Below are 56,373 nucleotides of genomic sequence, written 5' to 3'. Positions count from 1 at the left end.
CTCATGGCATTTCACTCATTCTTCTTTTTGTTAGCCGGCAGCATATATTTTGCCCAAGCTGCCGTCGCAATGGGCAATTTTGCATGACAGTTATGTGACAGTGGATGATCACATTGGCGTTAGAAGCGCCCGTCGGGGCCACTCTGCCACCATAAATCCTCGGCGGCTGCCGCCGTGGCGTGGTAGACTGGGCGCTTGGGCTAAACCCAAGCCCTCCGGAGGAGAAGCTCAGATGAACCGCTTTTTCGCACTTGTCGCGACCGGAACGCTGATCAGCCTTGCCACGATCACTTCGGCCTGCACTTCGTCCCCTGACCTCGATCAGACGTCGTCGATCAACGGCGGTTACTATCAGGAAAGTCGCCCGCTTAATCCGGCTTGCACGGACGGTTTCAGGCCGAGCGATGGGCGGTCCTGCAGTTATTAGGATGGCTTTGCCTGCCACGGCCTTGGCGGACCACGCATTCAACATGGGAATCGGAACGGCGACCCGTCGCATGGCCGTACCGTTTCAGGTGATTGGTAACGACGAGTGCAATTTTAGGTAAATGTATCAGCCAGAGTTAATCGCCTCATGCGATGCGTAGTGGATCCTGGAGGATTTGATGATCGCTACCCGTTTTTGTGCTGTCGCTACCGCCTTTACCTTCGCCGTAACCGGCGCTTTTGCCCAAACCGCACTCCCACGAAATGGGGCGATACCCGAGGGATATATCACGGTTCAGTCGAGCATCGCGCTGTCGCTGCCCTTTGATCAGAGCGCTCCGGTGGACGAGCAGGTCCAAAAAGCCCAGAAGGCGCTATACGATATTGCGTCGAGGAACTGCTCAGTCGTCGTGGAGACAATCGCGGAGGATTGCAAAATCACCGGGATCACCAACAACGTCGACATGCAACGCGGTAACAACCGCGACGGTTTCATTTCTGTCCGTGGCCAGATCAGCATGGCGATCAAGCTCAAACCTTCGATGCAAGGTTCGAAATAGGTGGTCGCGAGCGCTGAGTTGGCGCGGTCGCCCGATTTGGTCTGCCTGAGTCCTATCGCCCACGGTCATTTCGGCCTGCACACCGTCCGGCAGCGCCGGTCAGAGAGGTCGTGCGGCGGCTTAGCTAAGCGCCGTATTGGGCCACTCCCGCCGCGCAAGTGAAACTTCTGGGAGTGACAACCAATTCATCTGCACCGCCGTGGCCATCCTTGAGTGCCGAAAGGAAGTGGAAATTGTCTAACTGCAACTCCATTAATCCTGACCACAAGAGGCGGTTGAAAAGCAACCGCCAGAAGTTTTATTCTCCAGTTAGCTGGGGATATTTAGATGGCAACCTTGTTTCGCGTTTTTTGGAGCGCTTTCTTTTTCGCTGTTCTGGCTTCAACATCCCGTGCGGAAAGTCCTACATCATCGGGAACTGGGTTTGTTGTAACCGCTGATGGATGGCTCCTGACGAACGCGCACGTCGTCCAGGCTTGCAAGCGCGTCGAGGTGAAAGGCAGGGGCGACGCCACCGATCTCCGCATCGATGCGACGAACGATCTGGCTTTGGTCAAGATCAACTCTGCGGAGCCGTTAAAGCCGCTGGTCTTCCGGCACGCGTCAACGCGTCTCGGCGAGGACATCCTGGCCATAGGCTTCCCGCTGGCGACGTTGCTGTCGGATTCGGTCAAGGTCACCACAGGCAACGTCAATGCGCTTGCGGGACTTCGAAACGACACCCGGTATATCCAGATTTCGACACCAATCCAGCCCGGAAATTCGGGCGGCCCGGTTGTTGACCGCGATGGTTTTCTTGTTGGCATTACCAGCGCGACGCTGGCGAAAGGCATCGCGGACGAGATCGGCATCACAGCGCAGAACGTGAACTTCGCAATCCGCGCTTCCGTTGCCGAGCTTTTCCTGCAGTCTCAGAGCATCGCGGGGCAATCCGGCGACAGGGCGGGAGACCAGCAGACTGTCTCGACAGCTGACCTGGCGGACAAAATCACACCCTCGGTGTTCCAAATTCTCTGCTACGGCGAGGAGCAGGAACAGATGTCGACCCAGGCGCCGGGCACCACTACTAATCTGCCTGCACAGCCCGCCGCTTCACTTATTGATGCTCGCGGCTACGACGCGATCGGCTTCGACTACCGAGCTGTTAAGGATGTCACTTATTCCGGGTGCCGCGAGATTTGCGAAGGCGACAGCCAGTGTAAGGCGATTACCTACAACACGAAGCACAGCGTTTGCTTCCTGAAGGACAATGTTGTCGCTTTGATACGGAATTCGGACGCGGTTGCCGCCTATGCATCGTCAAAAGCAGCCGATGTGATCGTGTCTGATTTTGCGAGCTATTCGGGCATCGATCTTCCCGGTGGTGACTACAAGCGCTTAAGAGGCAGCAACTACTTGCAGTGTTTCACCGCCTGTATCGGCGACAACGCTTGCAAGGCGTTTTCCTATGTTCCCAAAAAGTCAGAGTGCTGGCTCAAGGACACGATCGGTCGGCCTAAGGCGACCAAAGGCGTGGAGTTAGGGATTAAGTGAGAGTGAAGGCCTTCCCCGAGCAAACTCGCTCGCCAGGCGATGATGAAACTGCCGCCAAATTGACTACAGGCCGAGGCGAATCACTATTCAAGTCCCTTTAAACAAGAAAATGGTGGGCCCGGAGGACCTGCACTTGTAAACGTTGGGGAATTTTTAGTATCCCCTCACCGTTTGTTCCTGGGGGAACGTATAGCGTCTTAATTGCTAAATTCAGCGACGATCCGCACTCGTCAATACGATCAGCGATGAACTAGTACGCTTTGAACGACGCTGAGGAATGCTCCGATTACGAATTTACAGGGCAAAGCAATGGTCGAAAAAGTCGCCATCCCGAAGCTGCAGGACCTATATGTCGGCCAACTTGCTATGAGAGGCGATTGGGTAGTGGCCTGTGTTCGCTCCCAGATGGCTTGGCCGATTGTAATGACGGAAGTGTGGTTCCGGGAGCGCACAATCTTCCTCGTACCTTGGGCTGATGCTGGAGGATCAGCCGGGATAATGTATCCCGCTGGCCGCTGTCTGTTTACAGCCTGGTGAAGATCGGGACGCGGGGCAACTGCTGATAAGCCATTTTCTCAGCTCGCTGGCCTGGGCACATGGGCAGTCTATCGAGATCGAACAGTGGAGCGGAGGAAATTTGCCGCGATCTATGGGCGGGTTCAACGGGCCATATGTTGTCGCCCGTGACTTTCTTCACCCTTACGTGCCAGATCCTGCAGACGCTAAGGCCCGTCTGGCGCTTGGCCTCTATCGGGAGGGGCTAGGCCTGAATAACCCTGCCTACGCGTGCTTGAGCTTCTTCAAGATTCTCAACATCTTTAAGGATAAAGGTCCAGATCAAATTGCTTGGATCGACGATACGATTCCTAAGATCAAGGATAATCGGCGAGCGCGAAATCGCATTTCGTCCCTCCAGAACTTAAACGAGACGCCAGGCAAGTATCTTTACGGGTCCAACCGCTGCGCCGTGGCCCACGCCTTCGGCACCACTGCAAACCCTGAGGATCCGGCTGATATGCGGCGGATGCGACAAGATTTGCCTGTCGCTCAGGCATTGGCGGAATACGCCATCGAACACCATTTCGGCGTGAAGAGCAGCCAAACGATTTGGGAAGAGCACCTTTACGAACTTAAGGGTTTTCACGAATTATTCGGCGAAGACATGGTGGCGACTATAAAGGCAGGAGCCTCGCCGAACCGGGATCTTTGGTCGCCACTTCCCAGGCTTACAGTGGCGTTGGCTCGCAGCGAAGGGTTCGCGGCCTTAACCAACCTTCGTTCTGAGATAGTAGCGATTGCGGATGGCTGTGCGGATGTCATGTGCACTTCTGATGACAACCTGACGGGAATTAAGCTCAGGCTGAATTTCGCGGAGGAGCGATTACAGATAGATGTGAAAGATGGGCTGAGGGTGGCCGACGACGGATCGGAGGGGGCGTTCAGAAGCTGCGCGAGCGTCATGCGATTTGTTCGAGACTATCTCCTCAACGGTGTCCTGGAAGTGTGGGACTGGGATCAGCGAAAATTGCTCGGGAGGTGCGATGCCTTCATTCCCTTGAATATCGATCTTCAGGCTACCAAAGAAGCTTATGATGCAATCGTCAGCAATTACGAAAATCTAGCTGAGGGACAATCGAAATCAGATGAGATTGGTGGAGACTAGGTCCCCGCCCCCATCGACAGGTGACGGGCGCCTAAGCCACCCTCAAGCATGCTTCAAGAGATGTAAAAAATTCCGGAATCTGGTGTCAAAACTCCGGTTTGTCGCGTCCGGCTACACCGGCTTTTGTAGCCCATATTGTAGCCCCGCACAGAGCCCAGGGGGCTAAAAATCAGCTAAGTCTTTGAAAAATGGTGGGCCCGGAGGGCCTGCGTCCATTCAATAAAATCAAGTGCTTCACCGGAGCTGAGACATTTCCAGTTACCAAGGAAAAACAATGTCTCCCATTTGACAGTGTCTCACTAAATTCCTCTCGCGATATGACGCAGCGACACGTCATCGACGATGCCAGCCGGTGGATCGCCGCTCAAGCATCGGTCGTGAAGCGGATGTCAATTCCTCTCGTGTGTATCCGCTTTGATCTAACCGCCCTCGAAGCAATCGAGGCGCTGAAACGATCTCATGCCTTGAATTGTGGGAGGTGAGCGCCCGTGGCGATGTCTTCCGCAAACAACTTTCTTTTCGCCTATAAGGCGTTCGCTGTCGCACCGGATCTGTCCGCCAATGATCGACGCGTGGCTGGGGCGATTGTTGATCACTTCAACAAAAAAACGGGGCAGTGCGATCCGAGCATTGAGCGCCTGTCAGCATTGCTTGGGGTCGACGAAAAGAGTGTCCGCCGGGCGACGACGAGGCTGTGCGAGCGCGGCCTGTTTAAGAAGGCAAGCCATGGCGGGAAGTCGCACCGCGCAAGCTACCTTCCGTGCTGGGTGAAATTTCAAGAGATCGTGGACGACTGGGAGCTACGCATGCGGTCGCGAACACGGCGCGATGTCGACCGCGATAGCCGGGCAGAAATGTCCAGTTCAACAGGGCAAGAAGGTCCGGTTGAACCGGACAAAAATGCCCGACAAACCCATAGAGCTAACCCTTTGAATGAACCCTTTTTAGCAACGGACGGCGCTCGTGGAAACGTTTCGAATGCATGGCCGCAAAGGGCGGATGAGCAGAGCACAGTCAGTCGGCCGAAGCGCGGTGATGGGCATCGGAATGGATCGGGCTGGCATATCGATCGCTTGAAACCATGTCGGCCGCTACAGCGCCACCAGATATCGCACAGCCAGGCAGCGGACGCCGCAGCAGAACGGCGCTGGTATGCAGACCTGCATGCGCTTGGCCCGGAGCTAGAAGCCGATGCAATTGAACGGCTGACCCAGGAAGCTATCAATGCGGTGACGGCTGCCGAGCGGCATCAGCGAGGCGCTGGCATTCGCGTCATCCATGAGGCGCTTTGGATGCGGTCGGGCGCCAGACTATCTTGAATTGTATCGCTGCCTCGGGGTGGCGCGGGTCCTTCCGGAGCGTCGGCTGAAAGCGGGGAGGGCGGCAGCGCAAGCCGGGCGACTATTTTCGCGCCGCAGGTACTGCATGTTCTCATAATGGTGCCCCTTGTTGTTCTTTGGAGCAAAACCATGAAAGAGCTGACAGAAGCTGAAATTGAACACCTGATCGAACGTTTCCCGCTACCTGACGACCGGGCTGATGCCATCCTCGGACTGGGCGACACGGCCCTCGCTTTGGGCGTTTCCCTGCCGACCATGCAGCGATATCTCAAGATCGGTCTGCCGGCGATCAAGCGAGGCGGCATGGGCCGGCTGTGGCGGATTAGGCTCGCGGTCGCGTGGGCCTGGCGGCAGGCGCTGATGGCCGAGCGCGTCGAAAACAAGGCCAAGGTTCAACAGGCAAGATCGGTCCTGACATGGCAACGCCGATAGACGACTTCATCAACCTCGCGGAGCACCTCGACCGGCTACCGGAGCGCTGGGCGCGCAACATCGCTGCCCGCCTAAACCGGTTCCTTTCGGGCGAAACAGATGATGTCGCCGCAGCGCTCGATCTCAAAGTGGCACGCGGAAAGCGCCGCTGGCGCGGGGCATCGGTGTTTGCCGCGCGCGACAGCGCCATTCGGGAAGCCGCCGAGACGTTCTTTCCCGGCATGAAGCCGACGCAGCAGGCCGACGCGCTGGCGGTAGCGCTGCGACGCTATGCGACCTCGGCCTGGTGCATCGATCGGCAGAAGCAAGAGTGTCCCTACAAAGCCGGCGACCTGCGTGCGGCTCTCTGGCTCATCCTCACCCGCGTCGATTATGCGGTTGCGGCCCGGCGGATCAGAAAAATTTTGGCCACGAGATAGGGCTTTTCGTGGCCACGCTTTCGGACAATCCTGGACGAAACCTAATTGAGGCAGGCATGTCAAAACTGATCGTAGACGGCGAGCTGATGCTTTACGGGCCGGTTGGCTTCACCGATTTCTGGGATGAAAGCGGCTTCACCAGCTCACAGGTGGTCGAGGCTTTGGCCGAACTTTCCGGCGACATCGTCGTGCGTCTCAACTCCGGTGGTGGCATCGCCATGGAGGGCTCGGCGATCCACAACGCTCTGAAGCGCCACGACGGCCGGGTGATCGTGAAGATTGACGCGATCGCCGCCTCGGCGGCTTCGTTGATCGCCATGGCCGGCGACGAAATCGAAATGTCTCTCGGCACGCTGTTGATGATCCATGAGCCGTCCGGAATGACCCTCGGCCCGGCCGATGATCACCGGCGCACCGCCGGCGTTCTCGACACGATGACGGGCGTGTTTGCGCAGGTCTATGCCGAGCGCACGGGCCTCTCCGAAAAGGAAATCCGGCAGATGATGAAGGATGAAACCTGGATGGCGCCGCAGGAGGCGCTGGCCAATGGCTTCGCCACCTCGGTTTCCGAACAGGCACCGACCGCGCCGACGGCCGATGCGGCGTTTGACTATAGCAGCTACGCGAAAGCGCCGGATCGCCTGAAGAGGCTGGCAGGAGAGCGGAAGGCTATGGGTCTTCCCATGGTGGCGGTTGCGTCCGCTCCGCACAAACGAAAGGAAGTAACCATGACCGAACCGAACGTGGATGCGGTCGACGACCAGGCGGCCGCCAAGATGCAGGACGTCAACAGCCGCATCTACCAGCTCTGCACCTCTGCGAAGATGACGCTAGTGGAGGCAAACGAAATCGTGCTCGACGCGAAAGGTGATTTCGGCAAGGCGCAGAAGATGATTATCAACGCGCTCGCCAACAAAGAGCCGGGCGGCGGTCGGGTTTCACCATGTCATTTTGACGACAGCTACGGCTCGATGATGGTCGCCCGCGATATCGAGGATGCGCTTTATGCCCGGATTGCCGGCAAGCCTGCTCAGGGCCGCGCCTCGCAATGGGAGGGCCGCAGCCTGCTCGACATGGGGGCGGCTCTGCTGGAGGCGCGCGGCGAGCGGGTCATTTCGCGAAATCGCGATCGGCTTGCGACGCAGATCATGAGCAGCGGGTCGACACACAGCACGTCGGACTTTCCTTTTGTCACGGGCAATGCGGCGAACCGCTTCATGCTCGATGCCTATCGCGCCGCCGAGACGCCGCTAAAGCAATTGGCGCGGGTCCGCAACGCCGCCAATTTCAAGGCCATGACCATCGGCCGCATGTCGGAAATGCCGAGGCTCGAAGAGGTGCTTGAAGGCGCCGAAATCACCTACGGCTCGCGTTCGGAGGCGAAAGAAACCTACCGCGTCAAGACATATGCGAAAATGTTCGGCATCTCGCGGGAAGCCCTGATCAATGATGATCTAGACGCCTTCTCCGATACGCTACGAGCGTTCGGCCAAGCCGCCGCGCAAACGGAGGCGGATTTGATTGCCGACCTTCTGCTCGACAACAACGGCCTCGGGCCGCTGCTCGATGACGGCGTCACGCTCTTCGCAAATGCACGTGGAAACAAAGCGGTTACGCCATCCGCCCTGACGATCAGCAGCGTCAGCGCTGGCCGCAAGGCGCTGCGCGATCAGAAGGGGCTCGACAACGAGACGCCGCTTTCGCTGAAGCCGCAGTTCCTGATCGTCGGCTCTGATAACGAAACGACGGGCGAGCAAATTATCGCCGCGATCACGCCCTCGGCCACCGAAGAGGTGAACCCCTTCTCCGGGAAACTCACGCTGCTGGTCGAGCCTCGCCTTGAGGATGCCGCCTGGCGGCTCTTCGCGACTCCCGACCAGGCGCCGATCCTTGAGATTGCCTACCTTAACGGCGTTCAGCAGCCGAAACTAGAAACGCGCGAAGGCTGGAACACGCTCGGAACCGAATTCCGGGCGATCTTGGATTTCGGCTGCGGCATTACCGGCTGGCGTGGCGCCTATCTCAATGAGGGCGAATAAAACGCCCGGATCAATCGAGAGGACCGAAAATGTCGGAACATCACTCGCATTTGACCGACGACGAGATCATGGCCGAAGGTGCAAAAATCGCCGAGGAGCGGGCGCAGGGCAAAATCATATCGATTGACGAACTTTGCGCCCGCTTAGGTATCAAGCTGGAAACGGCTCTTGCCTTGGGAGCCGAGGAGGCATCCCGCATTCATGGCCGGCCGATGACGATCATTCGAATCGACTCGGTCAATTAAAACGATGGCGGCCAAGGCTATTTGGCGGGCGGGAACATTCGTGCACCAGCACCAACCGCCGCCGGCTCAGGGGCGGCGCTCCGCCCTTTCCTTGCGCCCCTGTTTTAAAATTTCCTGTATGGTACGGTGGAAAAACAGGCCGCGATTTCCGTAATAGGGGCCTCCATCGTCTACACGGGGACTGAACAAATCAATCTCTTTTTCGAGTTGCTGGATTTCTCTCGATAATTGTAGTCTCCAGTAGCGGGCGTCAGCTTCCGTGATCTCGGCACACCGATCGCACACGCCGATCGTGCCCATTAAATCCCTTATGTCATCTGGCAGCTTCCTAGTAGCAATTTCTGCGGGGTGCCCCCCTCCCGAGAAAATGTCCTTCAAAACTTCAATGAACACCTTCCGCCTGTAGACCGCTCTTTCGGCGCGCTCAATTAACCTTCGATCTCGTCGCAGCGCATCCGCGCGGCTCAACTGTGGGGGGAACGGGTTTGCTTCTGTCCTGGGCGGAACAGGAGCGCGAGGTGGAAGGGGGAAGGTTGGAGGAGGGGCAGGTCTCACTCGAGTTTGAGGGCGGCTGTCCGACAGTCCAGGGTCCTCGCGCTCTCTAGTTCTCTCGCGCCCGCTATCTTCACCCCAAAAAACACAATCGCCTGCGTCATTGCACCGGTACTGCGCTACGGCAGGCCCAAAAGCCATCAGTCCTGCAAGAATGGAGATCAAACCGTTTCTCATGGGAGGCTCAGAGGGTGTGAAGCTTGGTTCCTAGAGAGGCTGAAGGGCACAATTCTACACCTAAAATGATGCCTTGGACAGCCAATCAAGCTGAAGCTCTGGTTCGCCCTCAAAGCAGGGCGGTTTTCTTTTTAAGCATTCCTTGATGTAATCATCGGATGGCAAAGCCTCCACCTTCAAAGCCTCTGCTTACCACGGATAAGCCGGTTCGATCCCGGCCGCGCAAGCCAAGAGATCCGGCGCAGCCCAATCTTCCTCTCGATCCTATGCCGGACCGCATAGAGCCATGCCTGGCGCTTTTGAAGCCGCGCCCGCCCAAAGGTCGGCAATGGGCTTTCGAGGTGAAATGGGACGGCTATCGCCTTGCCGTCCATATCGAACGGTCGGGCGTGCGCATTCTGACGCGCGGCGGGCACGACTGGACGGGCCGCTTCCCCGCGATCCTGGCGGCTGCAAAGCGCCTTCCGGTCTCCACAGCGATATTGGATGGCGAGGCCGTCGTGTTCGACGAGCAGGGCCGGTCGGATTTCGGTCGGCTCCAACAGTCGCTCGGCGGCCGCGGCGGGAATAGGTCATCCCGGGAAGCGGTCATGATGGCGTTCGACCTTCTCTATTTCGATGGCCATGATCTGATGGAGACAGAATTCACCGCGCGGCGCCATCTCCTCGAGGGGTTGGTGCCCGCGGGCGGCGAAGAAGCCATCCGGCTGTCCGAGGAAATCGAAGCGGATGGCGAAACCCTGCTGCGCATTGCTTGCGAGCACGGGCTCGAGGGTATCATCGCCAAGGACCGCAATAGCACTTATCGCAGCGGCCGGGGCGGCGAGTGGCTGAAGATCAAATGCATTCAGAGCGACGGCTTCGTGATCGTCGGCTATCAGCGCTCCAGCGCGGCGTTCGGGAATATCGGCGCGCTCCTGCTGGCTGCTCGAAAAGGTGACGAGCTGGTTTACGTCGGATCCGTCGGAACGGGCTTCAAGGCAGACGAGGCGATGAAGCTTCGCGCAGCGATGGACAAGATCAAGGCGACCAAGCCGGCGGTCAAATATTTCGGGGGGCGCAAGAACCTGATCTGGATCAAGCCGAAGCTGATTGCAGAGATCGAATATCGAGCCTGGACACATGACGGGAAGCTCCGGCATGCATCCTATAAAGGCCTACGGGACACGGCGGATGATGCGGCAATTCTAGAACTTTTGTGATTGCTAGCACTTCCGGCATGCGAATACTCCGGATTTCAGAAGATCCGGCTGCTTGACCGGGGTTGTCCGCTGTGTTCAGTGTCAGCCGCATTTGACCGCGATAGGCGAACACATGGCAGATAACAAATTCAGCGAGTGGATCGCAAGGCATCATCCGAAGTATGTCAGCCTCACACAGTCAGTTGAGTTGATTATGACCCAGCTTCTCAAGAACGCCAATATTCCTCATCTCCCGGTGGTTGGTCGGACAAAAAGCCCAGAGAAATGCATCGAGAAGGTCAATCGAAAGGGGTACAGGAATCCCGTCGAGCAACTCACCGACATCAGCGGCGTGCGAATAGTTGTTTATTTCGACTACGATGTTCAAGCCGTTAGTGAACTGATTGAAGCAAGTTTCAATGTCGATTATGTTAACAGCTCAAATAGAGATGACCTGCTGGCAGTGAACGAGGTCGGTTACCGGTCTGTGCACTACGTCTGCGACCTGGGCATGGACAGGGTCAAACTACAAGAACACAAGGCGCTCGGTGGTCTGAAGTTCGAGTTTCAGGTCAGAACGGTTCTGCAGCATGCCTGGGCAGAGTTGGCGCACGATCGGAATTATAAGTTCTCCGGAAAGCTCCCGAATCGGTTGGAGCGAAAGCTCAACCTACTTGCTGGCCTGATGGAGACCGCAGATGCCGGTTTCAGTGATCTTTCGAGGGAGATAGACAATTACGTTGCTTCAGTCTCAAAGTCTGCGGCTGGCGGAGAGTTGGAGATTGAAATTAATGCATTAAGCATTGAGGAATTTGTTCGACAATGGGCGAAGCTAGAGGGACTTACCTTTCAGGAACTCGAAAACAGAGATCACATTGATGAGTTGCTTCGGGAGCTGAAGCAGTTCGATATATCCACACTTGATGAGCTTAAAAATATAATCCCTGCTGACTATGCAGAAAACATTCCAGACAGCAAAATCACCGTGCTTGGCGCCGTTCGCGACTGGATGATCATCTCTGATCCAAAAAAATTCATGCGGAAAGTCTCCGTCAACTGGGGGTTGGGCAACGAAGACTTTCAGCTTTATGTCAAATACCTAACCAATGAGCAAATTGACGACTTAATGCGACATGTGGGTCTCGCCGACGTCTATGTGCCTGACGATGACGACCGCTCCCCATAACGAATCGGCTGGGTAGAACAAACCGGAAAATTCGCCCGGACTGCGAGAGCGGGAGGCAACCTGGCTGTTTATGAATTGAAGTGAGCGTGGTGTTTTAAAGCGGCCGGTGCTATCGAAGAAGAACCCTCCGGAGACAATTTAAAATGGATAATTTGGATTTTGCTTTGTACGGATTATTCTCATCCGATGATGTGCATAAACGAACGGAACTCGTCAAAGGGCAGAAAAAGCTAATCCACTACTGTTCAGCTGATACAGCTCTGAAGATCATAAAAAATCGGGAAATTTGGCTCCGCAACGTGCGGGTCATGAACGATTATATGGAAGTGAACCACGGTTTCAATCTCATTGGAAAGTCGCTCCAGCCGCCTGTAGACACCGCGATCGAAACTGGCATGAACGAGGTTAAGAAGGCGCTTAATGCCATTCACCCAGGGCTTGCTGATGAAGCGTTTTCGCGGTTTCAACACTGGTCGCCCTTAATCCAGCATGAGACCTACGTCACGTGTCTTTCAGAGCATCTCCTTGATGAGAATGAAGACGGTCGGCTCTCGATGTGGCGAAATTATTCATCTGGTCAGGCGGGCGTTGGGATCGTAATTAACACCTCTATTTTCGCGCGCACTGACGATGAGCTGGGCGTCTACAGCAGCCCCGTCACTTATTTGTCTGACCAGGGTCTCGAAAACTCGCTGATGCAGCTTGCTCAAGGAATAAGGGCGCAAGCCGTTTTCCTTTCTACGGTACCGCGAGAGGCTTTGATCGGGCACTATTTTCTTCTACTCCGAACGATCGCTCATTGCTCGAAACATCCCGGGTTCAAGGAAGAAAGGGAGTGGCGGATCTTCCACACACTGGGCCTCGACGAACTGAAGATATTGAAGATGACCAGCGAGTCTTTGGGCGGGATTCCTCAGCGTATTTTGAAACTGCCTCTTGATGGGAGCGTCGAAGGCCTTTCGGTTGCCGACTTAGTCGAAAAGGTCTTAATCGGACCTTCCCAATATCAAAACGTAATAGGCATGGCATTAGCGGACGAGCTCGATCGGGCCGGCAAGAAGGACGCCTATCAAAGCATCAGATATTCCCCGATTCCTTTGCGCACCTAACGCCAACATGAAGAACGGAGCCCCGACTGCCGGGGCATTTTTCATTGTTCCCATTGGAACTTGATTGCTTCGAGCAGCGTCTGGCGCCGCTTCATCTCCGAACCGTCGCCATAGACCGGGAGGCCGAATTCGTAGCCCATCAGATCCGCCTGTTAAGCCACTGCCGTCTTGTGTTTCGATAGCACCAGCCCTTCGGTTGCTTCTTCCGGCGCTTGATTGTCACGCCTTCCCACGGACCTGACGCTCCGCGTCACGCTGAGTGAGGATTGATGGACCTAAGACTGCCCAGCCCGTCTCCTCCTCCACGAGTACTTGCCCCATGTAATCCAATTTGAAATGGCCGACCCTGTTGGGGTCGTGAGATGCAGATGTTTCAGGCGTGCCATCTTCGCCATTGCGGATGGTGATCAAATTCTGACGACCATGCAGCCAGAACTCGACCTCATCTCCCATGAATTGGATTTTGGTCACCAGTGGATGCCCCGCCAGGATTTCTTTTGCCACCATGGACGCGTTGGGAAGCGTCTTAAACTTCTCACGTACTCTGTCCAGCAGCATCGCAGTACTGTCAATTTTGGTAAGGGCCTCGGTAAGCAAGGACCTGACAGCCTCGACTTCCGACCCGAAGCCTCCCAATTGCTGATACTGCGCGATCCTTTCAACGAGATCTTTCGGTAGTACGTAAACTCGCCTCTGCTGATCCTCTGGCTTCTTCGCCATGCAAATCTCCGATGCTTTGACACAAGGCCTATGTTGATAGTCGTTGACATAGCAATGTCAACTAGCGCGCACAAAAACATGATAACTATGTTGACAAGTTAGGCTCGGTATCCAATCATGTCAAACACGTCTTGAAGACCCCGGCGGAACACCACCGGACTTTCAGAGCGTTGAGCCGTTCAGCATCGAACGCCGAAAGGTCGTGTGTCATGGTGGAGAAGGAATATTTTTCCCTATTAGGCGACAAGGAGATCTTCGAGCAGTGCACCGCGCTCTCGGAAGAAATCGCGCAAGGCCGCGAAATCGGGTTAGGCGATCTCTGCGCTCGCCTCGGAATCCCAGTCGAAACGGCGCTCGCGTTGGCGTCCAAGCACGCGAGCCGGCTGCACGGTAGGCCGATGACCATCATCAAGATAGACCGGAGGCACTGACGTGGCGAGCGCAGATCGTAGGCCGATTCCTTGCTTCGCTCTTCGGCGACAGGAGGCGGCTGCCTCATTGGGCATCTCGTCATCATTGTTCGACGGTTGGGTGGCTCAAGGTTTGATGCCCAAAGGCATAAAAATCAACGGTGTAGTGCTGTATGATGCGGAACAACTGCGCGCAGCATGGCAAGACTTGGTCGAGAGCGGTGCCGCCAACTCCCAAGACGATAACAATCCCTTTAATGGAGTGATCGCGTGATCAAGACCCGGCTCCGATATTGCGTTTATGATCCCGATCCACGTGGCAACCCCCGCTATTACGTGCGCAAGAAAGGCCAGAAAAAGGTCCGTATCTTTGAAAAGTTTGACGACGGCAGGGGTAACATTGCTGAAGCGTTTATGAAGGCCTATTGGGCGGCGCTCGCAGCGCTGGATGGTGCCGCCCCCCCGAAAAAAGAGGTGCCGCGCGAGGATACCTTCGACTGGCTTGTCGATCAGTATTATCGGTCCAATGAGTTCAAGCGCTTAGAATTGATGACACAGAGCGATAAGCGCAGCGTGCTATCTCGCTTCTGCGCAACGGCCGGGCCGCTGCCGTATAAGAAATTTCGGCAACAGGATGTCGCCAACAGCCAACTCAAGCGGAAGGCAACGCCAGGGGCGGCCGATAAGCTGGTGAAGGTTCTCAGGGCTCTCTTCAATTGGGCGATGAAGCAGCAGCCGCCGCTGATTGCCGCCAACCCGGCGGTAGGAATAAAGAAACTGAATGCTGCATCCGAAGGCTTTCACACGTGGACGTTGGATGAGATCGACAAGTATCGCGCACACCATCCTATAGGCACGACCGCGCGCCTTGCTTTGGAAATCATGATCAACGTCGGCGCCCGGATATCGGACGCAGCATATATTGGACGGCAGCACGAAAGCGGCGGCCAGCTTCGATTCACCGCCCGAAAAAATCGGAATCGGAAGCCCACGGTCATCGAAGTGCCGATGACGACGGATTTAATCGATGCTTTGAGGCAAACCAAAACTGGTGACTTCACCTACCTGGTGACGGAGTACGGCCGCCCTTTCACCGTCAACGGATTAGGAAACCGCATGCGCGAATGGTGTGACACTGCAGGTCTGCCGCAGTGCTCCTCCCACGGGCTGCGGAAAGCGGCCGCTGTCATTTTCGCGGAGAGCGGCGCCAGCGCTCCAGAGATGTGCGCTGTTTTCGGTTGGTCGAAGCTGGAAACCGCCGAGACCTACATCCGTAAGGCTCAAAAACGAAGGATGGCGAGCAATGCTTTTGCTCGTCTAGCTGATTACCGGAAACCCGAAAGTGTCTCATTTTCACGCCCGGAAAAGGAGCGTGAGACAAATCGCGGAGAAAAACATGGAAAATCAACGTCGAAGAACAAGAATGGTGGGCCCGGAGGGACTCGAACCCCCAACCAAGCGGTTATGAGCCGCCGGCTCTAACCATTGAGCTACAGGCCCTGACGCCGTGGTGAGCGCCGCGGTGCCGAAGGTCGGCACCGCGATGCCGGGGCAATGGTTCCCGCAGCATCGGTTCGCTCTAGCCCAAATTGCAGGGAGCCACAAGCGGGCAGGGCAACATCTGTGGATGATGCATAATTCACGGGCAAAAGCACTGGAACCTTGCGGCGCGGAATACACTTATTCGAATCATATTCCGCATGAAAAGGGCGTTTGCAGATGGTGGCTTCGAACAGTGCCGTGGTGCTCATCGTGGAGGATGAGCCGCTGATCCGGTTCAACATCCTCGATGTGCTGGAGGATGTCGGTCACGTGGCGCTGGAGGCGGCGAATGCCGATGAGGCGATGGTGGTGCTGAAGGGCCGGCAGGATGTCGATATCCTGTTCACAGACGTCAACATGGCCGGGTCGATGGACGGCATCCAGCTTGCCAAGCGGGTGAGGGCGATGCGGCCGAATATCGGCATCATCATCACCTCGGGCATGGTGCGGCTCGATCCGATGGCGCTGCCCGCCAATACGGCCTTCCTGCCGAAACCCTATATGCACGATGCGCTGATCTCGACGATCGATTCCCTGATGAGGTGATTCGCGCAGCCGCAAAACGGGGACAGGTTTTGCGGCTGCGCGCGAGGCGCCGGGAGCCATGCTCCTCTTCAGGCGGGGCGGAGGGAACCGCACCCTCAGCTGAAGCTGCTCTTCAGCGCCTCGTTCTCGTGTTGGGCCTTCTTCTCGTAGATCGTAAACAGCGCCATCGAGAGCAGGTAAGAGAGGAAGGGATCTCCTATCTGCGTGGCGATGTCGCGGGATGCGAGCACGTGGCGCTCCAGGGCGCTGATATCTTTCTGTATTGCGGTTTCAGCGAGGCGGTTCATGCTGCCATCTCCAGGAATTGCGTCACGACCGATCGGGCCGGAACATGTCTGACATAAAGGGGTAGGGTCAGGCCGAGGGCGGCGCGCATCTTGCGCAGCACGCGATCCGACACTTCGAAGGCGCCGCAGCAGACGGGGTACTTGCCGTAGCCGTCTGCGCGGCCGAGTTCTTCCACTTCGGCGCCTGCGCGTTTGTAGACGCGCTTGAGATAGGGTTCGTAGTTGGAAATCATCGTATGGATGCCGTGGTCGAGCGCGCATTCGCACAGTGCGAGCAGCATCATCGAGAAGGCGCGGCCGGCATCGATATTCGGGAAGTCCCCGGCGATCGCCTCTTCATCGATGCACATGCGCGTGCCCTCCCAGATGCCGGGGGCGACGAGATCGGCGGCAGCGGGAAACGTCTCGCGGAAGACGTCGTAGAGAAGGGTCGGGCCGGTCGTCGGCATCAGGCGCATGCCGCCATAAAGACGGGTGCGGCTGTCGTTGCACCAGACGAGATAGGCCGGGGCGAGCGCGTCATAGCTGTCGCGTTCGTAAGGGCCGATGACGGGAACGTCCCAGCCGAGCGTGTCGGCGAACACCTTCTTGCGCAGGCGGAACATCTGGTCGAGTACGGCAGCGTATTTCTGATACTCATGTGCCTGAATGATAACGAACATTTTGCCCTCCAGCGTTTGCAGTCCGTGGAGAGCAGAATGGTTTAGACGGGCCGCATCGGAAATTCCCACAGATAGGCCCCCCCAGATGGGGGGATTAGCCCAAAAGTATGAGGATGGGGATTATGCCGCACAGCAAGGCGCTGAAGCGCGGCAACGCTTCAACGTCTTGAACCTAGCTTGCGAAAACAGGTGGGTGGATCGAAGAAAACGGAAATTCTCTGAAGCGCGTCGGCGTCAAATTTGATTCACACGACGCGCTTTAACCCTTTGTTTTTATGCATGTCGTTATCCCGGAACCGCTGCACACTTCCGAGCGACATGCATTAGGGATTGATGATGCGCAGCTGCACCGCCCGCGAGGCGGCCGCCGAAATCGTGGCGCAGCCGAGCTTGAAGCGGGCAGTCTTCAGATAATCGCGGGTGGTATGCTCTGAAATGCCCAATATTACCGAGATATCCTTGTAATCCTTGCCGAGTGCGGTCCAGTGCAGGCACTCGATCTCGCGCGGCGACAGGGCCGGCACCGGATCGTTCTCGCCGTGCAGCTCATAGACGGCCTTGCGGTGGATCAGATGGGCGATCTCGATCCATTCGTTGCGGCAGCGCCGCACAAGTTCGGCCCAATCGTCGGCCGGGATGCGGGCGTTCATCGACAGCAGCGCACGCCGCTGCGCCTTGTCGGCAACGGGAATGGAATAGCCGTTGCCGCCGATGCCGTGCTTCTGGGCATCGACCAGCATGGCATAAGCCTCCGGCGTCGGCTCGACTTCGCTCCAGTCGAAGGGCAGCTGGCGTTCGAAGCCCTGCTTGACGATCGGATCGACCTTCACATAGCTGTTCAGGAGGTAGCGGGAGACCCAGGCATCGGGATAGGTGGTGCGCACGAAGGGGGAATCGATCTTGCTCGCGATCGTCTGGGCGAGATGATAGGTGACGAAATCGAGGCCATATCCTGCCTGGAGAATACGGATGGCGGCATCCACATGGGGCGCAGCCTTGATCTGTTCGAAGGCGGGTTCGAACTTGTCGCTATAGGTATTCTCGATCATTTCCATTGTCCCAATTCCCTCAATCCTACCGTGAGGACCATCTAAAATACAAGGCATCCCCACATATGCGGGGAATGACAATTCGGGCACCAACTGTTAGCGCCTTCATGAGGAGGCCTCATATGGACAGCAGCAGACCGTTCGAGATTGCCGAATGCCAACAGGCCGCCAAAGGCCTGAAATCCAGCTGGCAGGACATGGCAGGGTCCGAAGCGTTGATCCGCGCCCTGGTTGCCGAACGCAACGGCGACAGCCCGCTGGCGCTGTTCTGGACCGAGGTCCATCGGGCGCTTTGCCAGGAACACAAGGCTTTCTGACAGGTCTGCCCCGGCTGCCGATTTCAGTCTTTTCCCCGATATCAACAGCATCGGTTGCACATCGAAACCGGCCCCCCCGGCGAGATGAAACCCGCGCTCCGCCCATGAGCAGGGTTCATGCCTCCCGTTTCCGATTTTGCAAAGAGGGTGTCGAGCGGCAATGTCGCTGGCGCGGAGGGGGATCGCCCTTATCCCCTGTCTTTGTGCCAATATGCTTGACGAAACGTTTCGAGCGGGAACAGTCGGCGTTCCCGCAAGCGGCTGCACTGTGCCATTGCTGACACTTCCTGGCTAAAGGACGAAATTTCCATGGGTCAGCCTGGAAAGCATTGCTCCTGCGCCGTCCCTCCCTCCGCCCTGATCCTGAGGTGCCCCGCAGGGGCCTCGAAGGACGAGGGTCGGCCACCCCGGGCCACCCGCTCACTCAGCCCTGACCGGTCTGCGTTTCGACAGTTCCGGCAAGGCCTCGTAGTCCAGGGCAATCAACGCCTCCTTCTTGCGGCGCGACCAGTCCTTGATCTGCCGCTCGCGGGCGATGGCGTCGATGATGCGGTCATAGGTTTCGGTAAAAGACGAGTTCGGCGGGGAGGCGCTTGGCAGTGTAGCCGTCATAGCTTCCGGTATTGTGCTCCCAGACACGCGCCTCGATCTCCTGCTTGGTGAGGCCGGTATAGTATGAGCCGTCGCTGCAGCGGAGGATGTACACGGTGACTTCCATGACGGCAGGCTAGCATGGGGGGTGATTGGGCAGCAATCGGGCAGCGCTGGGTCGGCCAGCCACCGCCCCGTCCTTCGAGACTACGTTTTCGGGCTGCGGGTGGCCGACCTCATCCTGAGGTGCCCCGCAGGGGCCTCAAAGGGCGAGAGTCGGCTCCGGCGTCTGCTCCGGCAATAAATGTGGGTTGAAGCGCCCAGCCACGCGCTGGTCGTGGTGCCGTGTGGCTGGGCTGATTATTAAATCGTATGGCCGGCTCAACCGACCTTCGTCGACGGATTGATCCATTCCTGGCTCGGCAGTTCCGGCCGCGGCGGCTTCGGGCGGAATTTCACCAGCACCTCGCGGCCATCCACCGATGCCTGCGTGCGTTCCAGCGCGTCGCGCTCGGCAACCGCCTGGCGCCAATGTTCGTCGTCCCGGCCGTCCGGGCGGCCCTGTTGTTCCCAGATCGCGTAGGCCCGCTTGCTGATCCATTCTTGGCGTCTGTCGCTCATCGATCCTATCCGTTGGTGAAAGGCGTTATTCGGCAATTCTGTCAGGCTGAACAGGCGCGCGGCGCTTGGCTGCCATCAGCAAATCGAGTTCGATCGAGGAGGGTCCGAAACGGGTGAACAGGCTTTCGGCCTGCTCGTTGCGCAGGCCATATTTGGCGGCGAATTCGTCAAGACTATACGGGCGGCCGCGCAGAACCCTGGTCCGCCGCTCCGGTTCACGGATTTGCGTCATTGGTGGTAACCCCATCTGCTTTTTGCAAAGTGAGAACAAAACAGATTACAGCCGCAAAAGTTCCGTGATTTTTCACCGTTTTTTCGGCCGTTTACACCGATGCGGGGCAACTGGCATGGAATTCCAGGAAGGCTGCATGGCGAGAAAATTTCGCCTAGAACATGCAATAATTTCATGCCTTTAAGCAAATGGCTTCCGTTTCGGCGGAGAAATGGGCTTTATCCGTGGCGTGTTACTCTATAGAATCAATCGTGTTAATCGGTCTGCGAGGGGCAAAAAGCTGCGTTCCCCGCGTCGATGCCGACCGATCCAGGAGGACTTTGGCTTCAATCCCTCAAGAGGAGACAGACATGATGAATGCCCTGCCGCCACTTCATAACGGCCACGCGCCGTTTACCCTCCAGCAGCTGTTTCGCGAAGCACTTTACGCCTTCGAGGAATGGGACAGTGAATTGACCGAACCGATCGTGACCCACGAAGGACGGGTCATCCCGATCAGCTTCGTTTTCGAAGCCATGCGCGAATGCACCGACATCGTGCCGATGAATATCGTCGGCGCCGTCACCGAACGTCTGACCAAGCCGTGGGAAGGCGAAGGTCCGCTCGACCAGATGACCTTCTCGACGGCGGCACGCGTGATGCGCGTGCTGGTGCGCAAACGTCTTCTCGCCAACGGCACGGCGGATCTCGTCGCCGTTTCGGCGCATGCGGCCGAAGACCAAAGCCGCGACTGACAGGAAAAGGATCGCAGCTCAAGCATGCCCGCGCAAACTGTGCGACGGTTTTGCGATTAGGACATGCTGGAATCGAGGACCTAAAGCGTGGCACGCGAATCTGAAAGATCGCGACACGCTTTAGGACTGCGATCCTCTTCTGTTTCGGCGGAACCTCCCTTATTCCCAGCCGTTTATTTCCGTGATCCCAATTCGCACAGGGTTGGGAATTATTCAGTCATTCAGCGCGTTCCAGCATTCTCTGCGCCTTTGTGCGCCGGCGCTGGAATGCGACAGACACAGCCCGTAGCAAGATGACGGGCGAGGAATGCCATCATGCTGAAATCCATCGTTCAAGAAATCATCGGCACACCGCGGCGTGAGCCGGAACTTCCGCAATCGCTCGAACAGTTTCGCGACAACAAGCGGGTGCTGATCATCTTCGCCGATGCGCAGGACGATCGCGCGGTGATCCAAGACGAGTGGTTGCGCAATGCCCATATGCGTCTCATCGAGGAAGACGTCGAAGTGTTCATCATCGCCGGCGGCGGCGCCTTCTCGCTGTTCGACGATGCATGGGAGCTTGATGCCGACGATGTGAGAGAGCGGCTGCAGGGGCCGCCGTCCGGCGAGTTCGGACTGATCCTGATCGGGCGCGACGGAACGGTGAAGCTGCGCTCCAGCGAACCGCGCACGGTTGAGGAGATTTTCGAAGCCCTGGAGAGCCTGCCGAAGACGACGCCCTGGTAACTGCCGCGCGGCGTGGCTGAATGCAGCGGCGGGGCGCTTCCGTCAGAGTTCGAAGGCCTCCTTGAGGCCGAGGCTTTTGCGCTCGCGCAGGTCGAGATCGGCCTCGATATGGGCGATGTGATGCAGCATCAGCTGGCAGGCGCGGTCGAGATCGTCGTTTTCGATCGCCGCGATGATGTCGCCGTGTTCGGAATGGCCGCAGCTTGAGGCCGTCGACTGGCCGTAAAGCGCAATCACCAGCGACGAGCGGGCGACGAGTTCCTCCATGAAGCGCTGCATGATCGCATTGCCGGAGATTTCCGCCAGCATCAAATGGAAATCGCCCGACGCCTTGATCTCGGCGCGGCGCGCCGTCTGGCCGCGCTCGCTCATCAGCCGGCCTTCCTCCAGCAGAAGATGTCTCAGCTGCTGGATGTCGGCGGGCGTGATGCGCGCCGCCGCCTCACGCAATATGCCGGGCTCCACAAGGCGGCGGGCGGCAAAGATCTGGCGGGCTTCATCCGGCGAAGGATAGGCGACGAATGCGCCGCGGTTCTTCTCGACGCTGACGAGGCCTTCATAGGAGAGCGCCTGCAGCGCAGCGCGGGCGAGCGTGCGGCTGACGTTGAAGAGATTGCCGACATCGCTTTCGGAAAGTTTGGTGCCGGGGGAAAGCCTGCGCTCGACGATCGCCTCGCGAATGGCGTCGCGGATCTGCTGCGCGCCGGTTTCGGCGGAGTCTTCGGCCTGTTGAGCCTTGACGACGGATTTCATGAAATTCTGGTTCCCTGATGACGGGCAAACCATATCCGGCTTCGCGGCAAAAGTTAAACGGTATTTGTAGCCAAAGCGGTAGCTAAATTGCATACGATTATTTGCGTAAATTGCGGACAATAGCCTAAATCATGTGCAGACGATGCCATGCTCATAATTTGCTCTTGCGGGCTCGTTTTTGTCAAAGGTATGTATTTACAATAGCTTGTCCTGCTGAAAACGGGTTGGCACGGCAGATGCATCACCTTCTCCGAACAGGGGAAGGCATGATGTCGAAAGCGGCAGAGATCGATATAATATCCGTTTCGAAGGTCTATGGGGCGACAACCGCCGTCCATGGGATCAGCCTTAAAATTCCGGCCGGCTCTTATTGCTGCTTCCTCGGTCCGTCGGGCTGCGGCAAGACCTCGACGCTGCGCATGATCGCCGGCCATGAGAGCATTTCCTCCGGCGATATCCGGCTCGGCAATACTGTTGTCACCGATTTTCCGCCGGCCCGGCGCGGCACGGCGATGATGTTCCAGTCCTACGCGCTGTTCCCGCATCTCGACCTGATCGACAATGTCGCCTTCAGCCTGAAGATGAAGGGTGTTGATAAGGCAGAACGGCGTGCCAAGGCCCTCGACATGCTGAAGCTGATGCAGATGGAGTCCTATGCCTCCAGGCGTCCGGCCCAGCTTTCCGGCGGCCAGCAGCAGCGTGTGGCGCTGGCGCGTGCACTGATCACCGATCCGGAGGCGCTGCTGCTCGACGAGCCGCTGTCAGCGCTCGATCCGTTCCTGAAGATCCGCATGCGGGCCGAACTGAAGAAACTGCAGAAGTCGCTCGGCATCACCTTCGTGCACGTCACCCATAGCCAGGAAGAGGCGATGGCGCTCGCCGATATCATGGTCATCATGAATGACGGCCGGATCGAGCAGGCGGCCGCCCCACGCGAGGTTTTCGAGAAGCCGGCGACCGCCTTCGTCGCCCGCTTCATGGGCGATCACAACGTGCTCAGCGGCCGGGTGACATCGAGCGACAACGGCGTGCTCGTCATCACCGTGCCGGAGGGGCAGAGTTTTACCGTGCGCGGGGCGAGCAGGGCGGTCGGGGAACCGGTCGATATCGGCATCCGCACCGACCGCGTGCGCCTGCAGGTGGCGACCGAGTGGACGCTCGGCTTCAACGGCATCGTCTCCAACGTCGAATATCGCGGCGCCTCCGTGAAGGTCACCGTTATCGGCGCCGGCAGCGACGACTTCACGGTCATATCAGACGACAGCAACTATTTTGCCCGGCCGGTCGCCGTCGGCGAGACTGTCGCGCTCAGCTGGGAACTTGATGATGCCGTGCTTCTCGGCCGCTCTTCCGCATGAACCAACATCAACCAACCTTCCGCATCAACAAAAAGGGGAACTGACATGACGACTGAAACCACACCGACGAAGGCTGCGAAGGGCCTGTCCCGCCGCACGCTCCTGAAGACGGGCGCTGCCGCCGTCGGCGCCATCGCCGGCTCCGGCGCCATCACCGGCTTTCCCACCATCTGGGCGAAGACGAATATCACGCTTCGCCAGTTCGGCACCGGTGTTTCGAACATCAATGCCATCGCCGAGAAGTGCAAAGCCGATCTTGGCATCACGCTGGAGATGACGGCAACCGATTCCGACGCCGCCGCCCAGCGCGCCGTCACCCAGCCCGACAGCTACGACATCGCCGACATTGAATACTGGATCGCCAAGAAGGTATTCCCGACAGGCGTGCTGCAGCCGATGGACGTCAAGAAGCTCAAATATTACGACAAGATCGTGCCGCTCTTCATCAACGGCAAGATGAAGCCGGACAGCGTCATTGCCCAGGGCACGGCGCCGCACACGGTCGGCTTCGTCGAGGCGCAGGGCGCCAAGAAGTTCGCCAAGGAACCCACGCAGTGGATGACGATGGTTCCGACAATCTACAACGCCGATACGCTCGGTATCCGCCCGGATCTCGTCGGCCGCGACATCACCAGCTGGGCCGATATCATGGACCCGAAGTTCAAGGGCAAGACCTCGATCCTCAACATCCCGTCGATCGGCATCATGGACGCGGCGATGATCATGGAAGCCATGGGCAACATTAAATATGCCGACAAGGGCAACATGACCAAGGAAGAGATCGACAAGACGATCGAATTCCTGATCAAGGCCAAGGGCGACGGCCAGTTCCGCGCCTTCTGGAAGAGCTTCGACGAGTCGGTCAACCTAATGGCTTCGGGAGAAGTCGTCATCCAGTCCATGTGGTCGCCGGCTGTCGCCGCCGTCCGCTCCAAGGGCATCGCCTGCAAGTATCAGCCGCTGAAGGAAGGCTACCGCGCCTGGGGCGGCGGCCTCGGCCTTGCCTCGCACCTCAAGGGCGCCGAGCTCGACGCCGCCTATGAATATATCAACTGGTACACGTCGGGCTGGGTCGGCGGCTACCTCAACCGCCAGGGCTATTATTCCGCCTGCATGGAGACCGCCAAGAACTTCATGACCGCAGACGAATGGGGTTACTGGATCGAAGGCAAGCCGGCGCAGGGCGACATCCTCTCACCCGAGGGCAAGGTCATGGAAAAGGCCGGAGCCGTCCGCGACGGCGGCGCCTTCGAAGCCCGCATGGGCGCGGTCGCCTGCTGGAACTCCGTCATGGACGAAGACCGCTACATGGTCCGCCGCTGGAACGAGTTCATCGCGGCGTAAGGCGATTGCCGTTTTCCCCTCCCCAACCCTCCCCACAAGGGGGAGGGAGTCCGGCGAGGGCGCGGCAAAAAACTCCCTCCCCCTTGTGGGGAGGGTTGGGGAGGGGTCTTTTTGAAACCCCTCTTCAAAAACATGCTTCGCGGTGGCCGAGGCGCTGCCGCGTTTCTCTTCTCCCCTAGGGGGTCCGAAGGACGGGTCGAGACCAGTGGCTCGACCCAGGTAAAGGTGCCGGCAGGCGGATGAGGGGGCTGCACGCACCCTTGTCCCACCTGACTTAATGAGAACGGAGAAGCGGATCATGGCGACCATCGCAGCGGTAACGGAAGACAGCAAGCAGCCTACACGCCGCGCGCTGCGCCTCTCCCCCTCCGCCATCTCCTATCTCCAGGCGACGCCGCTGATCGCCATTCTCGGCTTCTTCTTCCTGCTGCCGATCGCGATGATCGCGGTCGTCAGCTTCTGGGATTATGATTTCGCCGGCCTCTATCCCGATTTCCTCACCATGAACTACACGGATACGCTCGGTTCATGGGTCACATGGAAGACCTATCTCAACACTCTGAAATTCACCGCCATAGTCTGGGCGCTGACGCTCGTTATCGGGTTCTGGGTCGCCTATTTCCTGGCCTTTCACATCCGCAAGACCTCGACGCAGATGATCCTCTTCCTCGTCTGCACCGTGCCGTTCATGACCTCGAACATCATCCGTATGATCTCGTGGATCCCGGTGCTCGGGCGCAACGGGCTGGTCAATTCGACGCTGATCGAAATGGGCGTCATCCCGCAGCCGATCGAATGGCTGCTCTATTCCGATTTCGCCGTCGTGCTCGCCATGGTCCATCTCTATACGCTGTTCATGGTGACGCCGATCTTCAACACCCTGATGCGCATCGACCGATCGCTGTTCGAGGCGGCCCGTGATGCCGGCGCCTCCGGCTGGCAGGTGCTGTGGAACGTCGTCATTCCGCTCGCCAAACCCGGCATGGCGATCGGCACGATCTTCGTCGTCACCCTCGTCATGGCCGATTTCTCGACGGTGCAGGTAATGTCCGGCGGCCAGAGCGCCTCGGTGGCGCTGATGATGAAGAACCAGATGTCGCTGCTGCAATATCCGGCCGCTGCCGCCAACGCGGTCGTGCTGCTTGCCGTCGTTTTGCTGATGGTCGCGGCCATCCTGCGCGTCGTCGATATCCGCAAGGAGCTTTGAGATGAACCACGAAAAACGCGGCCTCGAATTCTATCTGCTGGCGCTCTTCTTCGTCGTCTTCGTGCTGTTCCTCTACGGCCCGCTCTCGGCGATCCTGATCCTGTCCTTCCAGGGGCCGGACGGCGGCCTGACCTTCCCGATGAACGGCGTTTCCACACATTGGTTCTTCAACCTGTTCGAGAAGCAGGCGGTCGGCGATTTCGGCGCCTCCTTCCGGCGCTCCTTCACCCTCGGTCTGATGGTGATGGTGGTGACCGTCGTCGTGTCGCTGCTCGCCGGCCTTGCCTTCCGCCGCCGCTTCCGCGGTTCGACCGTGCTGTTCTATGCGACGGTCGCGAGCCTCGTCGTGCCGTCGATCATCGTTTCGCTCGGTATCGGCGTCGTCTTCCAGGAGGGCGGGCTGAAGCCCGCCTGGTATTCTTCGGCCTTCGGCGCGCATCTGACCTGGACACTGCCCTTCGGCGTGCTGATCATGTTTGCCGTCTTCAACCGCTTCTCGCCGGCCTATGAGGAGGCGGCGCGCGACCTCGGCGCCTCCTCCTGGCAGAACTTCCGCCATGTCGTGCTGCCGATGATCGCGCCGAGCCTGATCGGCGTCGGCCTGTTCGGCTTCACGCTGTCCTATGACGAATTCGCCCGCACATTGATGACGTCGGGCACTTACAATACGCTGCCGCTCGAAATCTACGGCATGACGACAAACGTCACGACGCCGGTGCTCTATGCGCTCGGCACGGTCACGACACTGTTTTCCTTCACCATCATTCTCATCGCGCTCGGCATCATGACCATGCTCAGCCGGCGGCAGGCAAAGATCAACTGACATGCGCATTCTCATCGTTAATCCGAATACCACCGCTTCCATGACCGAGAAGGCGGCGACCGCGGCGCGTGCGGTGGCTGCGTCCGGCACGGAAATCATCGCCGCCACTTCGCGCATGGGGCCGGTTTCCATCGAGGGCCATTATGACGGCGCGTTGGCGATTCCAGGCCTGCTTTCCGAACTGACGGAGCGGCAGTCGGCCGGCTACGACGCGGCTGTCATCGCCTGCTTCGACGATACCGGGCTCGAAGCGGCGCGGAGTTTCGCCGATGTCCCGATCCTCGGGCTTTGCGAATCCGCCGTGGTGACGGCGGGTTTCCTGGCGCAACGCTTCACGGTAGTGACGACGCTGGAGCGGTCGCGGGTGCTGATCGACAATCTGGTGCGCCGCTACGGCATGGGCGAGCGCGCCAAGGTGCGCGCCTCCGACATTCCGGTGCTGGAGTTGGAGAACGCGGCCTCGGGCGCGATCGGCAAGCTCCGGGCGGAGATCGAGCGGGCGCTTGAAGAAGACGGCGCCGAGGCGATCGTGCTCGGTTGCGCCGGCATGACCGATCTGGCGCATCAACTGCAGGAGACGTACGGCGTGCCCGTCGTCGATGGTGTCTCGGCCGCGGTCAAGCAGGCCGAGGCGCTGGTCTCGCTGGGGCTTTCCACCAGCAAGCGCGGCTCCTACGCCTCGCCGCTGCCGAAATCCTTCACCGGTGCGATGAGCGGCTTCGCGCCGGCCGGGAAGCTCGACTGAGCCATGGCCGTTTCCTTCGACTTCAAAGAGCTTTCCGAGCGCGAGCGTTACAAGCTGATGATCGGCACGATCATTCCGCGGCCGATCGCGCTGGTGACGACGGTCGACGAACATGGGCGGATCAACGCCGCCCCCTTCAGCTTCTTCAACTGCCTGTCGGCCGATCCACCTATCCTGGCGATCGGCGTCGAGAACAATGCCGACATGTCGTTCAAGGACACCGGCCACAATATCCGCATGACCGAGGTTTTTACGGTCAACATCGTCTCCTTCGCCATCGCCGAAGCCATGCATGTCTGCGGCGCCCGCTATCCGCGCGGCGTCGACGAACTGAAGCAAGCCGGATTGACGGCGATGCCGGGCGAGAAGGTGGCCTCACCCTATATCGCCGAGGCGCCGGCCGCCTTCGAATGCCGGCGGCATGTGACGCTGGAACTCGGCCGCTCCAGGCAGATCATCATGGGCGAGATCGTCTATGCGCATTACCGCGACGGTGTCGTCGATCCGCGAAGGCTGCATGTCGATCCGGCCGCGATCGACGCCATTGCGCGGCTCGGCGGCGATACTTGCGCCACAACACGCGACCGTTTCGAGATGCTGACGCCGAAGCTCTGACATCAGGGCAGGTCCAAGTTTTGCTTTACTTTTTCGCCTCCGGCGAGAATGGTCTGCACGGATCATTGCGGCAGAGGAGCGCCTTATCATGACACTCGACGACGATCTCAACCGGATCGCGGAGCAGGAAAAAGCGCTGAGCTTCGATGCCTTCGACCTGACGACGGCATGGCAGCTCGGCAAACTCCTGCAGGAACTCGCCACCGAGCGCGGCCTCGGGGTCGCAATCGATGTGACTTTGCATTCGATGCCGGTCTTCTATGCCGCGCTGCCCGGTGTCACGCCCGACAACGTCAACTGGATCAGGCGCAAGCGCAACATGGTGCTGCGCTATTTCCGCAGCAGCTATGCCTCCGGCCTGAAGCTCAGAAAGGACGGCAAGACCGTCGAGGACAACGGTCTTTCCGGTGACGATTACGCGCCGCATGGCGGCAGCTTCCCGATCAACGTCAAGGGCACCGGCTGCATCGGCGCCGTCACCGTCTCCGGCCTGCCGCAGCGCGACGACCACAATCTCGTGGTCGAAGCCTTGGCGCTGATGCTGGCGAAGGACCTGGACACGCTGCGGCTCGCGCCGCTTTGACGGGGCGGCCCGCTCAGCCCGGCGCGTAGATACTCAGTCCTCAGATCCGGCCGCCGGCCTCGGCGATGCCCTTGGTCAGGCTGCCCGTTGCCGGGAAGAGCGGGATGAGGCAGGCCTGCAGGGCGTGGTAGATGTCGCCCTTGCCGGGGAAGAGCGAATGCGAGGGAACGAGGTCTTCCGTCAGTTCCTCGTGACAGCCGCCGTTCCGGTGGTCGATGAAGGCGCGCTCGATGACGTTCCAGATCTTGCGGTAGCATTCCTCGTGGTAGTCGCTCGGCAGGTGCTCGTTGAGGAAGTGCGCCGCGGCAGCGCCCTCGCAGGCCGGCCACCAGAGCTTGTTGCGCTTGGCAGGCTTGTCGTCCCAGTCGAGCGTATAGAAGAAGCCGCCCTTGTCACTGTCCCAGCCGAGCGCCATCGACTGCTCGAACAGGGCCTTGGCCGCATCCGGCATCCATTCGATGCGTTTGCCGCCGAGCGCCCAGAGCTGCAGGATGAGGCGGGTCCATTCCAGCCAGTGGCCGGGCGTCGTGCCGGCCGGGCGGAACATTTCGTTCGGATGATAATATTGCTTGTCGAGCTTCCACTCGGCATCGAAATGTTCGGCGACGCGCCAGTCGACCGATCCAGCCGCTCGGCGGATGACGAGATCGGCGATGCTTTCGGCCTTGGTGAGGTATTCCTTGTCGCCGGTGGCTTCGAAGGCGGCCATCAGTGCTTCGGTCAGGTGCATGTTGGAATTCTGGCCGCGATAGGTGCCGCCGTCGAGCGGCTGCCAGTCGGCGGTGAATTCCTCGGCGATCGCCCCATGGCGCGGTTCCCAGAACCTGGTGTTGAGGATCTCGGTGATGTCGGCCAGCATGCCGTCGGCCAGCGGATGGCCGATCGTCTTGGCGGATGAGGCGGCGAGCAGCACGAAGGCGTGGCCGTAGCCCTGCTTGTTGCTGTCGACCGGACCATTATTGTCGAGCGACCAGAAATAGCCGCCATTCTCTAGGTCGCGGTGATGGTTCCAGAGATAGTCCATGCCGTGGTCGACGAGGTCGGCAGCACCCGGACGGCCGAGCAGCGCGCCGATGGCAAAACAATGCACGGCGCGCGCCGCAATATGGATGCTGCGGATCTGCCCCTCGGCGTCGAGCGGCTTGCCGCTATCGTCGAGGTCGTAGAAGCCGCCTTTGGGATTGACCGAATTGTGCTGGAAGAAATCGAAGAGGCCGTTTGCCTGGTCGAGCAGCCAGGCGCGATGATAGGCGCGGCTCGTCCAGTTGCCAAGCGCGGCGTTGCCGGTTGCGGGTGCCATGATACTCCTCCGATTTCGTGGGCAATGCGTATCAATTGCCTATATAGAGGCCGTTCAAGCCTGTCATCTGGCCAGCGTATCGTGCTTCGCGAAAAATCGAAGTCGATTTTCGCAAAGCACGATACGCAGATTCAAAATGCTACAGCGTCCTGTGCGCGTCTGAAAACGCGCGGCGCTGTAGACTTGCAAAGCACGAAATCGACAGGCATATATTGACATAAAGATATCTTTATGTGATCTGGACTGTCTGGTCTTACGACGTCAAGGAGCCTCCCGTGTTTGACAACCTCTTTGGTCCGGAAACGGGCAAGCGTGACGGCAATGAAGTTTTCGCAGCGCTGCGCAAAGCCGCCAGCGAACGCATCCTCGTCCTCGACGGCGCCATGGGCACGCAGATCCAGGGGCTCGGCTATGACGAAGACCAGTTCCGCGGCACCCGCTTCATCGGCTGCGCCTGCCATCAGAAAGGCAATAACGACCTTCTGATCCTGACCCAGCCGGATGCGATCGAAGAGATCCATTACCGTTACGCCAAGGCCGGCGCCGATATTCTCGAGACCAACACCTTCTCCTCGACCCGCATCGCCCAGGCCGATTATGCGATGGAAAATGCGGTCTACGACCTCAACAAGGAGGGCGCCGAGATCGTCCGCCGCGCGGCTCTGCGCGCCGAGCGCGAGGACGGCCGCCGCCGCTTCGTCGCCGGCGCCATCGGGCCGACCAACCGCACCGCCTCCATCTCGCCCGACGTCAACAATCCCGGCTTCCGCGCCGTCACCTTCGATGACCTGCGTTCCGCCTATGGCGAGCAGATCGACGGGCTGATCGACGGCGGCGCCGACATCATCCTGATCGAGACGATCTTCGACACGCTGAACGCCAAGGCGGCGATCTTTGCCTGCGAGGAGCGCTTCGAAGCCAAGGGCGTGCGCCTGCCGGTGATGATCTCCGGCACGATCACCGACCTTTCCGGCCGCACGCTCTCCGGCCAGACGCCGTCGGCCTTCTGGAACTCGGTGCGCCACGCCAATCCCTTCACGATCGGGCTCAACTGCGCACTCGGCGCCAATGCGATGCGCCCGCATCTGCAGGAGCTTTCGGGTGTCGCCGACACCTTCATCTGCGCCTATCCGAATGCGGGCCTGCCGAACGAATTCGGCCAATATGACGAGACGCCGGAACTGATGGCGGCGCAGATCGATAGCTTCGCCCGCGAAGGCCTGGTCAATATCGTCGGCGGCTGCTGCGGCTCGACGCCGGAACATATCCGGGCGATCGCCGAGACCGTTGCCAAGTACAAGCCGCGGCCGATTCCTGCGCACCGCCCCTTCATGTCGCTGTCCGGTCTCGAGCCCTTCGAGCTCACCAAGGACATCCCTTTCGTGAACGTCGGCGAGCGCACCAACGTCACCGGCTCGGCGAAGTTCCGCAAGCTGATCACCAATGCCGATTACACGGCAGCGCTCGATGTCGCGCGCGACCAGGTCGAGAACGGCGCCCAGGTGATCGACATCAACATGGACGAGGGCCTGATCGATTCCGAAAAGGCGATGGTCGAGTTCTTGAACCTGATCGCCGCCGAGCCCGACATTGCCCGCGTGCCCGTGATGATCGATAGCTCGAAATTCTCGATCATCGAAGCCGGCCTGAAGCGGGTGCAGGGCAAGGCGATCGTCAACTCGATCTCGCTGAAGGAAGGCGAGGAGAATTTCCTCGCCCAGGCGCGGCTGCTGCACAATTACGGCGCCGCCGTCGTTGTCATGGCCTTCGATGAGACGGGGCAGGCGGACAATTACGAGCGCAAGGTCGAGATCTGCACGCGCGCCTACAAGCTTTTGACCGAAAAGATCGGCTTCCCGCCCGAGGATATCATCTTCGACCCGAACATCTTCGCGGTGGCGACCGGCATCGAAGAGCACAATAATTACGGCGTCGATTTCATCAAGGCGACGCGGACGATCCGCGAGCGCATGCCGCTCGTCCACATCTCCGGCGGTGTCTCGAACCTGTCCTTCTCGTTCCGCGGCAACGAGCCCGTGCGCGAGGCGATGCACGCCGTGTTCCTCTACCACGCCATCCAGGCGGGCATGGACATGGGCATCGTCAATGCCGGCCAGCTTGCCGTCTACGACAATATCGATCCGGAACTGCGCGAGGCCTGCGAGGACGTGGTGCTGAACCGCCGGCCCGACGGCACCGAGCGGCTGCTCGAAGTGGCCGAGCGCTTCCGTGGCGCCGGCGCCAGGGAAGGCCGAGTGCAGGATCTCTCCTGGCGTGAATGGAGCGTCGAGAAGCGCCTCGAGCACGCGCTGGTCAATGGCATCACCGAATATATCGAAGCCGATACCGAGGAGGCCCGCCAGCAGGCCGCCCGGCCGCTGCACGTCATCGAAGGGCCGCTGATGGCCGGCATGAATGTCGTCGGCGACCTCTTCGGCTCAGGCAAGATGTTCCTGCCGCAGGTGGTCAAGTCGGCGCGCGTGATGAAGCAGGCGGTCGCCGTGCTGCTTCCTTACATGGAAGAGGAAAAGCGCCTCAATGGTGGTGACGACCGGAAATCGGCGGGCAAGATCCTGATGGCGACGGTCAAGGGCGACGTGCACGATATCGGCAAGAATATCGTCGGCGTCGTGCTCGCCTGCAACAATTACGAAATCGTCGACCTCGGCGTCATGGTGCCGGCGACGAAGATCCTCGAAACGGCGATCGCCGAAAAGGTCGATGTCATCGGCCTTTCCGGCCTGATCACGCCGTCGCTCGACGAGATGGTGCATGTCGCGGCCGAGATGGAGCGGCAGGGTTTCGAGATCCCGCTGCTGATCGGCGGCGCGACCACCAGCCGCGTGCATACGGCGGTGAAGATCCACCCCGGCTACAACAAGGGCCAGGCGATCTACGTCACCGATGCGAGCCGCGCCGTCGGCGTCGTCTCGGCGCTGCTGTCGCCGGAGACGCGCCAGGGCTATGTCGACGATACAAGAGCCGAATATGCCAAGGTGGCGGCCGCCCACGCGCGTAGCGAAGCCGAGAAGGTGCGGCTGCCATTGCCGCGGGCGCGTGAGAATGCCCATAAGATCGACTGGCCGGCCTACCAGCCGACGAAGCCGCAATTCTTCGGCACGCGGGTGTTCGAGGATTACGATCTGGCCGACCTTGCGAAGTACATCGACTGGACGCCGTTTTTCCAGACCTGGGAGTTGCGCGGCCGTTTCCCTGCCATTCTCGAAGACGAGAAGCAGGGCGAGGCAGCGCGGGCGCTTTGGGCCGATGCGCAGGCGATGCTGAAGAAGATCATCGACGAGAAATGGTTCCGGCCGCGCGCCGTCATCGGCTTCTGGCCGGCCGGCGCCGTCGGCGACGACATTCGCCTGTTCACCGATGAAAGCCGCAGCAAGGAACTTGCGACTTTCTACACCTTGCGCCAGCAGCTTTCGAAGCGGGACGGACGGGCGAATGTGGCGCTCTCCGATTTTGTCGCGCCTGTCACAAGCGGCGTCGAGGACTATGTCGGCGGCTTCGTGGTGACGGCGGGCATCGAGGAGATCGCCATCGCCGAACGCTTCGAACGTGCGAACGACGACTATTCCTCGATCCTGGTCAAGGCGCTGGCCGACCGTTTTGCCGAAGCCTTCGCCGAGCGCATGCACGAGCAGGTGCGGCGCGAATATTGGGGCTATGCCAGGGATGAGCACCTCAGCAACGAGGATCTCATCGGCGAGGCCTATGCCGGCATCCGTCCGGCGCCAGGCTATCCCGCTCAGCCCGACCACACCGAGAAGAAGACGCTCTTCAAGCTGCTCGATGCGGAACATACCGCAGGCGTGAAGCTGACGGAAAGCTATGCGATGTGGCCCGGTTCATCCGTCTCCGGTCTCTATATCGGTCACCCCGACTCTTATTATTTCGGCGTTGCCAAGGTGGAGCGCGATCAGGTGGAAGACTATGCCAAGCGCAAGGGCATGGAGGTTTCCGAAGTCGAGCGCTGGCTCGGACCGGTGCTGAACTACGTGCCGCGCAAGGCGGACGAGGACATCGAGGACGCTGCCTGATTTGGCGAGTCTTCGCAGCCGCTTGAGGCGGCGCGCTGAGGAACTGATTCAATGAATGAAAGCCGGGAAGTGATTCACTTTCCGGCTTTATGATTTTGAAATGGTTCAACAATCATCCGCATTTTGGCTTTTCGAATTCGGTGGCGGAATTCATGGTGAGATGATATGATTAGCTAAGTTAGCTAATGAGGGCTGCGATGCAGGTTACCATTCATGCCGCGAAGACCAATCTGTCGAAGTTAATCGACGCCGCCCTTTCCGGTGAGGAAGTGGTGATCGCCAAGGGGCACAAGCCGGTGGTGAAGATCATTCCGATTGCGCAATCTTCCTTCAAGATCGGTCTGCTCAAGGGACAGGTTACTGGAGATGGGCCGGACTTTTTCGAGCCCATGGATGAAAACGATCTTGCTGCCTGGGAAGGGATCGAGTGAATTCGCTTCTGCTCGACACCCATGCCTGGGCATGGTCGCTGACCGGCGACGAGCGGCTCTCGGCCAAGGCGGTCGCTCTGATCGAAAAGGCGGAGACTATTCTCGTCAGCCCGATATCCCTTTTTGAAATCGGGCAGAAGGTCCGTCTCGGCAAATGGCCAGAGATGGAGCCTTTCATCGGCCGGCTGCCGGAACTGCTGCAGGAGCAGGGTGGCATTACCGCGGGCCTGACACCGGAAATCTGTCTGGCTGCAGCCATGATGGACTGGACGCATCGCGATCCGTTCGACCGGCTTCTTGCTGCGACCGCCATGCAGAATGGGATACCGATTATCTCCGCCGATGCGATCTTCGACGAACTCGCCGGAAACCAGCTTTGGATCGCCCGCTTCTGGTAGGCTCAGGTCACCCCGATCGTCAGCTCGGCGACAAAATCATAGGCGTCGCCGCGATAGAGCGAGCGGGTGAATTCCACGGCGCGGCCGGAGCCGAGATAGGAAATGCGCTCGATCGACAGGCCGGCGGCGCCGACGGGGACGCCGAGAAGCTGGGCGTCGGCTTCCTTCATGTTGGTTGCCGAAATGCGCTGCACGGCGCGCACCGGGCGGACCTGGAGGCGTTCGAGTTCGGCGTAGAGCGAATTGGTGACGACGGACGGATCGGGCAGGAATTCGCCGGAGACACTGGCATTCTCGATCGCCAGCGGCTGATCGTCCGCGATACGCAGGCGCGACAGGCGCGACACCTTCACGTCGGTGCCGAGACCGAGGATCATCATCTCGTCGGGCGAGGGGGTATGGACACCCTTGTGCAGCCATTCGGAGCGGGAGGTCATGCCGCGGCGCGCCATGTCCTCGGTGAAGGAGGTGAGCTGCGACAGGCGCTGCTCGACCTTTGAAACCGGTTTGGCGACGAAGGTGCCGGAGCCGTGGCGGCGCACCAAAAGGCCGTCGGCGACGAGTTCGTCGATCGCCTTGCGCACAGTAACACGGCTGACGGCGGCAAATTCGGCGATATCGCGTTCCGGCGGCAGCGCATCGCCGTGACCAAGCGTGCCGGAGCGTACGGCCTCTTCGAGCGTGCGGCGGAGTTTGACGTAGAGCGGGCCGGTCCCGGCGGCCTGCAGGCGCTGCAGGGACAGGAGGGTAGCGAGATCGTCGGTCATGCCGCCCCTCTCTGCCGGTCGTTCAAAAGCTTGACGGCGAGTTCCACCGCACCCTGCAGGGCATCGCCCTTGGGGCTGGCAAGCCGCGATCTGTAACGTTCGGAAAGCCACGGCTCATAGGCTCCGGCAAGGCCGCCGAGCAGGCAGATCGACGGACATTCGGGCCAGAGCAGTGCGTCAAGGCTTTCGCCGATCGCCGTTGCGGCATCCGTGACGATGCCAACCGCGACGGTATCGCCCTTGGCCGCATGGTCGAAGATAACAGGCGCATAGCGAGCAAAATCCGTCGGTCTTGCCGAATGCGCGAATTCGACGATGCGTTCTGGATCGTTGCCGTATTCGCTCATCAGCGCTTCGGTGATCGCAGAAGCCGGGCGCACGCCGTCATGGGCGAGCAGTGATCGTTCCATGAGATCGCGGCCGAGGCGAGCGCCGCTCGCCTGGTCGCCGACGACGAAGCCCCAACCGCCGATGCCGTTCAGCCGGCCATTCCTACGGGCATTGTAGACCGAGCCGGTGCCGAAGGCGCCGACGATGCCGTCGGAGTTGCCGAGCGCGCCCTGCAGGGCGATCAGCGCATCGGTGACGACGCGGCCTTCGGCAAAGGGCAGGGCCTTTTCGATTCGCTCGCCGTAATCCGTGACATTGGCGCCGGCGACGCCAACGACTGAGGCAACCGACGAGATCGTTTCATCGGCAAGCCCGGCGTCGCGCAACGCCTGCCGGGCGGATTCGACGATGTTGAGAAGGGAATTCTCCAGGTCGGACAGGATGTTGGCCGGGCCTGCTTTGCCGCGGCCGATGATGTTGCCGTTTCTGTCTGCGACCGCGGCCCGGCAACTCGTTCCGCCGCCGTCTATGCCGATTGCAAGCTCCGTCATCGGCCCTCCGATTATGCCGTTCCCCGTGTTTTTTTATACAATACCAAAAAAATACCATTTACCAAGTAGGAAAGATGGAGAAAATTTGTCTTTTTATCATATTGATTTTATTAGCTAAAATTTTTTAATGAATTTTTGCAGGGCGAAAAGTTAAAATCGACTGGACAATTGGTATTTTTTTGGCCTTAATTCGGTAAAAGGGAACAGCACATCGAAGCCAACGAAAACCGGCACCAAAGCCCAGCCGGAACCGCTTCGAAGATGATCGAGAACGATCCGCCGCCTGACTGGCCGGTGGCGAAGTTCAGCATCCTTCGGCTTTTCCTGATCGATTTTGCCGCGCCCGATGCAGGTGATGGGGCAGCGCACAGTCCGGCCGCAAGCGATCCGCCTTTGCGTCCGTCGAGCTTTCGGGGCCGGCAGGTGTTGGCGGCCCTCCAAGAGGCGTTGGGTGTTTCCTCAAGCACGCCAACTGCTTGTTTCAGATCGAAAACAGCGCCTTGCGGCGCTCAAAACACAGGAGAGGGAAATGAAAAACACTGCTCTGAAAAGCTTGCTGCTTGCCTCCAGCCTGCTGACGTCGGCCGGTCTCGTGCATGCCGCCGACGTCACGCTGACGCTCGAAAGCTGGCGTAACGACGACTTGCAGATCTGGCAGGAAAAGATCATTCCGGCCTTCGAAGCGAAGAACCCGGGCATCAAGGTCGTCTTCTCGCCGACCGCGCCGACCGAATATAACGCCTCGCTGAATGCCAAGCTCGATGCCGGTTCCGCAGGCGACATCATAACCTGCCGTCCGTTCACCTCGCTCGAGCTCTTCAACAAGAAGCAGCTTGTCGATATCACCAGTCTGCCTGGTATGGAGAACTTCTCTCCAGTCGCCAAGGCCGCCTGGACGACGGACGACGGCAAGTCGACCTTCTGCGTGCCGATGGCTTCTGTCATCCACGGCTTCATCTACAACAAGGATGCCTTCGACAAGCTCGGCATCTCCGTGCCGAAGACGCAGGACGAATTCTACGCAGCGCTCGACAAGATCAAGGCCGACGGCACCTACATTCCGCTCGCCATGGGCACGAAGGACCTCTGGGAAGCCGCGACCATGGGCTATCAGAACATTGGTCCGAACTACTGGAAGGGCGAAGACGGCCGCAAGGCGCTGATCGAAGGCAAGCAGAAGCTGACCGATCCGGAATGGGTCAAGCCATATGAAGAGCTTGCCAAGTGGAAGCCCTATCTCGGCGACGGCTTCGAAGCGCAGACTTATTCGGACAGCCAGAACCTCTTCACGCTCGGCCGCGCCGCGATCTATCCGGCCGGTTCCTGGGAAATCTCGCTGTTCAACAGTCAGGCGCAGTTCAAGATGGGCGCCTTCCCGCCCCCGGTTCCGAAGGCCGGTGACCAGGGTTACATCTCCGATCATCCCGACATCGGTGTTGGCTTGAACGCAAAGAGCACGCATCCCGAGGAAGCCAAGAAATTCCTCAGCTGGGTCGCTTCGCCCGAATTCGCCGATATCTATGCCAATGCATTGCCGGGCTTCTTCAGCCTGAACTCCACCCCGGTCAAGATGTCCGATCCACTCGCTCAGGAATTCGTCTCCTGGCGCGGCCCGTACAAGTCGACCATGCGCTCGACCTATCAGATCCTGTCGCGTGGCACGCCGAACCTTGAAAACGAGACCTGGGTCGAATCGGCCAACGTGATTAACGGCACCGATACCCCGCAGGTTGCTGCCGAAAAGCTCCAGAAGGGCCTCGACAGCTGGTACAAGCCGGCCAAGTGATGTGATCAGGGGCGGCGTTCTGCAGCCCCTCATCCGGCCTGCCGGCCACCTTCTCCCCGCTTGCGGGGAGAAGGAGACTCGCAGCGACCTCTCAGCCCGAAATAGCATCCCCAGCAGGGCGTTGCCTCTCTTCCCAGTTGGAAGAGAGTTCAGGTGAGGCGCAAGATTTTCCATCTGCGTCCGCACGATTGCGGCCAGTCGACAAGAACAGGCAAGAGCCATGAGCAAAACCGACAACGCGATCGATATCGTCCCGATCAAGCGCCCGGTGCGCTGGCATATTTTCGTCTTCATGCTGCCGGCGGTGATCGTTTATTCCGCCGTCATGGTGCTGCCGCTGATCGAAACCCTCAGGCTTTCGCTCTACAATACGGTCGACGGTCAGCCTGCCTTCGTCGGGCTCGCGAATTTCAAGGTGCTGTTCGGAGATCCGCGCTGGGCGCGTGATTTCTGGAATGCGCTCGTCAACAACCTAATCTTCTTCGCCATCCATATGTGCGTGCAGAACCCGATCGGCATTGCGCTTGCTGCCCTGCTTTCGGTGCCGAAGCTGCGCGGCGTCGCCTTCTACCGCACGGCGATATTCCTGCCGACACTGCTTTCCTTCGTCATCGTCGGCTTCATCTGGAAGCTGATCCTGTCGCCGATCTGGGGCGTGGCGCCCTGGATGCTCGATCTCGTCGGGCTGAAATTCCTGTTCGCGCCCTGGCTCGGCAAGCCCGGCTCGGCGCTGATCGCCGTGTCGCTGATCTCGAACTGGCAGTATATCGGCATTCCAATGATGCTGATCTATGCCGCGCTTCTGAGCATCCCCGAAGAGGTGATCGAGGCGGCCGAATGCGACGGCATCACCGGCTGGGCGCAGTTCTGGAAAATCAAACTGCCGCTGATCCTGCCGGCGATCGGCATCATCTCGATCCTCACCTTCGTCGGCAATTTCAATGCCTTCGATCTGATCTACACCGTGCAGGGGGCGCTCGCCGGGCCCGACATGTCGACCGATATTCTCGGCACGCTGCTCTACCGCACCTTCTTCGGTTTCCAGCTGCAGCTCGGCGACCGATCGATGGGCGCGACGATCGCGACCGTGATGTTCCTCATCATCCTCGCCGGCGTCTCGCTTTATCTCTTCGTCATCCAGCGGCGCATGCGTCGCTACCAGTTCTGAGGAGCGCGCATGTCCACGGCACGCACATCTCCCATCCGCACCGGCCTCGTGCATCTGGCGCTCGGCGCCTATACGCTGGTCGCGCTGTTTCCGGTGTTCCTGACGATCGTCAACTCGTTCAAGGATCGCGCCTCGATCTTCCGCGCGCCGCTGATGATCCCGACGCCGTCGACCTTCAGCCTCGTCGGCTACCAGACGGTGCTGGGGCAGGGCGATTTTGCCACCTATTTTCAGAACAGCTTCATCGTGACAATTATCTCGATCCTGCTGGTGCTGCTGTTCGGCGCCATGGCGGCCTTCGCGCTGTCGGAATACCGTTTCCGCGGCAATGCGCTGCTCGGGCTCTATATGGCGATTGGCATCATGATCCCGATCCGCCTCGGTACGGTGGCAATCCTGCAGGGCATGGTGGCGGCCGGCCTCGTCAATACGCTGACGGCGCTGATCCTCGTCTATACCGCGCAGGGCATACCGCTGGCGATCTTCATCCTGTCGGAATTCATGCGCACGGTTTCGGACGATCTGAAGAATGCCGGTCGCATCGACGGGCTTTCCGAATACGCGATCTTCTTCCGCCTGGTGCTGCCGCTGGTGCGCCCTGCCATGGCGACGGTCGCAGTCTTCACGATGATCCCGATCTGGAACGACCTCTGGTTCCCGCTGATTCTCGCACCCTCCGAGGCCACCAAGACGGTAACGCTCGGCTCGCAGATCTTCATCGGCCAGTTCGTCACCAACTGGAATGCGGTGCTGGCGGCGCTGTCCCTGGCGATCCTGCCGATCCTGATCCTCTACGTCATCTTCTCGCGGCAGCTGATCCGCGGCATCACCTCGGGAGCCGTCAAGTGACCGAAAAACCGATCCGTGTCGTCGTTGCCGGCCTCGGCAATATGGGCCGCAGCCATGCGCTCGCCTATCACAACAATCCAGCTTTTGAGATCGTCGGTCTCGTCAACCGCTCGACGCCGAAGCTGGAGCCGGAGCTGCAGGCCTATACGATCCATCCCGACCTCACGACGGCGCTCGCCGCGCTGAAGCCGGACCTCTGCTCCATCAATACCTATTCCGACAGCCATGCCGATTATGCCGTCGCCGCCTTCGAGGCCGGCTGTCACGTCTTCGTCGAGAAGCCGCTGGCGACCACCGTCGCCGACGCCGAGCGTGTCGTGGCTGCGGCGACCAAGGCAGGGCGCAAGCTGGTGATCGGCTACATCCTCCGCCATCATCCGTCCTGGATGAAGCTGATCGAGGAAGCCCGCAAGCTTGGCCCACCTTACGTTTTCCGCATGAACCTTAACCAGCAGTCCAGCGGCCCGACCTGGGCGACGCACAAGTCGCTGATGCAGACGACCTCGCCGATCGTCGATTGCGGCGTGCATTATGTCGATGTCATGTGCCAGATCACCGATGCCAGGGCGGTCGAGGTGCGCGGCATGGGGCTGCGCCTCTCCGATGAGATCGCCGCCGACATGTACAATTACGGTCAGCTGCAGGTGCTCTTCGAGGACGGTTCTGTCGGCTGGTACGAGGCCGGTTGGGGGCCGATGATTTCGGAGACGGCCTTCTTCGTGAAGGACGTGATGTCGCCGAAGGGGGCGGTGTCGATCGTCATGGATCCGAACGCCAAGTCCGACGATATCGACATGCACACCAAGACTTCGGTGATCCGTCTGCATACGGCCGAGACCGGTCCGGACGGCAAATTCATCCGCCCCGACCAGGACATGAGGATGACGGGCGAGCCCGATCATCAGGCGCTCTGCGACCTGGAACAGGCCTTCATGCTGAGGGCGATCCGCGAGGATCTGAACCTCGATCGCCATATGGCGGATGCGGTGGCGTCGCTGCGCATCTGCCTTGCCGCCGACGAGAGCGTGCGCACCGGTCAGCCGGTCAGATTGTAAGGGAAAACCAGTGGGATCGCTTCAACTCAAATCCATCCGCAAGACCTATGGCACGCATGAGGTGCTGAAGGGCATCGACCTCGAGGTCAAGGACGGCGAATTCGTCATCTTCGTTGGCCCGTCGGGCTGCGGGAAGTCGACACTTCTCCGCAGCATTGCGGGTCTGGAGGACGTCACCTCGGGCGCCGTCGTCATCAACGGCCGCGACGAGACGCTGACGCCGCCGGCCAAGCGCGGCATCGCCATGGTGTTCCAGTCCTATGCCCTCTATCCGCATCTGACGGTCAAGGACAATATGGGCCTCGGCCTCAAGCAGGCCGGTACGGCCAAGGGCGAGATCGACAAGCGCGTCAGCAAGGCCTCCGGCATGCTGTCGCTGGCGCCCTATCTGGCGCGCCGGCCGGCGGAACTCTCCGGCGGCCAGCGCCAGCGCGTTGCGATCGGCCGCGCCATCGTGCGCGAGCCGGAACTCTTCCTGTTCGACGAGCCGTTGTCGAACCTCGACGCCGCGTTGCGCGTCCAGACCCGCCTCGAAATCGCCCGGCTGCACCGCAGCCTGAAGGCGACGATGATCTACGTCACCCACGACCAGGTCGAGGCGATGACGCTGGCCGACAAGATCGTGGTGTTGAACGCCGGCACGATCGAGCAGATCGGTTCGCCGATGGAGCTTTACAACCGGCCGGCCAACGTCTTCGTCGCCGGATTTATCGGCTCGCCGCAGATGAATTTCATCGCGGGCGAGAAGGTCGGCGACCACAGCGCCAAGACGATCGGCGTGCGTCCTGAACACATGACGCTGTCACGCGAGCAGGGGACCTGGGCGGCGAAGGTCGTGCATGTCGAGCATCTCGGCGCCGACACGATCATCTATCTGGAATCCGACCAGTTCGGCCTGCTGACGGCGCGCCTCTTCGGCGAGCACCAGTACGAGCCCGACGAAATCGTCTATGCCACCCCGGACCAGGCGCGCGTGCATCGTTTCGATGCGGACGATCGGGCGATCCGCTGAGTTTCTTCTTCTCCCCAGTGGGGGTCCGAAGGACGGGTTGAGACGCGTGGCTCAACCCCGGTCGGGGGCCCGAAGGGTCAGATGAGGGGGCCGGACGGCACACCATTCATTGCCCTTCGCTCACGCTCCGTGCATTCGCGGCTTCGCCGCTCTCCCCCTCAACCGCCTGGGCACCTTCTCCCCGCCGGGGAGAAGAGACGTGTGGCAGCGCCGTGGTCTCCCTTTTCCACGGTCGGATCAAGTGAGTGGACGGTTGCCGTTTGCCGTGTCGTCTTGATAAAAAGGCGCCCCTTTTGCGGCGCCTCTTGCATGAACGGGATCGGTGAACTCAGTCGCGGATGACCAGCAGATCAGCCGCCATGAAGCGCAGCGTCACCGTTTCGCCGGCCTGCGGCGGGGTGACGCCGGGGCTGTTGAACATGTCGAAGGAGATGACGTTGCCGCCGACATTCATGCGGGTGCGGATGACCGAGCCGAGGAAGTGGGCCGAGACGACCTGGCCAGTCAGCGCCGTATCGCTTCTGGCGGTGTCGGAGAGCGAGCCCGCTTCCGGGCGCAGCGCCAGCGAGATGGTTTCGCCGGCCTTGTGGGCTGCGACCGACTGCTTCAGTGTGATCTTCTGATCGCCGATCTGGATGAGGTTAGCGTCGGGATCAACGACCTGGGCCTCGATAAGGTTCAGCGTGCCGACGAAAGAGGCGACGAAGCGCGTTGCCGGCTTGTTGTAGATCTCGAAGGGCGATCCGATCTGGTCGGCCTTGCCGGCGTTCATCACGACGATACGATCGGAGATCGACAGCGCCTCTTCCTGATCGTGGGTGACGAAAACCGTGGTGATGCCGAGCTGTTGCTGGATCTGGCGGATCTCCTCGCGCAGCGACACGCGGATCTTGGCGTCGAGGGCCGACAGCGGCTCGTCGAGCAGCAGCACCTGCGGCTTGACAGCTAGCGCGCGGGCAAGTGCGACGCGCTGCTGCTGGCCGCCTGACAGCTGGTAGGGATAGCGGTCGGCCAGGTGATCGAGCTTGATCAGGCCGAGCATTTCCTTGACGCGGGCGTCGATTTCCGGCTTCGGGGCGCCAGCGACCTTGAGGCCGAAGGCGACGTTGTCGCGTACGGACATGTTGGGGAATAGCGCATAGGCCTGGAAGACCATGCCGATATTGCGCTGGTTCGGCTTCAGCGCACTCTGGTCCTTGCCGTTGATAGTCAGCGTGCCGCCGGTCGGCGTTTCGAAGCCGGCGATCATGCGCAGCACGGTCGTCTTGCCGCAGCCCGACGGCCCGAGGAAGGAGATGAATTCGCCCTTCTCAATGTTCATGTTGAAATTCTGGACCACCTGGACCGGGCCGAAGGATTTCTGGAGGTTGTTCAGTGTGAGAAAAGACATGAGCCGGATACCTTAAGCCTTTGTCGGGCGGGCTTTGCCGAAACGGGAAACGAGATTGAGCAGGCCCATGCTGAGCCAGGTGATCGAGAAGGCGATGACGGCGAGCGCCGAAGGCTCATAGGCTTTGTTGGCGCCGACGAGCTGCAGGTAGGGGCCGAATGCCGGGCGGTTGAGCAGGGCGGCGAAGGTGAACTCGCCCATGACGATCGCCAGCGTGATGAAGGCGCCAGAGAGCACGCCGCTCATGACATTCGGGAAGATGCAGCGGAACATGATCGTCGTCCAGCGGGCGCCGAGGCTTTCGGCCGCCTCCGTCAGCGTGCGGACGTCGATGGCGCGCATGGCGGTATCGACGGCGCGGTACATGTAGGGCAGCGACAGCGTGATATAGGAGAAGACCAGCAGGGCGTTGGTGCCGGTCGTCGAACCCGTCAAGGGCAGGTAGGACGAAGAGTTGTACATTCTGAGGTAGCCGAAGACGATGACGATCGCCGGAATGACCAGCGGCAGCAGCGTGATGAATTCGACGACCGGGCGCATCTGCGGCAGGCGCAGTCGCACCCAATAGGCCGTCGGCACGACGAGCAGCATGCCGAAGATAATGGTCAGAAGCGCCATCAGCATGGAGTAGCCGAAAGTCTCGCGGAACTGAGCGTCCGAAAAGACCGACTGATAGGCATCTAAGCTGTATTCGCCGCGGCGCATGCGCAGCGAAAACTCGATCGTGCCGATCAGCGGAATGATGAAATAGGAAGCGCCGAGAATGATGGCGATCCAGGCGCCGAACCGTTGAGCTTTCATTTCTGCCACCGTTCGGCGCGCATGCGCAGCATGAGGTAAAGGACGTTGGAGACGCCTGTTATGACGATCATGCCGAGCGCGATAGCGTAACCAAGATTGGCATTGTGCAGAACATCGCCGCGGATCTGCGCGTAGAGCAGGATCGGCACGATGTTCAGCGAGCTGCCGGTCAGCGCAAAGGCGGTGGCGATGGCGCCGAAAGCATTGGCAAAGAGCAGCAACGTCGTGCCGAGCAGGCTCGGCCAGAGGATCGGGAGGGCAACCATCGTCCAATATTGGCGGTTGGTGGCGCCGAGAATCTCAGAGGCTTCGCGCCATTCCTTCTTCATGCCGTCGAGCGCGGGCGTCAGGATCAGCACCATCAACGGGATCTGGAAATACATATAAGTGAGGGTGAGGCCGAAGAAGGACAGCAGGTTGAAGCCGGTGCCGTAGAGGTTGAAGCCGAACCATTCTCTGAGGAACACCGTCACGAGGCCGGTGCGGCCGAGCGTTGCCAGGAAGGCGAAGGCGAGCGGCACGCCGGCGAAATTCGAGGCGACGCCGGAAAAGGTCAGCAGCGTCGAGCGCACCGAGGCGGGCAGGCCGCCGAGCACGACGGCCCAGGCGAGGAAGAAGCCGATCAGCGCGCCGCCGAGAGCGGACGCCACCGAGACCTTGATGCTGATCCAGTAGGCGCTCATGATCGATGGAGTAAAAAGATCGCCGATATTCTTCAGCGTGAAATCGCCCTCGGGCGTCAGGAATGCGCCCACCACGAGATAGAGCGTGGGGATGATCAGGAACAGCAGAGAAAAAATGATGAAGGGTGTAATGCCCAGCCAGTCGATCACGCGGTCTTTGTTGATCAAGGGGGCGCTGCTCACCATCGGCGTTGAAACGGTACTCATGAAAAGCTCATCCTGGGCATCGGAGTGAGAAAACCTCCCCGCCTTTAAGGGCGGGGAGGCCGGATCGGATTTTACTTAACGTTGGCGCCGACGACGCTATCCCAGTTCTTGGTGATGGTTTCCTTGCCGGCGGCCTGCTCTTCGAGCGTCGGGAAGACAGCCTTTTCATAGGCTGCTGCCGGCGGCAGCTTGTCGAGCAGTTCCTTCGGGATCTTGTTATTCTTGGCAAGATCGTTGAAGCGGATCGGGTGGCAATAGCCCTTCAGCCAACCGAGCTGACCTTCGTCGGAATAGAGATATTCCATCCAGAGCTTGGCAGCATTCGGGTGCGGAGCGAAGGCGGAGATTGCCTGGACGTAAACGCCGGCGACGACGCCCGTCTTCGGAACGACGACTTCGAACGGAGGATTGCCCTTCAGGCTTTCACCCCAGGACATCGCATTGTAGTCCCAGGCGATGATGATCGGCGTGGAGCCCTGTGCGAAGGGCGCAGCCTTGCCGACGACAGGTACGAAATTGCCGTTCTTGTTGAGCTCGGCGAAGAACTTCAGACCCTCTTCGCCCGCCTTGGCCGCGTCACCGCCGGATGCGGAGAGGCCAGCTGCATAAACGCCCTGAACAGCCTGGTTGGCGCTGCGCGGATCGCCTGCGAGCGCGACGCTGTTTGCATAATCGCTCTTCTTCAGATCTGGCCAGTCGGCCGGCGATTCCTTGACGAGGTCCTTGTTTACAAGGAACGCGAGAACGCCGTAATAGTCGCCGTACCAGTAGCCTTCGGCATCCTTGGCACTATCCGGGATCGAATCCCAGGTAGAAACCTTGTAAGGCTGGATCAGGCCGTCTTTCTTGGCGGACGGGCCGAAGGAGAGGCCGACGTCGATGACATCGGGGGCCTGCGGGCCGGTGTTGCCCTTATTGGCCTTGATAGCTTCGATTTCGTCGCCCGAGCTTGCGTCCGGATTCAACTCGTTGACTTCGATACCGTACTTGGCCTTGAAGCCGGCGATAACGTCGCCATAGCCGCACCAGCTGTGCGGAAGAGCGATCGTGGTCAGCGTGCCTTCCTTCTTGGCAGCGGCGATAAGTTCTGCGCTCGGTTCAGCTGCGGCAATCGCGGTCGAAGCCACGATGATCGCAGTAGAAAGCGACAGCAGTCGAGAAATGTTAGAGATCACTGTTGTTCTCCTTCGGGTTTTCAGTGTCTGGCGATGCTGTTAATGAGCTTACATGAAGCTTGTGTGACGGCTGCATGACGGTGGTTTTGCATGAATAGCAGGCGCTTGTGACAGATGTTTCATTTGCGACAGCGCGGTCTGTTTCCGCAAAATCCGCCATTGTTTTTCCTCCCTTGGTCGTGTCCTCCTAACCCGGTTTGCGGAAGAGTTTGCTCTGCTCGAACAAGCCCTCCAGTGTCTTCATGCGTTCCTTCGTCTCATCCCAGGTGGAGTTCTGAACGGCCTCGATCAGCGCCTCGACGATGAAAAGAGTGACGACGGAGGAATCCCAGGCCGAGGGCGCTTCGATCCGGACGCGGAAGGCGTGGCGGGCAAGTTTGGCGGCGGGTGAACCCCATTGATCGGTGAAGACGACGATTTCGGCGCCACGTTTTCGGGCGGCGGTGGCGAGGCTCACCATCTCCTGCTCGTAGCGGCGGATGTCGAAGATGATCAGAATGTCGCCGGCGTTCATGTTGAGGACATATTGCGGCCAACTGCTGGAATTCGCTGACAGCAGCGTCGTCGCCGGCCGGATGACCTGCATATGGGTGAAGAAATATTCGGCAAGCGCACCGGTGATGCGGCCGCCGACGAAATAGAGGCCGCGCTTGCGGTCGGAAAGCAGCGAAGCGACGCTGTCGAAGGTCGCAGTGTCGAGATCGGTCAGCGTCTGTCGCAGATTGCCCATGATGGCATCGGCGAAACGGTTGAGAATATGGGTGCCCGGCGCGTTCTGCGCCCAGCGATCGTGCTTAGCGATCGGGTTCGATATTGTCGCCTCGACCTCCAGATGCAGATGCGCCTGAAAGTCCGGATAGCCCTTGAAACCGAGCTTCTGCACCATGCGCACGACGGTCGGCGTCGAGACCCCGGCATTCTCGGCGATCGTGGTGATGCTGCCGAGGCCGGAAACCGGATAATTGTCGAGAAGGCTTTCGGCCAATTGCTTTTCAGCACGCGTCAACAGCCCGAAATGCGAGTGTATGACGTCCGAAACCGTCTTCGACGCAACTGTCACTTGATTGCTCCCCGGGATGGTCTGGCGCCATTTTCCCAATCGAAGTTAACAACGCTGTCACAATCCATGTCAACTACTGTCATGAAAAGAAATTTTCAGGGAATGCTTGACACTCGTCGGAACCTGAAGAATTCTTTTCTATAAGGAATTTGTTAAGGAGTGGTGCCTTTGGTGCTGGCCCGGCCGAAAATCCTCAGTGAAGCCGACGGCGATTGCGTCGGGATCGAACGCGCCGGCGGCCGGAGCCCGGTGCTGCTCGTCTGTGAGCATGCTTCGAACACGCTTCCCGTCCATTTCGGCGATCTTGGCCTGCCAGGCGAAGCACTCGCGAGCCATATTGCCTGGGATCCAGGGGCGCTTTCAGTCGCCCGCGGCATATCGCAGGGGCTCGATGCGACGCTCGTCTACCAGCGTTTCTCCCGGCTCATCTACGATTGCAACCGGCCGCCGAACTCGCCTGGGGCCATGCCTGAGAGAAGCGAGATCTATGCCATTCCCGGCAACAAGGATCTGACTGCCGAAGAACGGCTTGCGCGCACCGACGCGCTCTACGTGCCCTTTCACGACGCCGTTCGCGGGCTGATCCGCGATCGGCGGGCGAGGGGGCAGGACAGCGTCATCGTGACGATCCACAGCTTCACACCGGTCTATCACGGTCGCGATCGCGCGGTCGAGCTCGGCATATTGCACGATGAGGACAGCCGCCTTGCTGACCTGATGCTGAAGACTGCGGCCGAGGCGCCGCTTTACAGGACGGAACGCAACCAGCCTTACGGACCCGAGGATGGCGTGACCCACACGCTGATCCTGCACGGGCTTTCGAACGGCTTGCGCAATGTAATGATCGAGGTCCGCAACGACCTCATCGCAGACGATGTCGGCCAAGGGGTCATGGCCGACTATCTAAAAGGGCTGCTCCAGCAAAGCCTGGATGCCTGATAAAAAAGAAGACCCGAGGGAGCAGTCTAACTGCGAACGTCCGCACGGCGCAAATGCCGCGGGCAATTGGCACTGAACCGGGCCGCAATCCCGCGGCCGATCGTGAACAGGGGGAAGTCATGTCGGATTATTCCGAACTGGACAAGAAGCAGGATGTGCACATCCTGCATTCCATGGGCTATGCCCAGGAACTCGAACGACGCATGAGCTCGTTCTCGAACTTCGCCGTCTCATTTTCCATCATCTGCATTCTCTCCGGCGGCATCAATTCGCTGGCGCAGGCGACCTCCGGTGCCGGCGGAGCGGCCATCGGCATCGGCTGGCCAGTGGGATGCTTCATCTCGCTCGTCTTCGCCGTCGCCATGGCGCAGATCAGCTCGGCCTATCCGACGGCCGGCGGCCTTTATCACTGGGGCTCGATCCTCGGCAACCGCTTCACCGGCTGGCTGACCGCATGGTTCAACCTGCTCGGCCTCGTCACCGTGCTCGGCGCCATCAATGTCGGCACCTATTATTTCTTCATGGGGTCGTTCGGCACCAGCTATCTCGGGCTGACCGATTCGACGACGGTGCGCATCATCTTCCTGGTGATCATCACCGGCGCGCAGGCGCTGGTGAACCATATGGGCATCGGATTGACCGCGAAGCTGACCGACTTTTCGGGTTATCTCATCTTCGCGACGTCGATCGCTCTGGCGGCCGTCTGCCTCATCGCGGCGCCCTCCTACGAGATCAGCCGTCTCTTCACCTTCGCCAACTATTCCGGTGAAGCCGGCGGCAACGTCTGGCCCTCCAATTCGGGCGCCTGGGTCTTCCTTCTCGGCCTGCTGCTGCCGATCTACACCATCACCGGTTACGACGCTTCGGCACATACGTCGGAAGAGACGGTCAAGGCCGCCGAGTCGGTGCCGCGCGGCATGGTCGCCTCGGTGCTCTGGTCGGCGCTTTTCGGCTACATCATGCTGTGCGCCTTCGTGCTGATGCTGCCGAACATGGACGACGCGGCAAAACAGGGCTGGAACGTGTTCTTCTGGGCGATGGACAGCCAGGTCAACCCTGTTGTCAAGGACCTCCTCTATCTCGCGATCTTCATCAGCCAGTGGCTGTGCGGCCTTGCCACCGTCACTTCGGTCTCCCGCATGATCTTCGCCTTCTCGCGTGACGGCGGCCTGCCGGCGTCTAAGGCGCTGTCGAAGGTCAGCCCGCAGTACCGCACGCCGGTTGCTGCGATTTGGACCGGCTCGATCCTGTCGGTGCTGTTCGTCTGGGGCTCTTCGCTCGTCACGATCGGTGAAACGCCGGTCTATACGATCGTCGTCTCGTGCACGGTCATCTTCCTGTTCTTCTCCTTCGCGATTCCGATCACTCTCGGCCTATTCGCCTGGGGTACGTCGAAATGGGACAAGATGGGCCCGTGGAACCTCGGCGAGGGCGTCTTCAAGTTGTTTGCGGTGCTGACGATCATCGCGATGATCCTGATCTTCATTCTCGGCATTCAGCCGCCGAACGAATGGGCGCTCTATATCACCGTCGGCTTCCTCGTGGTCACCGGGATCGTCTGGTTCGGCTTCGAGAGCCGCCGCTTCAAGGGGCCGCCGATCGGCGCCGAAGTGGCAAAGCGCCAGGCCGAAATCGCGGCGGCGGAAGCGGCCGTCGGCGAAAGCGGCGAACGCTAAGCATCGAAGCTTCCCTCTGAATGGCTGGGCCGCCTCGGCGGCCCAGCCACCGGGCAACGAAATGGCATCGGGCCGCAGTGTCCGGTCGAGCGCATGCGATTTCGTTGCCCGATTTTCTCAATCCCAGTTTCAGGCGGATCAATCATGAGCAGCTACACAATCGACGATCTCAGGAAGGATGTTGCCGAAGGGCGCATCGACACGGTTCTCGCCTGCCAGGTGGACATGCAGGGCCGGCTGATGGGCAAGCGGTTCCAGGCGGAATATTTCGTCGAGAGCGCCTGGAAGGAAACGCACAGCTGCAACTATCTGATTGCCACCGACATGGAGATGGAGACGGTCTCCGGCTACAAGGCGACGAGCTGGGAAAAGGGCTATGGCGACTATACGATGAAGCCGGATCTGGCGACGCTGCGCCGCATCCCCTGGCTTGAGGGCACGGCGCTGGTGCTCTGCGACGTGCTCGACCATCACACACATGAGGAGGTCGCCCATTCGCCGCGGGCGATCCTGAAGAAGCAGGTGAAACGCCTCGAGGACATGGGCATGAAGGCCTACATGGCTTCCGAGCTCGAATTCTTCCTGTTCGACCAGAGCTATGAGGCGGCGCATGCCTCCGGCTACCGCAACCTCAAGCTCGCCAGCGCCTATAACGAGGACTACCACATCTTCCAGACCACCAAGGAAGAGGAGGTGATGCGGGCGATCCGCACCGGGCTGCAGGGGGCCGGCATTCCGGTCGAGAACTCCAAGGGCGAGGCCTCGGCCGGCCAGGAGGAGATCAATGTGCGCTATGCCGACGCACTCGCCATGGCCGACCGCCACGCGATCATCAAGAACGGCTGCAAGGAGATCGCCTGGTCGAAGGGCAAGGCCATCACCTTCCTTGCCAAGTGGAACTACAATGCCGCCGGCAGTTCCTCGCATATCCACCAGTCGCTCTGGAGCCTTGAGGAAAAACCGCTGTTCTTCGACCATGCTGGCAAATACGGCATGTCGCCGCTGATGCATAATTACGTTGCCGGGCTTCTCGCCCATGCGAGCGCGATCACTTATTTCCTGGCGCCTTACATCAATTCCTACAAGCGCTTCATGGCCGGCACTTTCGCGCCGACCAAGGCGATCTGGAGCAAGGACAACCGCACCGCCGGCTATCGCCTTTGCGGCGAGGAGACCAAAGGCATCCGCATCGAATGCCGCGTCGGCGGCTCCGATCTCAATCCTTACCTCGCCTTCGCCGCGCTTCTTGCCGCCGGCATCGACGGGATCGAGAACAAGCTGGAGCTCGAGGCTCCCTTCGTCGGCGACGCCTATGGCGGCAAGGACATTCGCGAAATCCCGCGCACGCTGCGGGCGGCGACGACAGCGATGACGGAATCGGCAATGCTGCGCAAAGCTTTCGGCGACGAGGTGATCGACCATTACACCCGCGCTGCCGAATGGGAGCAGGAAGAATACGACCGCCGCATCACCGATTGGGAAGTGGCGCGCGGGTTCGAAAGAGCTTAGTACGGGATTGCGGATTGTCTGCCCCTCACCCTAACCGACCGGGGTCGAGCCGCGGGTCTCGACCCGTCCTTCGGACCCCCGTAATAGGGGGAGAGGGGACTTGCCACACGAGAGGTCGATGGGGACAGAGAGGCAGCTGCTATCCCCCTTCTCCCCGCGAGCGGGGAGAAGGTGCCGGCAGGCGGATGAGGGGCTATGGGCCTCGACGAAATTTTTGAACAATACGAGGACGGAAATCGATCATGGCAATGATCCAATGCATTTCACCGGTCGACGGATCGGTTTACGCGGAGCGTCAGGCACTTTCGCTCGACGCCGCCAAGGAAGTTGTCTTGCGCGCCCGCAAGGCGCAGAAGGCGTGGGCGAAACGGCCGCTCGAAGAGCGCGTGCAACTCGTGCTGAAGGGTGCCGCGCGGCTGAACGAGATGTCCGACACCGTCGTGCCGGAGCTAGCCTGGCAGATGGGCCGGCCGATCAAGTATGGCGGTGAATATAAGGGCTTCAACGAGCGCTCCAACTATGTCGCTTCGATTGCGGCCGATGCGTTGGCGCCCCTCGTCGTCGAGGAAAGCGAGCGGTTCGAACGGCGTATCGAGCGTGAACCACATGGCGTTGTCTTCGTCGTCGCGCCCTGGAACTACCCCTATATGACGGCGATCAACACGATCGCGCCGGCGCTGATGGCCGGCAATACGGTGGTGCTGAAACATGCCTCGCAGACGCTGCTGGTCGGCGAGAGGCTGGTGCAGGCCTTTATCGAAGCAGGTGTGCCTGAGGACGTGTTCCAGAACGTCTTCCTCGATCACGAAACGACCTCGGCGCTGATTGCCGCCGGCAGCTTCAATTTCGTCAATTTCACCGGATCGGTGGAAGGCGGGCGGTCGATGGAGCGAGCGGCTGCCGGCACCTTCACCGGTCTCGGCCTCGAACTCGGCGGCAAGGATCCGGGCTACGTCATGGAAGATGCCGATCTCGAGGCGGCCGTCGATACGCTGATGGATGGCGCCACCTACAATTCAGGCCAGTGCTGCTGCGGCATCGAACGCGTCTATGTGCACGAGTCTCTGTACGACGCCTTCGTCGAGAAATCGGTTGCCTGGGTATCGAATTACAAGCTCGGCAATCCGCTAGATCCCGAAACGTCGCTCGGGCCGATGGCCAACAAGCGCTTCGCCAAGGTGGTGCGCGAGCAAATCGCCGACGCGGTTTCCAAGGGCGCCAAGGCGCTGGTCGATCCGAAGCTCTTCCCACAGGATGACGGCGGCGCCTACCTCGCGCCGCAGGTCCTCGTCGATGTCGATCATTCCATGGCCTTCATGCGCGAGGAGACCTTCGGCCCGGCGGTCGGCATCATGAAGGTGAAGAGTGACGAGGAGGCGCTCGCTTTGATGAACGACAGCCAGTACGGGCTGACGGCTTCACTGTGGACGAGGGATGCCGAGCGGGCATCGCGGCTCGGCCGCGAAATCGAAACCGGCACCGTTTTCATGAATCGCGCGGATTATCTCGATCCGGCGCTCTGCTGGACCGGCGTCAAGGAGACCGGCCGTGGCGGCTCGCTGTCGATCATCGGCTTCCAGAATCTGACCCGTCCGAAATCCTTCCACCTGAAGAAAGTCACAGCATGAGCAGCAGCAACATCACCGCAAACTGGAGCTATCCAACATCGGTCAAGCTCGGCCGGGGCCGCATCAAGGAATTGGCCGGCGCCTGCAAGAGCCTCGGCATCAAAAAGCCGCTGCTGATCACCGATCGCGGCCTCGCCTCGATGGCGATCACCAAGAACGCGCTCGATATCCTCGAAGATGCCGGCCTCGGCCGGGCGATCTTTGCCGATGTCGATCCGAACCCGAACGAGAAGAATCTCGAGGCCGGCGTCAGGGCTTTCAAGGACGGCGGCCATGACGGCGTCGTCGCCTTCGGCGGCGGCTCCGGCCTCGACCTCGGCAAGTGCGTCGCCTTCATGGCCGGCCAGACCCGGCCGGTCTGGGACTTCGAAGATATTGGCGACTGGTGGACGCGCGCCAACCTCGAGGGCATTGCTCCGATCGTCGCGGTGCCGACGACGGCGGGCACCGGCTCGGAAGTCGGCCGCGCCAGCGTCATCACCAACTCCGTCACGCATGTGAAGAAGATCATCTTCCATCCAAAGTTCCTCCCTGGAGTCGTCATCTCCGATCCGGAACTGACGGTCGGCATGCCGAAAATCATCACGGCCGGCACCGGCATGGACGCCTTCGCCCATTGCCTGGAGGCTTATTCCTCGCCCTTCTATCATCCGATGTCGGCTGGCATCGCGCTCGAAGGCATGCGGCTCGTCAAGGAATTCCTGCCGCGCGCTTACAGGGAAGGCACCGATCTTGAAGCCCGCGCCAACATGATGGCCGCCGCCGCCATGGGCGCGGTCGCCTTCCAGAAGGGGCTCGGCGCCATCCATGCGCTGTCGCACCCGATCGGCGCCGTTTACAACACTCATCACGGCATGACCAATGCGGTTGTCATGCCGGCGGTGCTGCGCTTCAACCGCAAGGCGATCGAGGAGAAGATCGGCCGGGCCGCCGCCTACCTCGGCATTTCGGGCGGTTTCGACGGCTTCTACGATTATGTGCTGAAGCTTCGCTCCGATCTCGGCGTGCCGGAAACGCTGACGGCAATGGGAATCGCCTCCGACCGCATCGACGAATTGTCGGCCATGGCGATCGAGGATCCGAGTGCCGGCGGCAACCCGGTTGCCATGACGCTCGAAAATACCAAGACGCTGTTTAGGGACTGCTTCTGAGATCAGAGTAGCTATCCCGCAGATTAGCCCGGAGAGCTTAAAGCGCGCGTCGCGATCTTTCAGATCGCCTCTCGCGCTTTAGTTCTTTGTTTTTGCGCATGTCGTTGCCGCAAAACCGCTGCACATTTTTGCGCGACATGCTTTAGCTTTCCGGGCTTTGTCAATCTCGGGGACATTCTGAATTTTAGGGATGTGAAAAATACCAGCTGCAATTTTGCCGCGCGTGTTTAGAATTTGTTAACCATGATTAGAAAGGATGGATTAACCGCACGATGCTCTCCGATGGTGCGTAAAAGAGCAATTCCGGCTCGCACCATTTCCTTCCGAGGACCGAACATGCCCGTCATCACATTCGCAAACACCAAGGGCGGCGCCGGCAAGACGACCGCTGTTCTGCTGCTCGCGACCGAGCTTGCCCGCAAGGGTTTCCGCATCACCATTCTCGATGCCGACCCGCAGCATTGGATCTCGCGCTGGCACGAAATATCAGGTCACGTGCCGAATATTTCGGTGATCGATTTCGTGACCACCGCTTCGCTGCCGCAGCATATCAGCGAGAATAAGCACAATACCGATTATTTCATCGTCGACCTGCCGGGTGCGCGCAACCCGCTGCTTGCCACCGCCATCGGCCTTTCCGACCATGTGCTGATCCCGATCCAGGGCTGTGCGATGGATGCGCGCGGTGGCGCCCAGGTGCTCGAACTGCTGCAGTATCTGGACGAGAAAGCGGGCATCAAGATCGGCCATTCGGTGGTGCTGACCCGCGTCAATTCGATGGTGACGACCCGGGCGCTGCAGCTCGTCAAGTCGCTGCTCAGCGAACGCCATGTGCCGGTGCTCGACACAGCGATCGTTGAGCGCTCCGCCTTCCGGGACATCTTCGACTGCGGCGGCACGCTGCACACGATTGACCCCTCGCGCGTCAGCAATCTGGACAAGGCCCGCGAAAACGCCATCTGTTTCGCCGAGGAGATGATGAGCAAGCTGCCGGTCCGGCTGACGGCATCCGCCTCCGCAACGAGCCCCATGGTCCGCTCGGCCGCCTGAAATCTCCCACATGAAACGACAAGGCCGCCGGAGCGATCCGGCGGCCTTGTCGCGTTATTGTCGGAATAGTTCAGTCGACGAATTCGACTGTCACGCCCGGCTTGACCATCTTGGCAAGCTCGGTCGCATCCCAGTTGGTCAGGCGGATGCAGCCGTGGCTCTGGGTGCGGCCGATCTTCGAGGGCTCGGGCGTGCCGTGGATGCCGTAGGTCGGCTTGGAAAGCGCCATCCAGACGGTGCCGACGGGGCCGTTCGGGCCGGGCGGAATGTTGAGGATCTTATCGTTGGCACCCTGCTGGAAATTGATCTTCGGATTATAGGTATAGCCGGGATTGAACGCGACGCGTTCGACAGTCACGGTGCCCGACGGGGAGGGCGTGTCGGTGGAGCCGATCGATGCCGGATAGGCGGCAATGAGATTGCCGGCGCCGTCATAGGCGAAGACCTGCTTGCGGCCCTTGTCGGCGATGATGCGGGCAACCTCGCCGCTCTTCGGCTCGCCCGGATTGACGACCTTGATGACCGTGCCGGGGACGCTGAAATCGGCGCCGGGGTTCATCTCTTTGAGGAAGGCCTCGTCCATGTGGAAGCGCTCGGCCAGCATCTCGGTGGTCGATGTATAGGCCAGCGACGGCAGCAGAGCCTTGTGCGAATAGTCTTCCGGGATCTCCGCGACGA

The 56,373-nt window shown here is 59.9% G+C and carries 57 protein-coding genes, 1 tRNA gene and 2 pseudogenes (2 of these 60 only partly in view); 41 read left to right on the top strand and 19 right to left on the bottom strand.

The features are described from left to right. From C4N04_RS31750 to C4N04_RS03525, 10 genes are all read left to right on the top strand, one after another. Nucleotides 1–98, top strand: partial view of a hypothetical protein gene (locus tag C4N04_RS31750; protein WP_199852445.1) — the final stretch only. It extends 265 nt beyond the left edge of the window; the window shows 98 of its 363 coding nt (coding positions 266–363); its start codon lies off the left edge, out of view; its stop codon occupies nt 96–98. Nucleotides 99–232: 134 nt separating this feature from the next. After that, nucleotides 233–427: a hypothetical protein gene (locus C4N04_RS03570; RefSeq protein ID WP_096763347.1), complete on the top strand. Its 195-nt coding sequence runs from the start codon at nt 233–235 to the stop codon at nt 425–427. A gap of 178 nt (nt 428–605) precedes the next feature. Further along, nucleotides 606–986 (top strand): hypothetical protein, encoded by a 381-nt coding sequence (locus C4N04_RS03565; RefSeq protein WP_106795444.1) that lies wholly within the window; start codon nt 606–608, stop codon nt 984–986. Nucleotides 987–1,313: 327 nt separating this feature from the next. Beyond that, complete coding sequence (locus tag C4N04_RS03560; protein WP_106795443.1) at nt 1,314–2,519, top strand: trypsin-like peptidase domain-containing protein; 1,206 nt, start codon at nt 1,314–1,316, stop codon at nt 2,517–2,519. Nucleotides 2,520–3,168: 649 nt separating this feature from the next. Then, complete coding sequence (mauJ, locus tag C4N04_RS03550) at nt 3,169–4,182, top strand: methylamine utilization protein MauJ (RefSeq protein ID WP_106795441.1); 1,014 nt, start codon at nt 3,169–3,171, stop codon at nt 4,180–4,182. Between the two features lie 494 nt (nt 4,183–4,676). After that, nucleotides 4,677–5,501, top strand: a complete 825-nt coding sequence (locus C4N04_RS03545; protein ID WP_106795440.1) for a helix-turn-helix domain-containing protein — start codon at nt 4,677–4,679, stop codon at nt 5,499–5,501. A gap of 150 nt (nt 5,502–5,651) precedes the next feature. After that, nucleotides 5,652–5,954: a hypothetical protein gene (locus C4N04_RS03540; protein ID WP_106795439.1), complete on the top strand. Its 303-nt coding sequence runs from the start codon at nt 5,652–5,654 to the stop codon at nt 5,952–5,954. Then, entirely contained in the window at nt 5,939–6,373 is a 435-nt protein-coding gene (locus C4N04_RS03535; protein ID WP_106795438.1) for a hypothetical protein, read from the top strand. Before C4N04_RS03540 ends, C4N04_RS03535 begins: the two co-directional genes overlap by 16 nt. A 56-nt stretch (nt 6,374–6,429) precedes the next feature. Then, complete coding sequence (locus C4N04_RS03530) at nt 6,430–8,412, top strand: head maturation protease, ClpP-related (protein WP_106795437.1); 1,983 nt, start codon at nt 6,430–6,432, stop codon at nt 8,410–8,412. 50 nt (nt 8,413–8,462) lie between these two features. Further along, complete coding sequence (locus C4N04_RS03525) at nt 8,463–8,657, top strand: hypothetical protein (RefSeq protein WP_158775529.1); 195 nt, start codon at nt 8,463–8,465, stop codon at nt 8,655–8,657. Between the two features lie 66 nt (nt 8,658–8,723). Here the strand turns inward: C4N04_RS03525 and C4N04_RS03520 are convergent, their stop codons facing one another. Continuing rightward, nucleotides 8,724–9,050 (bottom strand): hypothetical protein, encoded by a 327-nt coding sequence (locus C4N04_RS03520; protein WP_106795435.1) that lies wholly within the window; start codon nt 9,048–9,050, stop codon nt 8,724–8,726. Between the two features lie 494 nt (nt 9,051–9,544). On the opposite strand from C4N04_RS03520, the gene ligD reads away from it, so the two are divergent. The 3 genes from ligD (at nt 9,545) to C4N04_RS03505 (ending at nt 12,862) form a co-directional block, all read left to right on the top strand. Then, entirely contained in the window at nt 9,545–10,588 is a 1,044-nt protein-coding gene (gene ligD / locus C4N04_RS03515) for a non-homologous end-joining DNA ligase (protein WP_106795434.1), read from the top strand. A gap of 112 nt (nt 10,589–10,700) precedes the next feature. Further along, entirely contained in the window at nt 10,701–11,753 is a 1,053-nt protein-coding gene (locus C4N04_RS03510; protein WP_106795433.1) for a GTP pyrophosphokinase, read from the top strand. Nucleotides 11,754–11,896: 143 nt separating this feature from the next. Then, nucleotides 11,897–12,862, top strand: coding sequence for a DUF2971 domain-containing protein (locus C4N04_RS03505; RefSeq protein ID WP_106795432.1), 966 nt, complete (start codon nt 11,897–11,899; stop codon nt 12,860–12,862). Nucleotides 12,863–13,081: 219 nt separating this feature from the next. On the opposite strand, the gene C4N04_RS03500 is transcribed toward C4N04_RS03505, so the two are convergent. After that, complete coding sequence (locus C4N04_RS03500; protein ID WP_106795431.1) at nt 13,082–13,582, bottom strand: hypothetical protein; 501 nt, start codon at nt 13,580–13,582, stop codon at nt 13,082–13,084. A gap of 209 nt (nt 13,583–13,791) precedes the next feature. Here C4N04_RS03500 and C4N04_RS03495 point away from each other — a divergent pair, with 209 nt between their 5' ends. From C4N04_RS03495 to C4N04_RS32570, 3 genes and pseudogenes are all read left to right on the top strand, one after another. After that, nucleotides 13,792–14,013, top strand: a complete 222-nt coding sequence (locus tag C4N04_RS03495; protein ID WP_106795430.1) for a hypothetical protein — start codon at nt 13,792–13,794, stop codon at nt 14,011–14,013. Nucleotides 14,014–14,080: 67 nt separating this feature from the next. Further along, a complete protein-coding gene (locus C4N04_RS03490; protein ID WP_245425522.1) occupies nt 14,081–14,266 on the top strand; it encodes a hypothetical protein in 186 nt (61 codons plus the stop codon). 140 nt (nt 14,267–14,406) lie between these two features. Continuing rightward, a pseudogene (locus C4N04_RS32570) lies at nt 14,407–15,267 on the top strand (tyrosine-type recombinase/integrase); the annotation flags it as partial. Between the two features lie 149 nt (nt 15,268–15,416). On the opposite strand, the gene C4N04_RS03480 reads toward C4N04_RS32570, so the two are convergent. Then, nucleotides 15,417–15,492 (bottom strand) — tRNA-Ile (locus C4N04_RS03480). Nucleotides 15,493–15,711: 219 nt separating this feature from the next. On the opposite strand from C4N04_RS03480, the gene C4N04_RS03475 reads away from it, so the two are divergent. Continuing rightward, a complete protein-coding gene (locus C4N04_RS03475) occupies nt 15,712–16,080 on the top strand; it encodes a response regulator (protein ID WP_038690248.1) in 369 nt (122 codons plus the stop codon). 95 nt (nt 16,081–16,175) lie between these two features. Here the strand turns inward: C4N04_RS03475 and C4N04_RS03470 are convergent, their stop codons facing one another. The 3 genes from C4N04_RS03470 to C4N04_RS03460 form a co-directional block, all read right to left on the bottom strand. Continuing rightward, nucleotides 16,176–16,367 (bottom strand): hypothetical protein, encoded by a 192-nt coding sequence (locus C4N04_RS03470; protein WP_009986038.1) that lies wholly within the window; start codon nt 16,365–16,367, stop codon nt 16,176–16,178. Continuing rightward, nucleotides 16,364–17,029, bottom strand: coding sequence for an acyl-homoserine-lactone synthase (locus tag C4N04_RS03465; protein ID WP_038690244.1), 666 nt, complete (start codon nt 17,027–17,029; stop codon nt 16,364–16,366). Before C4N04_RS03465 ends, C4N04_RS03470 begins: the two co-directional genes overlap by 4 nt. Before the next feature lie 323 nt (nt 17,030–17,352). Further along, on the bottom strand, nt 17,353–18,078 hold the full coding sequence (locus tag C4N04_RS03460) for a LuxR family transcriptional regulator (RefSeq protein ID WP_077991959.1): 726 nt from the start codon (nt 18,076–18,078) through the stop codon (nt 17,353–17,355). A 122-nt stretch (nt 18,079–18,200) separates the two neighbouring features. On the opposite strand from C4N04_RS03460, the gene C4N04_RS03455 reads away from it, so the two are divergent. Continuing rightward, the gene (locus tag C4N04_RS03455) at nt 18,201–18,395 is read left to right on the top strand and encodes a hypothetical protein (protein WP_106795428.1); all 195 of its coding nucleotides are present in this window, start codon (nt 18,201–18,203) and stop codon (nt 18,393–18,395) included. A 420-nt stretch (nt 18,396–18,815) separates the two neighbouring features. Here the strand turns inward: C4N04_RS03455 and C4N04_RS03450 are convergent. From C4N04_RS03450 to C4N04_RS03440, 3 genes and pseudogenes are all read right to left on the bottom strand, one after another. Beyond that, a pseudogene (locus tag C4N04_RS03450) lies at nt 18,816–19,113 on the bottom strand (GIY-YIG nuclease family protein). Between the two features lie 254 nt (nt 19,114–19,367). Then, nucleotides 19,368–19,607 carry a DUF2934 domain-containing protein gene (locus C4N04_RS03445; protein ID WP_009994595.1) on the bottom strand — a complete coding sequence of 80 codons (240 nt, stop codon included), beginning with the start codon at nt 19,605–19,607 and terminating at the stop codon, nt 19,368–19,370. Nucleotides 19,608–19,632: 25 nt separating this feature from the next. Then, the gene (locus C4N04_RS03440) at nt 19,633–19,839 is read right to left on the bottom strand and encodes a hypothetical protein (protein WP_009994593.1); all 207 of its coding nucleotides are present in this window, start codon (nt 19,837–19,839) and stop codon (nt 19,633–19,635) included. 350 nt (nt 19,840–20,189) lie between these two features. Between C4N04_RS03440 and C4N04_RS03435 the strand changes: the two genes are divergently transcribed. Further along, nucleotides 20,190–20,573: a hypothetical protein gene (locus C4N04_RS03435; protein WP_038690240.1), complete on the top strand. Its 384-nt coding sequence runs from the start codon at nt 20,190–20,192 to the stop codon at nt 20,571–20,573. A 315-nt stretch (nt 20,574–20,888) separates the two neighbouring features. Further along, nucleotides 20,889–21,302, top strand: a complete 414-nt coding sequence (locus C4N04_RS03430) for a DUF4174 domain-containing protein (protein ID WP_039621101.1) — start codon at nt 20,889–20,891, stop codon at nt 21,300–21,302. A 42-nt stretch (nt 21,303–21,344) separates the two neighbouring features. Here the strand turns inward: C4N04_RS03430 and C4N04_RS03425 are convergent, their stop codons facing one another. Beyond that, a complete protein-coding gene (locus C4N04_RS03425; protein ID WP_106795427.1) occupies nt 21,345–22,055 on the bottom strand; it encodes a GntR family transcriptional regulator in 711 nt (236 codons plus the stop codon). Nucleotides 22,056–22,324: 269 nt separating this feature from the next. Between C4N04_RS03425 and C4N04_RS03420 the strand changes: the two genes are divergently transcribed. The 7 genes from C4N04_RS03420 (at nt 22,325) to C4N04_RS03390 (ending at nt 28,730) form a co-directional block, all read left to right on the top strand. Then, nucleotides 22,325–23,413, top strand: coding sequence for an ABC transporter ATP-binding protein (locus C4N04_RS03420; protein ID WP_106795426.1), 1,089 nt, complete (start codon nt 22,325–22,327; stop codon nt 23,411–23,413). 45 nt (nt 23,414–23,458) lie between these two features. Continuing rightward, nucleotides 23,459–24,757, top strand: coding sequence for a PotD/PotF family extracellular solute-binding protein (locus tag C4N04_RS03415; protein WP_039621094.1), 1,299 nt, complete (start codon nt 23,459–23,461; stop codon nt 24,755–24,757). Between the two features lie 298 nt (nt 24,758–25,055). Beyond that, nucleotides 25,056–25,964: an ABC transporter permease gene (locus tag C4N04_RS03410; protein ID WP_039621093.1), complete on the top strand. Its 909-nt coding sequence runs from the start codon at nt 25,056–25,058 to the stop codon at nt 25,962–25,964. A gap of 1 nt (nt 25,965) precedes the next feature. Then, entirely contained in the window at nt 25,966–26,787 is an 822-nt protein-coding gene (locus C4N04_RS03405; RefSeq protein ID WP_106795425.1) for an ABC transporter permease, read from the top strand. 1 nt (nt 26,788) lies between these two features. Next, on the top strand, nt 26,789–27,532 hold the full coding sequence (locus tag C4N04_RS03400) for an aspartate/glutamate racemase family protein (RefSeq protein WP_106795424.1): 744 nt from the start codon (nt 26,789–26,791) through the stop codon (nt 27,530–27,532). Nucleotides 27,533–27,535: 3 nt separating this feature from the next. Then, on the top strand, nt 27,536–28,147 hold the full coding sequence (locus C4N04_RS03395; protein WP_009995954.1) for a flavin reductase family protein: 612 nt from the start codon (nt 27,536–27,538) through the stop codon (nt 28,145–28,147). A gap of 88 nt (nt 28,148–28,235) precedes the next feature. Beyond that, entirely contained in the window at nt 28,236–28,730 is a 495-nt protein-coding gene (locus C4N04_RS03390; protein ID WP_096763362.1) for a heme-degrading domain-containing protein, read from the top strand. Between the two features lie 40 nt (nt 28,731–28,770). Here C4N04_RS03390 and C4N04_RS03385 read toward each other — a convergent pair whose 3' ends face one another. Further along, nucleotides 28,771–30,030, bottom strand: coding sequence for an AGE family epimerase/isomerase (locus C4N04_RS03385; RefSeq protein WP_106795423.1), 1,260 nt, complete (start codon nt 30,028–30,030; stop codon nt 28,771–28,773). A 275-nt stretch (nt 30,031–30,305) separates the two neighbouring features. Here C4N04_RS03385 and metH point away from each other — a divergent pair, with 275 nt between their 5' ends. From metH to C4N04_RS03370, 3 genes are all read left to right on the top strand, one after another. Then, nucleotides 30,306–34,079, top strand: a complete 3,774-nt coding sequence (gene metH, locus C4N04_RS03380; RefSeq protein WP_106795528.1) for a methionine synthase — start codon at nt 30,306–30,308, stop codon at nt 34,077–34,079. Between the two features lie 197 nt (nt 34,080–34,276). After that, nucleotides 34,277–34,510, top strand: coding sequence for a type II toxin-antitoxin system prevent-host-death family antitoxin (locus C4N04_RS03375; RefSeq protein WP_038690218.1), 234 nt, complete (start codon nt 34,277–34,279; stop codon nt 34,508–34,510). After that, nucleotides 34,507–34,908, top strand: coding sequence for a type II toxin-antitoxin system VapC family toxin (locus tag C4N04_RS03370; RefSeq protein ID WP_096770405.1), 402 nt, complete (start codon nt 34,507–34,509; stop codon nt 34,906–34,908). The genes C4N04_RS03375 and C4N04_RS03370 overlap by 4 nt, the downstream gene beginning before the upstream one ends. 2 nt (nt 34,909–34,910) lie before the next feature. Here the strand turns inward: C4N04_RS03370 and C4N04_RS03365 are convergent, their stop codons facing one another. Beyond that, nucleotides 34,911–35,675, bottom strand: a complete 765-nt coding sequence (locus C4N04_RS03365; RefSeq protein WP_038690214.1) for a GntR family transcriptional regulator — start codon at nt 35,673–35,675, stop codon at nt 34,911–34,913. Then, on the bottom strand, nt 35,672–36,556 hold the full coding sequence (locus tag C4N04_RS03360) for an N-acetylglucosamine kinase (protein ID WP_106795422.1): 885 nt from the start codon (nt 36,554–36,556) through the stop codon (nt 35,672–35,674). The genes C4N04_RS03365 and C4N04_RS03360 overlap by 4 nt, the downstream gene beginning before the upstream one ends. A gap of 529 nt (nt 36,557–37,085) precedes the next feature. On the opposite strand from C4N04_RS03360, the gene C4N04_RS03355 reads away from it, so the two are divergent. From C4N04_RS03355 to C4N04_RS03335, 5 genes are all read left to right on the top strand, one after another. Then, entirely contained in the window at nt 37,086–38,342 is a 1,257-nt protein-coding gene (locus C4N04_RS03355; RefSeq protein WP_096770407.1) for an ABC transporter substrate-binding protein, read from the top strand. Between the two features lie 220 nt (nt 38,343–38,562). Further along, nucleotides 38,563–39,510, top strand: a complete 948-nt coding sequence (locus tag C4N04_RS03350) for a sugar ABC transporter permease (RefSeq protein WP_096770408.1) — start codon at nt 38,563–38,565, stop codon at nt 39,508–39,510. Between the two features lie 9 nt (nt 39,511–39,519). Then, nucleotides 39,520–40,359: a carbohydrate ABC transporter permease gene (locus C4N04_RS03345; RefSeq protein ID WP_096770409.1), complete on the top strand. Its 840-nt coding sequence runs from the start codon at nt 39,520–39,522 to the stop codon at nt 40,357–40,359. Beyond that, the gene (locus C4N04_RS03340) at nt 40,356–41,414 is read left to right on the top strand and encodes a Gfo/Idh/MocA family oxidoreductase (protein ID WP_106795421.1); all 1,059 of its coding nucleotides are present in this window, start codon (nt 40,356–40,358) and stop codon (nt 41,412–41,414) included. The genes C4N04_RS03345 and C4N04_RS03340 overlap by 4 nt, the downstream gene beginning before the upstream one ends. Nucleotides 41,415–41,424: 10 nt before the next feature. After that, complete coding sequence (locus C4N04_RS03335) at nt 41,425–42,426, top strand: ABC transporter ATP-binding protein (protein ID WP_077991932.1); 1,002 nt, start codon at nt 41,425–41,427, stop codon at nt 42,424–42,426. 328 nt (nt 42,427–42,754) lie between these two features. Here C4N04_RS03335 and C4N04_RS03325 read toward each other — a convergent pair whose 3' ends face one another. The 5 genes from C4N04_RS03325 to C4N04_RS03305 all read right to left on the bottom strand — a co-directional run bounded on the left by C4N04_RS03325 (nt 42,755) and on the right by C4N04_RS03305 (nt 47,742). Beyond that, on the bottom strand, nt 42,755–43,816 hold the full coding sequence (locus C4N04_RS03325; RefSeq protein WP_077993079.1) for an ABC transporter ATP-binding protein: 1,062 nt from the start codon (nt 43,814–43,816) through the stop codon (nt 42,755–42,757). Nucleotides 43,817–43,828: 12 nt separating this feature from the next. Further along, nucleotides 43,829–44,617, bottom strand: coding sequence for an ABC transporter permease (locus C4N04_RS03320; RefSeq protein WP_106795420.1), 789 nt, complete (start codon nt 44,615–44,617; stop codon nt 43,829–43,831). Next, a complete protein-coding gene (locus tag C4N04_RS03315) occupies nt 44,614–45,507 on the bottom strand; it encodes an ABC transporter permease subunit (protein ID WP_038690195.1) in 894 nt (297 codons plus the stop codon). Before C4N04_RS03315 ends, C4N04_RS03320 begins: the two co-directional genes overlap by 4 nt. Before the next feature lie 71 nt (nt 45,508–45,578). Next, nucleotides 45,579–46,682 (bottom strand): ABC transporter substrate-binding protein, encoded by a 1,104-nt coding sequence (locus C4N04_RS03310; RefSeq protein WP_009995026.1) that lies wholly within the window; start codon nt 46,680–46,682, stop codon nt 45,579–45,581. Nucleotides 46,683–46,869: 187 nt separating this feature from the next. Further along, nucleotides 46,870–47,742, bottom strand: a complete 873-nt coding sequence (locus C4N04_RS03305) for a MurR/RpiR family transcriptional regulator (protein WP_077993073.1) — start codon at nt 47,740–47,742, stop codon at nt 46,870–46,872. A gap of 168 nt (nt 47,743–47,910) precedes the next feature. On the opposite strand from C4N04_RS03305, the gene C4N04_RS03300 reads away from it, so the two are divergent. The 6 genes from C4N04_RS03300 to C4N04_RS03275 all read left to right on the top strand — a co-directional run bounded on the left by C4N04_RS03300 (nt 47,911) and on the right by C4N04_RS03275 (nt 55,695). Next, nucleotides 47,911–48,681 (top strand): N-formylglutamate amidohydrolase, encoded by a 771-nt coding sequence (locus C4N04_RS03300; protein ID WP_077993070.1) that lies wholly within the window; start codon nt 47,911–47,913, stop codon nt 48,679–48,681. Nucleotides 48,682–48,800: 119 nt separating this feature from the next. Beyond that, entirely contained in the window at nt 48,801–50,357 is a 1,557-nt protein-coding gene (locus tag C4N04_RS03295; protein WP_077993109.1) for an amino acid permease, read from the top strand. Nucleotides 50,358–50,501: 144 nt separating this feature from the next. After that, nucleotides 50,502–51,866 (top strand): glutamine synthetase family protein, encoded by a 1,365-nt coding sequence (locus tag C4N04_RS03290; RefSeq protein WP_077993067.1) that lies wholly within the window; start codon nt 50,502–50,504, stop codon nt 51,864–51,866. A 242-nt stretch (nt 51,867–52,108) separates the two neighbouring features. Then, nucleotides 52,109–53,494: an aldehyde dehydrogenase family protein gene (locus tag C4N04_RS03285; protein ID WP_039621060.1), complete on the top strand. Its 1,386-nt coding sequence runs from the start codon at nt 52,109–52,111 to the stop codon at nt 53,492–53,494. Continuing rightward, nucleotides 53,491–54,645, top strand: coding sequence for an iron-containing alcohol dehydrogenase (locus C4N04_RS03280; protein ID WP_077993065.1), 1,155 nt, complete (start codon nt 53,491–53,493; stop codon nt 54,643–54,645). Before C4N04_RS03285 ends, C4N04_RS03280 begins: the two co-directional genes overlap by 4 nt. A 336-nt stretch (nt 54,646–54,981) precedes the next feature. Beyond that, a complete protein-coding gene (locus tag C4N04_RS03275) occupies nt 54,982–55,695 on the top strand; it encodes a ParA family protein (protein ID WP_038690185.1) in 714 nt (237 codons plus the stop codon). Nucleotides 55,696–55,765: 70 nt separating this feature from the next. On the opposite strand, the gene C4N04_RS03270 is transcribed toward C4N04_RS03275, so the two are convergent. Then, nucleotides 55,766–56,373, bottom strand: the 3' end of a protein-coding gene (locus C4N04_RS03270) for a L,D-transpeptidase (protein ID WP_077993063.1). The gene runs 793 nt beyond the window's last position; the window shows 608 of its 1,401 coding nt (coding positions 794–1,401); the start codon falls outside the window, past its right edge — the gene reads right to left on this strand; the stop codon is at nt 55,766–55,768.

The sequence above is a fragment of the Rhizobium sp. H4 genome (assembly GCF_003013335.1).
Classification (GTDB): Bacteria; Pseudomonadota; Alphaproteobacteria; order Rhizobiales; family Rhizobiaceae; genus Rhizobium; species Rhizobium sophoriradicis.
The sequence above is the reverse complement of the archived record's forward strand: the minus strand, read 5'-3'. Positions and strand labels throughout refer to the sequence as shown.

Bases quoted from the DNA above. Each gene is read 5' to 3' on its own strand.
- C4N04_RS03440 (WP_009994593.1), bottom strand. From the start codon at position 19,839: ATGACGCAAATCCGTGAACCGGAGCGGCGGACCAGGGTTCTGCGCGGC.
- C4N04_RS03320 (WP_106795420.1), bottom strand. From the start codon at position 44,617: ATGAAAGCTCAACGGTTCGGCGCCTGGATCGCCATCATTCTCGGCGCT.
- C4N04_RS03560 (WP_106795443.1), top strand. From the start codon at position 1,314: ATGGCAACCTTGTTTCGCGTTTTTTGGAGCGCTTTCTTTTTCGCTGTT.
- C4N04_RS03565 (WP_106795444.1), top strand. From the start codon at position 606: ATGATCGCTACCCGTTTTTGTGCTGTCGCTACCGCCTTTACCTTCGCC.
- ligD (WP_106795434.1), top strand. From the start codon at position 9,545: ATGGCAAAGCCTCCACCTTCAAAGCCTCTGCTTACCACGGATAAGCCG.
- C4N04_RS03410 (WP_039621093.1), top strand. From the start codon at position 25,056: ATGGCGACCATCGCAGCGGTAACGGAAGACAGCAAGCAGCCTACACGC.
- C4N04_RS03425 (WP_106795427.1), bottom strand. From the start codon at position 22,055: ATGAAATCCGTCGTCAAGGCTCAACAGGCCGAAGACTCCGCCGAAACC.
- C4N04_RS03495 (WP_106795430.1), top strand. From the start codon at position 13,792: ATGGTGGAGAAGGAATATTTTTCCCTATTAGGCGACAAGGAGATCTTC.
- C4N04_RS03295 (WP_077993109.1), top strand. From the start codon at position 48,801: ATGTCGGATTATTCCGAACTGGACAAGAAGCAGGATGTGCACATCCTG.
- C4N04_RS03420 (WP_106795426.1), top strand. From the start codon at position 22,325: ATGTCGAAAGCGGCAGAGATCGATATAATATCCGTTTCGAAGGTCTAT.
- C4N04_RS03345 (WP_096770409.1), top strand. From the start codon at position 39,520: ATGTCCACGGCACGCACATCTCCCATCCGCACCGGCCTCGTGCATCTG.
- C4N04_RS03275 (WP_038690185.1), top strand. From the start codon at position 54,982: ATGCCCGTCATCACATTCGCAAACACCAAGGGCGGCGCCGGCAAGACG.
- C4N04_RS03280 (WP_077993065.1), top strand. From the start codon at position 53,491: ATGAGCAGCAGCAACATCACCGCAAACTGGAGCTATCCAACATCGGTC.
- C4N04_RS03535 (WP_106795438.1), top strand. From the start codon at position 5,939: ATGGCAACGCCGATAGACGACTTCATCAACCTCGCGGAGCACCTCGAC.
- C4N04_RS03285 (WP_039621060.1), top strand. From the start codon at position 52,109: ATGGCAATGATCCAATGCATTTCACCGGTCGACGGATCGGTTTACGCG.
- C4N04_RS03365 (WP_038690214.1), bottom strand. From the start codon at position 35,675: ATGACCGACGATCTCGCTACCCTCCTGTCCCTGCAGCGCCTGCAGGCC.
- C4N04_RS03465 (WP_038690244.1), bottom strand. From the start codon at position 17,029: ATGTTCGTTATCATTCAGGCACATGAGTATCAGAAATACGCTGCCGTA.
- C4N04_RS03325 (WP_077993079.1), bottom strand. From the start codon at position 43,816: ATGTCTTTTCTCACACTGAACAACCTCCAGAAATCCTTCGGCCCGGTC.
- mauJ (WP_106795441.1), top strand. From the start codon at position 3,169: ATGGGCGGGTTCAACGGGCCATATGTTGTCGCCCGTGACTTTCTTCAC.
- C4N04_RS03430 (WP_039621101.1), top strand. From the start codon at position 20,889: ATGCTGAAATCCATCGTTCAAGAAATCATCGGCACACCGCGGCGTGAG.
- C4N04_RS03470 (WP_009986038.1), bottom strand. From the start codon at position 16,367: ATGAACCGCCTCGCTGAAACCGCAATACAGAAAGATATCAGCGCCCTG.
- C4N04_RS03505 (WP_106795432.1), top strand. From the start codon at position 11,897: ATGGATAATTTGGATTTTGCTTTGTACGGATTATTCTCATCCGATGAT.
- C4N04_RS03570 (WP_096763347.1), top strand. From the start codon at position 233: ATGAACCGCTTTTTCGCACTTGTCGCGACCGGAACGCTGATCAGCCTT.
- C4N04_RS03500 (WP_106795431.1), bottom strand. From the start codon at position 13,582: ATGGCGAAGAAGCCAGAGGATCAGCAGAGGCGAGTTTACGTACTACCG.
- C4N04_RS03435 (WP_038690240.1), top strand. From the start codon at position 20,190: ATGATGAATGCCCTGCCGCCACTTCATAACGGCCACGCGCCGTTTACC.
- C4N04_RS03415 (WP_039621094.1), top strand. From the start codon at position 23,459: ATGACGACTGAAACCACACCGACGAAGGCTGCGAAGGGCCTGTCCCGC.
- C4N04_RS03375 (WP_038690218.1), top strand. From the start codon at position 34,277: ATGCAGGTTACCATTCATGCCGCGAAGACCAATCTGTCGAAGTTAATC.
- C4N04_RS03360 (WP_106795422.1), bottom strand. From the start codon at position 36,556: ATGACGGAGCTTGCAATCGGCATAGACGGCGGCGGAACGAGTTGCCGG.
- C4N04_RS03530 (WP_106795437.1), top strand. From the start codon at position 6,430: ATGTCAAAACTGATCGTAGACGGCGAGCTGATGCTTTACGGGCCGGTT.
- C4N04_RS03315 (WP_038690195.1), bottom strand. From the start codon at position 45,507: ATGAGTACCGTTTCAACGCCGATGGTGAGCAGCGCCCCCTTGATCAAC.
- C4N04_RS03400 (WP_106795424.1), top strand. From the start codon at position 26,789: ATGCGCATTCTCATCGTTAATCCGAATACCACCGCTTCCATGACCGAG.
- C4N04_RS03460 (WP_077991959.1), bottom strand. From the start codon at position 18,078: ATGATCGAGAATACCTATAGCGACAAGTTCGAACCCGCCTTCGAACAG.
- C4N04_RS03290 (WP_077993067.1), top strand. From the start codon at position 50,502: ATGAGCAGCTACACAATCGACGATCTCAGGAAGGATGTTGCCGAAGGG.
- C4N04_RS03545 (WP_106795440.1), top strand. From the start codon at position 4,677: ATGTCTTCCGCAAACAACTTTCTTTTCGCCTATAAGGCGTTCGCTGTC.
- C4N04_RS03510 (WP_106795433.1), top strand. From the start codon at position 10,701: ATGGCAGATAACAAATTCAGCGAGTGGATCGCAAGGCATCATCCGAAG.
- C4N04_RS03390 (WP_096763362.1), top strand. From the start codon at position 28,236: ATGACACTCGACGACGATCTCAACCGGATCGCGGAGCAGGAAAAAGCG.
- C4N04_RS03395 (WP_009995954.1), top strand. From the start codon at position 27,536: ATGGCCGTTTCCTTCGACTTCAAAGAGCTTTCCGAGCGCGAGCGTTAC.
- C4N04_RS03355 (WP_096770407.1), top strand. From the start codon at position 37,086: ATGAAAAACACTGCTCTGAAAAGCTTGCTGCTTGCCTCCAGCCTGCTG.
- C4N04_RS03455 (WP_106795428.1), top strand. From the start codon at position 18,201: ATGGACAGCAGCAGACCGTTCGAGATTGCCGAATGCCAACAGGCCGCC.
- C4N04_RS03540 (WP_106795439.1), top strand. From the start codon at position 5,652: ATGAAAGAGCTGACAGAAGCTGAAATTGAACACCTGATCGAACGTTTC.
- C4N04_RS03350 (WP_096770408.1), top strand. From the start codon at position 38,563: ATGAGCAAAACCGACAACGCGATCGATATCGTCCCGATCAAGCGCCCG.
- C4N04_RS03405 (WP_106795425.1), top strand. From the start codon at position 25,966: ATGAACCACGAAAAACGCGGCCTCGAATTCTATCTGCTGGCGCTCTTC.
- C4N04_RS03475 (WP_038690248.1), top strand. From the start codon at position 15,712: ATGGTGGCTTCGAACAGTGCCGTGGTGCTCATCGTGGAGGATGAGCCG.
- C4N04_RS03445 (WP_009994595.1), bottom strand. From the start codon at position 19,607: ATGAGCGACAGACGCCAAGAATGGATCAGCAAGCGGGCCTACGCGATC.
- C4N04_RS03385 (WP_106795423.1), bottom strand. From the start codon at position 30,030: ATGGCACCCGCAACCGGCAACGCCGCGCTTGGCAACTGGACGAGCCGC.